Origin of the sequence: Streptomyces lothianensis (assembly GCF_047779955.1) — a bacterium.
GTDB lineage: Bacteria > Actinomycetota > Actinomycetes > Streptomycetales > Streptomycetaceae > Streptomyces.
This window is the reverse complement of the sequence record NZ_JBLMKT010000074.1, coordinates 228,018-283,964: the sequence shown is the minus strand read 5'-3', so window position 1 is coordinate 283,964 and position 55,947 is coordinate 228,018. Positions and strand designations below refer to the sequence as shown.

Below are 55,947 nucleotides of genomic sequence, written 5' to 3'. Positions count from 1 at the left end.
TCCAACACCCCTTGAGCAAAATACGGTTAATGCCCGAATAGTGCGTGTCGCCTGTTAAGTTCCGTATTGCGCTGGATAGTTTGCGGCGGGCGAAGATCGAGGCCGTGGAGGCACCGGCCCGACCCCAGGACGCTGCTGCCGGGGAGGCAGCAGCACACCGAGCACCGCACCGGCAGCAGCCGGAGATCACTTCTTGCGCAGCGGCACCGATACGGATACCGATACGGATGACGGGTCGGCCGCGAGAGAGGAGAAGGTCAGCTGCCCTCGCTCGGGTGGTGCTTGTCGCGCAGCGGCCCCCATGTCGTGGAGACTCCCGACCTGGGGGCCGTCCGGCATCAGAGGATGCTTCGGCGGTCTGCTTCGGGCGCCTGCCCCGGAGGACCGGCTCCAGGGGCCTGCGTCAAGCGCTTACTGCTTCGCGCGATGGTTGCCCTTCGGCACCGGCGCCGGCTCCTGGGCGGCACGGGTCACGTCCGCCACCAGTTCGACCACGTCCGGGCCGTACGCCTGCGAGTTGACGACCTTCAGGAGCAGCGCGAAGGAGTTGCCGCCGTGCTTGCGGGCGAGGCGCTCGTGGTGCTTGGCGAGGTAGCGGGTCGCCGCCTGTGTTGCGGAGGCGCGCTGGCCGCAGAAGAGGAAGACCGGGCGGGCTTCCTTGCCCTGGCCCGCGGTGAGCCGGGCGAGGACCACGTACTCGGTGATCCCGGGCTCCATCCGGTACCGCTCGGAGCCGATCTGGAAGGCGCCGCGGTCCGGGCCCGGCTCGGGGTCGGTGTTGACCCGGATGCCCGGCAGCAGCGAATGCATGTGGGCCGCAAGGCGCCGGTTCGTGTTCGGGCTGCCGATGCAGAACTCGGTGCGCTCGCCGAAGCCCTGCTGCGCGGAGTCGTGCGTGATGATCTGCGCGTGCGCGCCGCAGTCCTTGATGATCGCCGAGAGTTCCAGCAGGGCGAAGACGTCGTTGCGCGTGACCATGAGATCCGGCCCGCCCGCGTCACGGTTCACCACGAGCAGCGACTCGGAGCTCTCCGGGAGCCCGAAGAAGGCCTGCTTGCGCCGGAGCCTGCGGCGCCACAGATACGTACGGGCGAACCAGCCGAGGGATATCGCGAGCACCGCCACGATCGCGGCGCCGACGACGATGCGCAGGAGTTCACTCATGGGCGGGCACTCTAGCCGCCTTCCGCACCCGCGTTCGAGGGTCCCCCGGGGCTGTTCCCGCGCCCGCCCGGGTGTGTCATCGCAAGGTCCGATACATCGGGAAACCAGGGTGTCCGTGCGGCAAAAGGTACGAGGCGGACGGGTGTCGGCAGGGCGGAGTGGGTGAGCGGAGTGGGTCAGCGAAGTGGGTGAGCGAAGTGGGTCAGCGGGGCTGGTTGAGCGGGGTGGGTCAAGGGGTTGGCTGGGCGGGGTGTGCGTGAGGGGGGCGGTGGTGCGGGCGCTCAGAGTGCCGTCAGGATCCGCGGCCCCTCGTCCGTGATCGCCACCGTGTGCTCGGCGTGTGCAGCCCGGCTGCCGTCCACGGTGCGCAGGGTCCAGCCGTCGCGGTCCTCGTAGTAGCCGTCGGTGCCGCCGCCGACCAGCATCGGCTCGATCGCGAGCACCATGCCCCGCCGCAGTGGCATTCCGCGGCCCGGGCGCCCTTCGTTCGGCACCGACGGGTCCTCGTGCATCTGCCGTCCGATGCCATGCCCGCCGAAGCCCTCGGGGATCCCGTAACCGGCGGCGCGGCAGACCGTGCCGATCGCGTGGGCGATGTCGCCGATGCGGTTGCCGATCCTGGCCGCCGCGATGCCCGCGTCCAGTGCCTCGTGGGCCGTGTCGATGAGGCGGATGTCCGCGGCGCGCGGGGCGCCGACCGTGAAGCTGATCGCCGAGTCGCCCGCCCAGCCGTCGAGCTTTGCGCCGAAGTCGACGGAGACGAGGTCGCCGTTGCGCAGCCGGTAGCCGTCCGGGATGCCGTGCACGATCGCGTCGTTGACCGAGGCGCAGATGACGGCCGGGAAGGGGGTGCTTGCGAAGGCCGGCCTGTAGTGCAGGAACGGTGAGGAGGCGCCCGCCTCGCGCAGCACCTGGTGCGCCACCTCGTCCAGCTCACGCAGCGTGACGCCCACACGCGCCTGCTCCCGTACCGCCGTGAGTCCTTGGGCCACCACGCGTCCCGCGGCACGCATGGCATCGAGCGACTGGTCCGTTTTGATCTTCACCATGCCAATTACTATACCGGTCGGTGCGGTATATGAATACCGCTTGCCTCGGTATTAGAATAACGGCATGGTGCGCACTCCCCTCACCCCCGAAGAGCGCGAACGCGGCGAGCGGCTCGGCCGCCTCCTGCGCGAGGCGCGCGGCCCCCGCAGCATGGTCGAGGTGGCCGAGGTCGCGGGCCTCTCCGCCGAGACCCTCCGCAAGATCGAGACGGGCCGGGCCCCGACCCCGGCGTTCTTCACCATCGCGGCTCTGGCCCAGGCCCTCGACCTCTCCCTGGACGAGCTCCTCACCCGCTGCTCGCCACTCCCTGCGTGAGCGCCACCGGCCGCGGCGGCGCTCTAGTCCGTACGCCACGCAGGGCCGCCCGGGTCGCGGTCCTCGCCCCCGACGAAGTGATCCTCCTGCTGGGTTACGACAACGAAGAGGTCGGCCCGCACTGGGCGATGCCCGGCGGCGGCCTGGACGAGGGCGAGCCGCCGCGCGAGGGTGCCTTGCGCGAACTGCACGAGGAGACCGGCTGGCACGATCTGGTGCTCGGTGAACTCCTGTGCACCTGGGAGCACGACTTCACCCGCGCGGGTGTCCCGGTCCGCCAGCACGAGCACATCTACGTGGCGCAGGGGCCGCGCCGTGAACTCGGCCCCGAGGTGGCCGAGGCGCATGCCGCCGACGGGATCCTCGGCTATCGCTGGTGGACACCGGCCGAGCTCGTCACCACGCAAGAGGCGCTCTGGCCACCGCAGTTGGCCGGTGTGCTGCGCGCGGAGGTGCGGCCGGTCCACCTCGGGTTCGTGGGGTGAGCGGGTGAGGGCGGCCGGGCGGGCGGACCAGGGCGTGTCCGGGCGAGGGGAGTAACAGGACCTGCGGGTGGGGACAGTCGGGGTGAGGCTGCCCCTATGGTCCGACCCCTGGTTGTTCTGCGCGCCGTGCTCGCCGCGGCTCTGCTGTCTCTCCTGCTCTCGGCCGGACCCGTGTCCGCCGCGCACCCGCCCCCGCATCCCGACGGCAGCGGTTCCGGATTCCGGCACCCGGGCGTGTTCCTCGGCCCCGACGGCATCGAACGCCTGCGCCGCGCTGTCCGGGAGGGCCGCGAACCGCAGGCCGGCGCGTTCCGCGCCATGAGGCAGAGCCCGTACGCGACCGAGGACTACCGCCCGCACCCGCAGCGCATCGTCGCCTGTCCGCCGTACGAGAATCCGCCGGCCTGCACGGCCGAGCGCGAGGACGCCCTCGCCGCCTACACCCAGGCACTGCTCCACACCGTCACCGGCGACCCGGCGCACGCCCGCCACGCCATCCGCATCATGGACGCCTGGTCCAAGGTGCTCGTCGACCACACCGAGGGCAACTCCGGGCTGCAGGCCGCCTGGGCGGGCTCGACCTGGGCACGGGCCGCGGAACTCGTCCGCCATACCTACGGGGGCTGGCCCACCGCGGACGTGCGGCGCTTCGAAGGGATGCTGCGCCACGCGTACCTCGGCGAGTACACCGCGGACATCGCCGACTACAACGGCAACTGGGACCTGACGATGATCGACGCGTCGATGGCCATTGCCGTCTTCCTCGACGACCGCGAGGTGTTCGACGCTTCCGTACGGCGCTTTCGAGCCCGCGTCCCCGCGTACTTCTACCTCCGCTCCGACGGCCCGGTCCCGGCGCCACCGCCCGGCGGGACGATCGACACGCCCGAGGAGATCCGCACCTACTGGTTCGGCCAGCAGACCTTCGTCGACGGGCTCGCCCAGGAGTCCTGCCGCAACTTCCAGCACGTCGGCTACGCGCTCGCCGCGACCGGGCACGCCGCCGAGACCGCCCGGCTGCAGGGCCTCGACCTCTACGAGGAGGTACGCGAACGGCTGACCGCCGCCGTCGAGTTCCACGCCCGCCACCAGCTGGGCGAGCCCATGCCGCAGGCCCTGTGCGGGGGCAGGCCGGAGCTCACGATGGGCCCCGACATGGAGGCCGTCATGGGCCATCTGCGCGGACGTCTGCGCCTGCCCATGTCGTACGGCAGACAGCTCGTCGAGACCGAACGGCCGGCCACCACCGACGACCTGTTCGTGGCCTGGGAGACCCTGACACACGGCGCGGACCTCACGGGCCCTGCAGATATGGTCACCGGTCATGACCTCCCACGCGCTTGAGACCCTCACCCGCTCCCGATACGTCTCGCTCACCACGTACCGCCGCGACGGCACCCCTGTCTCCACACCGGTCTGGGTCGTCGGCGACGGCGAGCTCCTGTACGTGTGGACGAAGACCGACACGTGGAAGGTGAAGCGGCTGCGCAACGACAAGCGGGTAGTGGTCACCGCCTGCGATGTGCGCGGGCGGGTCGCCGAAGGGGCGGTGAGCCGGGAGGGCACCGCGAGGCTTCTGGGGGAGAGCGAGATGCCCAGGCTCCGGCGGTTGCTCTCGCGCAAGTACAAGTGGCAGTACCGGATGGTCGACTATCCGGCGATGCTGGTGCGGCGCGGCAGGCGTCCGCACACGGGGATCGCGGTCCGGCTGAACCCCGACACCTGACCCCCTGCCCCCCTGAGCCCCGGCACCTGAGGCCCGACGCCGCCCGCCCCTGACGCCGACCCGAGCCGGTCCACCTGGAGGCCGTGATGCCGCAGAACTCCGACGACGCCCGACGGATCGCCCTCGCCCTGCCGGGCGCCTTCGAGAAACTCGCCTGGGGCCTGCCCTCGTTCCGCGTCGAGGGCGGCAAGCTGTTCGCGGCACTCGACGACACGGACACGGTGCTCGGCGTCAAGTGCCCGCAGGAGGAGCGCGCGGAACTGATCGCCGCCGAGCCCGAGAAGTTCTTCCTGCGCACGGGCCATGACGACAACCACCCCTGGCTGCGCGTACGCCTCGCCGCCCTCGACGGCGAGGACGAACTCACCGCGATCCTCACCGACTCCTGGCGCCAGGCAGCCCCGAAGCGGCTCCTCGCCGCGCATCCGGAACTCGGCTCCCGATGACAGCACTTGTGCAGGCCTACGAAAACTCCCCGTAGCGACCCCGTAATGCGCGAGGTGTGGAATGCTGCCGCACACACCTGGACCGGAAGGGTCCGGTCAGAGGGATGCTGCGGGGGCGGACACGTAGGTGGGGGAGACATGGCAGGGCAATACGCGGACCCTGTGCGGGAGTTCGCGGAGTATCTGCGGGACCTGGTGGGGCGCATCGACCAGGACGGCGGCTGGTGCGGAGTCTTCATGCGCCGCGATCCGCAGGGCATGCGAGCCTGCCTGCAAGGACGCGAGGTGCCGCCGTGGGACGTGGTCGAAGCGCTGCTCAACGATCTCGCGACGGCCTACGGGAGGGACTCGGCCGCCCAGGAACTCGACCCGGCCCGCGCGCTGCACGAGCGGGTGCTCCGGCACGTGGACACCCGGCCCGGCGCGCGTGAACGGCTCGGCGAACGCCTCGGCCTCATGCGCAAGGAACAGCAGTACGCGGCGGAACGGCACGCCGAACTCGGCGAGCTGCTGCTGACCGCCTCCCCGTTCGAGGCCGAACAGCTGCGGCTCGACCTCGCCTGGGCGCAGGACGACCACGAACGCGCCGCGTCCCGCGTGGCCGAACTGCAGGACCGGCTGCACCGCATCGCCTCCCGCTCACGGACCGGGGCACGGGACGTACCGCAGGGGAGCGGGGACTTCTTCGCACCGCGGCGGCCGCGCACGGACGAGGAGCCGCACGGGACGTCCGCCGCGACCGGCCGGACACCGGGCGCACCCGCCGACGGGCCAGGGGATGCTCCCCCCGACGGGGCCGGACGAACGCCAGGCAGCGGAACACGCGGGACATCCGGCAGGGGAGCCGCGCGGAAGGACGCCGCGAAGGGAGCCCCCGGTGGCGAGAGCCGCACCCGCGGCATGCCCTTCGCGCGCGGCTTCGCCCGCAGGGGCGGGCGCTCCGCGCAGGGCGGCGGCCCGGACGACACCGGAGCGGACCCGCAGACCACCGCGCGAGGCGGCGGACGGACCCCGGCCCCGACCCCGACCCCGGGCCGGGAAACCCCCCGAGGCGCGCACCACACCCCAGTCGCCGAGCCCACCGCCCCACCCGGAACCGCACCGGGCCCCGAGGCCCGCACCACGGCCGCCACCGTCGCCTCCCTCATCGCACTGCGCGGCTCGGGCCGCACCGGCGAGGCCCATGTCCTCCTGTGCGAGGCGGCCCGTCGCCCGCCCGAGGAACTTCCCCTCCTCGCCGGGGAACTGCAGCGCGCCGGGCTCGCCGCCGACTGGGCGACCCTGCTCTGGGAAGCGGCCTCCCTGCCGCCCGCCGAACTGGTGGCCGTCGCCGAGGCGCTGGCCGCCGCGGGCCGCGGCGAGGACGCGCGCCAGCTGTTGCGCCAGGGCGTGGGGCGGCCCGCGGCCGAGATCGGCGAGGCCGCGCTCGTGATGGCCGACGCGGGGCGCAGGCTCCAGGCCGAGGTGCTCCTGGAGGCGTTCCTGCGGGTCCGTACCCCCGAGGAGGCCGCCAGGATCGCGGCCGCCGACCCCGACCGGCTGATCCCGCCCTTGCTCAAGGCCGCCAAGACGGTGTCCGGGGACTGCCGCCGCGATCTGAAGCACGCGCTGCGCGTGGCCGGGTTCGACGTGTAGCACAACACGCTCTCACCCGTACGAGTAAGAATGGTGAGCAGCGCCGCGGGCTTGCGGCAGGCGGTCTTGCCCCGCACCTGGTGTGGTCGTACGTTCGTGGCTCCACGGTCCTCGTCTACGGGCGTAGACGCCAGGGTCCGTGCCGTACCACCGCGGCGCGGGCGCCGGCCGGGCCGACAGCGAGCGTTTCGTCGAAGGAGCAGCTCATGGCCACCGTCGTACGCGCCGCACTGGTCCAGGCGACCTGGACAGGCGACACCGAATCCATGATCGCCAAGCATGAGGAGCACGCCCGCGAGGCCGCGCGCCGGGGTGCGCAGGTGATCGGCTTCCAGGAGGTGTTCAACGCCCCCTACTTCTGCCAGGTGCAGGAGGAGGAGCACTACCGCTGGGCCGAGCCCGTGCCGGAGGGGCCCACCGTCACCCGGATGCGGGAGCTCGCGCGCGAGACCGGCATGGTGATCGTCGCACCCGTCTTCGAGGTCGAACAGTCCGGCCTCTACTTCAACACCGCGGCCGTCATCGACGCCGACGGCAGCTACCTCGGCAAGTACCGCAAGCATCACATCCCGCAGGTCAGAGGCTTCTGGGAGAAGTACTACTTCAAGCCGGGGAACCTGGGCTGGCCGGTCTTCGACACCGCCGTCGGCAAGGTCGGCGTCTACATCTGCTACGACCGGCACTTCCCGGAGGGCTGGCGGCAACTCGGCCTCAACGGCGCCCAGTTGGTCTACAACCCCTCCGCGACCTCCCGCGGACTCTCCGCCTACCTCTGGCAGCTGGAACAGCCCGCCGCGGCGGTCGCCAACGAGTACTTCATCGCGGCCATCAACCGCGTCGGCCAGGAGGAGTACGGCGACAACGACTTCTACGGCACCTCGTACTTCGTCGACCCGCGCGGCCAGATGGTCGGCGGGACCGCGAGCGACAAGACCGAGGAACTCCTCGTACGGGACCTGGACTTCGGCCTGATCGACGACGTACGCAACCAGTGGGCGTTCTACCGGGACCGCCGCCCCGACGCGTACGAAGGGCTGGTACAGCCGTGACCTCCTCCACGCCCGCTTCCTCCTCCACGCCCGCCTCCCCCTCCGATCTGCACGAGCGGCACCGTCGCGTGATGCCCGACTGGCTGGCCCTCTACTACGACGAGCCGATCGAGCTGACGCACGGTGAGGGCCGCCACGTCTGGGGCGCCGACGGCACCAAGTACCTGGACTTCTTCGGCGGCATCCTCACCACGATGACCGCGCATGCCCTGCCCGAGGTGACCAAGGCGGTCGCCGAGCAGGCCGGCCGGATCATCCACTCCTCCACGCTCTACCTCGACCGCCCCATGGTCGAGCTCGCCGAACGCATCGCCGCCCTCTCGGGCATCCCCGACGCACGGGTCTTCTTCACCACCTCCGGAACGGAGGCCACCGACACGGCCCTTCTCCTCGCGAGCGCCTACCGCGGCTCCAACTCCGTACTAGCGATGCGCAACAGCTACCACGGCCGCTCCTTCTCGGCCGTCGGCATCACCGGCAACCGCACCTGGTCGCCGACCTCCCTCAGTCCGCTGCAGACGCTGTACGTGCACGGGGGCGTCCGCAGCCGCGGCCCGTACGCGCACCTCGACGACCAGGCCTTCATCGCCGCCTGCGTGGCCGACCTCGAAGACCTGCTCGGCCAGGGCCGCACCCCCGCCGCACTGATCGCCGAGCCGATCCAGGGCGTCGGCGGCTTCACCTCACCCCCCGACGGCCTGTACGCGGCCTTCCGTGAAGTCCTCGCCGCCCGCGGCGTGCTCTGGATCTCCGACGAGGTCCAGACCGGCTGGGGCCGCACCGGCGAGCACTTCTGGGGCTGGCAGGCCCACGCCGCCTCCGGGCCGCCCGATCTGCTCACCTTCGCCAAGGGCATCGGCAACGGCATGTCCATCGGCGGCGTCGTCGCCCGCGCCGAGGTCATGAACAGCATCGACGCCAACTCCATCTCCACCTTCGGCGGCTCCCCTCTCACCATGGCGGCGGGCCTCGCCAACCTCACGTACCTCCTGGAGCATGACCTGCAGGGCAACGCCCGCCGCGTCGGCGGCCTGCTCCTGGAGCGGCTGCGCTCGGTCTGCGCCTCCGTCGACTGTGTGCGGGAAGTGCGCGGCCGCGGCCTGATGCTCGGCATCGAACTGTGCGAAGCGGGCACGGACCGGCCGTCACCGGCCCGCGCCGGCGCCGTCCTGGAAGCAGCCCGCGAGGGAGGCCTCCTGATCGGCAAGGGCGGCGGCCACAACACGAGCGCCCTGCGCATCGCACCCCCGCTCAGCCTCACGGTGGCGGAGGCGGAGGAGGGCGCGAGCATCCTGGAACGGGCCCTGCAGTCCGCGTAGTCAAGCATCCCCGGAGTCAAATCCCCGGAGTCAAGCATCCCCGGAGTCAAGATCCCTGGAGCCAAGCCATGACGACCCGAACCCTCATCACCGGCGGCCTGGTCATCACGGCCGCGGACGAGACCCACGCCGACGTCCTCGTCGAGGACGGCCGGATCGCCGCGATCGCGGCCCCCGGCACCCAGGAGTGGACCGCGGACCGGGTGCTCGACGCGACGGGCAAGTACGTGATCCCGGGCGGAGTGGACGTCCACACCCACATGGAGCTGCCGTTCGGCGGCACCTTCGCCTCCGACACCTTCGAAACCGGCACCCGTGCGGCGGCCTGGGGCGGTACGACCACCATCGTCGACTTCGCCGTCCAGTCCAAGGGCCAGTCCCTGCGCGCCGGACTCGACGCCTGGTACGCCAAGGCCGACGGCAACTGCGCCATCGACTACGGCTTCCACATGATCCTCTCCGACGTCAACGAGCGGACCCTGAAGGAGATGGACCTCCTCGTCGAGGAAGGCATCTCCTCCTTCAAACTCTTCACCGCCTATCCGGGCGTCTTCTTCAGCGACGACGGACAGATCCTGCGGGCGATGCAGAAGGCCTCGATGAACGGCGGCATGATCATGATGCACGCCGAGAACGGACTCGCGATCGACGTCCTCGTCGAACAGGCCCTGCAGCGCGGAGAGACCGACCCCCGCCACCACGGCGAGGTGCGCAAGGCGTTGCTGGAAGCCGAAGCGACGCACCGCGTGATCAAACTCGCCCAGGTGGCGGGCGCACCGGTGTACGTCGTCCACGTCTCGGCACAGGAGGCGGTCGCCGAACTCTCCCGCGCCCGCTCCGAAGGCCTCCCGGTCTTCGGCGAGACCTGCCCGCAGTATCTCTTCCTCTCCACGGACAACCTCGCCGAACCGGACTTCGAGGGCGCGAAGTACGTCTGCTCGACCCCTCTGCGCCCGAAGGAACACCAGGCGGCACTGTGGCGCGGCCTGCGCACCGACGACCTCCAGGTTGTTTCCACCGACCACTGCCCGTTCTGCTTCGTGGGCCAGAAGGAGCTGGGCCGCGGTGACTTCTCGAAGATCCCGAACGGAATGCCGGGCGTCGAGAACCGCATGGACCTGCTCCACCAGGCGGTGGTCGACGGCCACCTCAGCCGCCGCCGCTGGATCGAACTCGCCTGTGCCGCCCCGGCCCGCATGTTCGGCCTGTACGGCAAGAAGGGCACACTCGCCCCGGGCGCGGACGCGGACGTGGTGATCTACGACCCGCACGCCGAACAGGTCATGTCGGCAAAGACGCATCACATGAACGTGGACTACTCGGCGTACGAGGGGAAGCGTGTGACAGGCCGGGTGGAGACGGTCCTGTCCCGCGGAGAGCTCGTCATCGACGGGCGGGAGTTCGTGGGGCGCGCCGGGCACGGGGCGTATCTGGCCCGGGGGACCAGCCAGTACCTGGGCTGAGTCCCGTCGGCCCCGGCACCGGGGAGGGTGCCGGGGCCGACGGGAGGCGGGTCACCTGCTGGCGGCGAAGCGCATCAGGGAGTGTTCGTCGCCCTGCTTGATCTTGCCCGTCTCGTTGATCACCTCGAGCTTCCAGGCGCTGCCCGCCCGCTCGGCCTTGGCCACGGCGCAGCCGTTGTCCTGGGTGAGCAGGCTGGGCCAGATGTCGGCGACCTGTTCGGTGCTGCCGCCGGTGGCGTCGTACACCTTGAAGCTGATGTTGCGCGCCTTCTGGAAGGAGCTGCCCTTCTTGTACGCGGCGGCGATGAAGACGATCGACGTGATGTGCGGCGGGATCTGACCGAGGGCGACGGTCACCGTCTCGTCGTCGCCGTCACCGTGGCCGGTCTGGTTGTCGCCGCTGTGCAGCAGGGAACCGTTGCCCATGGGGTCGAGGGAGTCGAGGCCGGCGAGGCGCACCGGGTCGCCCTCGTGCATGGCGATGGCGATGAGGTCGAGGTCGGTGCCCTTCTTCTGGCGCAGTTTGCCGAGGACACCGCCGCTGCTTCCCACGGTGGGGTCCCAGGAGACGCCGATGGACAGGTGCGTGACACCGTCCAGGTCCGCCGGGCCGGTTTCCTTCGTCAGTGTGATCATTTGTGAGGCGTCCTCTTGGAGGTGGAGGTTCGACACACAAAGTCTGCCTGGTGCCTCCGCGTTTCGGCGAGGGGCCCCTGCATACGGGAGGAATCCGGTCAGGCCTGGCCGGTCTCGAAGCGGGAGATCCTGCCGTCCGCGACCGTGAAGCGCCATGCGGTGCGCATCGATCCCCAGCGGTCGTTGCGGTAGTCGGCGACGAGGGAGGTGCCGCCGTCCGCCACCGATGCGACGTCCATCCGTCCGTTGCTGTCGAAGGCCTCGCTCTGCAGCCAGCTGCGCAGATCGCGCTCGCGGCCGTCGTCGCTCATACTCGCGTCCGCGGTGAGCAGGCCGAACAGCGCAGCGCTGTCGCCGGTGTTGAGTGCATCGACGAACTTCGCGACGGTCGGGTCCAGCTGAGTGCCCGGCATCATGTACTCCAACGAGGGTGGTGCGGATGGTGGCGCCCCCTTCAACGAACACCTGGCCGCGAGGTCACCCGCGCGCCGATCCTCGAATCCGCCTCCGGCGTCCTCGAAGGCCTGGGGCTCCTCGAACGGAAGCTGAAGCGGCCCGCGTGGGCGCTGACGCGCTTCGAGGAGGCACGCGCGGCGCTGGACGGCATCGGCCATCCGCGCGGCGAGGCGCTGCTCCTGATGCATATGGGTGCCACGTATGTGGAGCTGGAGCGGCACAATGACGCCGCCCGCGAACTGGGCCAGGCCCGGGCACGCTTCGCTTCGCCCCCACTGGGTCCCGATCCGTTCAACATCGCCAAGACGCAGCTCCTGCCGGCCCGCAACCATCACGCGTGCGGGCGGCTGCGGGAGGCGATCGGCTCGCTGGACTCGGCGGAGGCCGGCATGCGGGAGGAGGGGTCCGACTTCTGGACCGGGCGGGTTCTTGAACTGCGGGGGAGGTTTCACCGCGAGGCGGGTGACCGCACCCGCGCGGTCGAGGACTGGGCCGCGGCCCGCATGTGCTACCGGAAGGCGAAGAGCGAGAAGGGCGCCGCCGAGATGCAGTCGCTGCTCGAGGAGGAAGGCGAGGAGTAGCGGAACGGCGCTCACGCGGCGGTTGTGTGCGAGGGGGCTCGGTCCTGCGCGTGGACGGTCACTTCGAGCAGTCCCGGCTCGGGCAAGTCGCCTGCGCGGACGGTGAGTCGGGTGACGCCCGACTCCGGTGCAGGGCTGCTCGTCGCCCATACGTGGACGGCCGAGGCGGCCAGGGCGAAGCCCGCCCACGTCGGGCGTCTCAGCTAGCGAGCCCGGATCCCGCGGCCGCCGCGGAGGAGCGCCCGGCATCCGTCCTCGGCCGTCTCCTCGGCGATGAGACCGCAGCCGGAGAAGGCCGCCGCGTACGCGCACCAGGGGTCGTCGTCCGTGGCGGATGCCCGGTCCACCGGCACGAGCAGGACATCGGCCGTACGCGGCCGTCGTCGATCGGGGTCGTCACGGTCGGCGGCGGGGTAGCGGCGGAGCGTGACCTCGCCGGCGGCGCGCCACCCGGTGCTGTCGTCGGCGGGAGCCAGGCTCGCGGTGACGAACATCGCCTCCTCGTGCGGGGCGGAACGGGGGCGGTGACCGACGGGCCGTTCCGGTACGGGGACGGCGGGCACCGTGGCAGGATGCTCCGGCTCGGCCAGGCGCAGCCAGGTGTAGAACAGGTGCTGCAGCAGCTCGGCTGCGCGGCCCGGCTGTGAGGTGACGGTCTGCGCCACCTTCGCGAGTTCGGGATCCTCGCGCTGGGCGCGCACGGCGGCGGCGAGCTGCGGCTCGAGCGGGTGGGCCCCGGACAGGTGGGGCAGGAGCCGGCCGAGCCGCGCCATGGGAGAGCACGATCACCGAGGGGATGACCTCCCCTTCGCGGAGCAGCCACTCCCCACTCAGCCCGAAGGCTGCTTGCTGCTCAACTTTTTATTGTAGCCAGCTCCGTGCGGCGTGCCTATCAGCGGGAAGCGGAGTCTGTGAAGATTTCCGCCCCGGCTCGTGGCCAGCGCCAGATCGAATTTCTCGGATTCGGCCACACTCCACGGAATCGTCAGTATTCCGCGCGAGCGCAGGAAGTCATCCGTGCCGCCGTCGAGCGCCGAGGATTCCGTACAGCTGAACACAACCTGCACGCGTTTGTCGCCGGAGAAGACGGAGAGCAGGTCGACGAGCCGGGTGGCCGAGGTGATGTTGTGCACGACGCCGAGCACGGTCCGTTCGGGCCGTACCGTCATCCAGCGCCCCGCGTCCGTCCGCAGCGGCAGGGGAAGCCGACCGGTGTCTCCCACGCGACCGACTCCCCCCCGCTCACCTCACCGCAAAGAACCACACCATAACCACCCGGCACCGCCGGCGGGGAGCGGTCAGACCCCGTGCACCGCCACCTCGTACAGCGAGATGCCCCAGCCCGTGCCCCGTTCCAGGCACTTGACCCGGACGTAGCGGGCCTGGGTCGCGTCGAAGCGGGCCGTGTCGAGACCTCCGTCACCGCTCTGAGTGGACCAGGCCGTGGTCCAGTCCGTGCCGTCCTTCGACAACTCGACGCGGTAGGACTTCGCGTACGCCGCCTCCCAGTCGAGGGTGATGCGACGGACCGTGTGCACGGCGCCCAGGTCGATCTGCAGCCACTGGCCGGCCTTCCATTCACTGGCCCAGCGGGTGCCCTTGTAGCCGTCCACGGCCTTGCCGGGTGCGTAGCTGACGAACGGGTTCCACCACTCCGTCGAGGACGCCGAGGCGGAGGCGCCCTGGGCGAGGTTCCGGCCGGGCTCGTACCGCTCGGTGTTCGCCCAGGTCCTGAGGTAGGACTCGGCGCCTGCGAAGAGGTCGTCCACGACGTCCTGGCCGCCGACGGTCCGGATGTCCTCGATCCAGTCCGGGACCAGGCCGTAGTGCGCGGCACCGTCGGTGTTGAGGTCCCAGGTGCGCTCGCCGGTGGTCTGCCGCTCGATGACCGAGCCGCCGTCCACGCTGCGGAAGGGGTACTTCAGTGGGTTGGGGGTGTCCGCGCCGCGCGGGCCCGGCCAGCCGCCGACGCCGTTCATGTCGGTGCCGTAGCCGTATCCGACGCCGTACTGGTCCCGGAGGTCCTTGGTGCGTTCGGCCTCCGCGATGAACCCCTCGGAGCCGCTCATGTACTTGGCGGCGAACCCGCCCAGCTTGTAGAGCCGCTCGGTCCAGCCCAGGTCCATCCAGCTGTGCGAGGAGATGATGCCGGGGTACGACTCGGATTCGAGGATGTCGAGGACCTTGCCCACGGCCTTCACGCTCATGTGGTCGATCTCCACCATCATGTTGCGCTTCATCATGCCGCGCAGCGCGTACTCACCGAGATCGGTGAGACCGCGGGTGTTGCACTGTGCGGCCGAGTCGTACGAGGGCACGGCCTCGCCCTCGGGGAGCCGCTGCTCGGCCTCGGGGGCCGAGGCGTTGCCGATCGGGTTGTCGTGTTGCGGGCCGCGGCAGGTCTCCGTCTTCCAGTACGTGCCGGTCGACAGGAACTGGCCGACGTTGATGGCCGTGCCGAGCGCGCCGGAGTCGAAACGCACCCCGCACAGCGCGTTGTCGAACTTGTGGCACAGGAACATGCTGCTCACGCCCAGTTCCTGGAGTTCGTCCAGGCCCTTGTCGATGTCCGCCCTGCTGCACTGCGCGATGTCCAGGATCTGCTTGCAGCCGAAGGGTTCGGAGGTCTCCACGCCGAGGACGACGGCCAGCTTGCCCTGCTCGATGACCTCGCGGGCCTGTGCGCTGTCGGTGACGATGCGGAACCAGCCCTTGCCCGGGCCGCCGTACATCTCGTCGATGTAGGCCTGCATGTCGTAGGTCTTCTTCGCTTCGAGACGGATGGCGGTCATCTCGTCGCAGCTGCGGTCCTTGAAGAAGTAGACGGAGCAGATCACGCCGTTGGTCACCAGGTCGTTGACCAGGACGCGCTGGCCGCCGCGCCAGGCCCGCTCGATCCAGGCGTAGTAGTTCTGCTGGTGGGTCAGGGAGTCGTGCGCGGGCCAGTCCTTGAACGTGGGCCAGCCGTCGGGGTCGTGCTTGCCGTCGCCGCCCTTGGTGATCATGTCGAAGACCGCCAGGCTGCCGTCGGGATAGTGCTCGGGGCAGTCCTTGAGGGCGTCGGCGATTCCTTGTTCCGAGAAGGCCTTGCCGCAGATCAGACGGCCGCCGAAGCCCTCGTTGGACATGATGTGGTTGTGGGCGTCGACGAAGCCGCGGACGCGGCCCTGCTCGTCGGTGCCCTTGAAGGGCTCGCCGGTGACGTTGATCTGCGCGTCGGGCGCGGGGCGCGCCACCGGGTTCCACCAGTCGTCGTTCTCCGCGGCGGAGCCCGGGGTCGGGCCGAGCACCAGGGCCATGACGGCCAGGAGCAGGGATACCACCGTGAGGGATCTGAGGCGATGGGTGGGGGGTCGGACCATGGTCATCACTCACCTTGATCGGCAGGTCACGCAAGTTACTGACGGGTTATCAGCATCGCGAGGCCTGTTCCCGCCGTCAATGGTCCGGCGCGAGAAACCTGAGGATTCCTCAGGTTCTTGTGGGCGTCTCGGTGGATGTCTCGGTGGCCGGCTCAGTGGCTCGTCGGCTCATCCCGCACAAAGCACCCCAGCACCCCGATCATCTGCGCCACCGCACCCGCCATCGCGTCCCTTCCGGGCGCCAGATACTTGCGCGGGTCCACGACCGTCGGATGCTCGGCGAGATGCTCGCGTACCGCCCCGGTCATGGCGATGTTCAGCGCCGTACCGATGTTGACCTTCGCGATCCCGTCCGCGACCGCCCGCGCCAGCGCCCTGTCCGGGACGCCGGACGAACCGTGCAGCACGAGCGGCACGTCCAGCGACTCGCGCAGCCGGGCGATCAGTGCATGGTCGAGGCTTGCCGTGCGCGAGGTCATCGCATGCGAACTGCCGACGGCGACGGCGAGCGCGTCCACGCCCGAATCGGCGACGAACGCGCGGGCCTCCTCCGGTTCCGTGCGGGCGCCGGGCGCGTGCGGATCGAGCGGCACCCTGCCGTCCTTGCCGCCGACCTCGCCCAACTCGGCCTCGATCCACAGCCCCTGGGCGTGCGCCCAGTCGGCGGCGGCCCGGGTGGCGGCGAGATTCCGCTCGTACGGCAGGTGCGCGGCGTCGTACATCACCGAGCCGAACCCGGCGTCGGCGGCCTGCCGCAGCAGCTCGTCGCGCTTGACGTGATCCAGGTGCAGCGCCACCGGCACGGAGGCGGCCTCGGCGGCGGCGAGGGCCGCGCGGGCCAGCGGAAGGAGCCGGCCGCCGCGGAAGGCGACCGCGTTCTCGCTGATCTGCAGGATCACCGCACAACCGGCACGTTCGGCGCCCTCGATGACGGCCTCGACGTGCTCCAGCGTGATGATGTTGAACGCGGCGACGGCCCGGTTCCTGTCGGCGGCCTCGGTGACGAGAGCGCCGGATCCGGTGAGTGGCATCGTCTCTCCTTCGGCCGTGTCAGGCGGAGGGCAGCACGACGGAACGCGTCAGATGCCGCGGCCGGTCCGGGTCGAGGCCCTTCGTATCGGCCACCGCGACCGCGAGCCGCTGTGCACGCACCAGTTCGGCCAGCGGGTCCAGCCGTCCCTCGATCCACAGCGCACCGGTCTCGCCGACCTGGGCGGCGAGACCCTCGGGTGCCTCGCCGAACATCCAGGTGGCCGTGCCCGTGGTGGATATGGAGATCGGTCCGTGCCGGTACTCCATCGCCGGATACGCCTCGGTCCACGACAGCGAGGCCTCCCGCATCTTCAGCGCGGCCTCCTGCGCCAGACCGTTGGTCCAGCCGCGCCCGAGGAAGCTGAACTGGGTGCAGTCCACCAGCCCTTCGGGCAGCGGCTCGGACAGCGCGGTGCGCGCATCGGCGACCGCCTGCGCGGAGTGCAGCCCGAGGTGCGCGCGCAGCAGGGTGACGGCGGTGGTCGCGAAGCGCGTCTGCACCACCGACTCCTCGTCGGCGAAGTCGAGCACCGCGACCTCGTCGGCGGCCTCCATGACGGGCGTACGGGGATCGGCGGTGATCGCCGTCGTCTTCGTGGCGCCGCGCAGCTCGCCCAGGAGCCGCAGAACCTCCGTGGTGGTGCCCGACCGGGTCAGCGCGACGACCCGGTCGTAGGCGCGCCCGGCCGGGAACTCCGAGGCCGCGAAGGCATCGGTCTCACCGAGCCCGGCCGTCTCGCGCAGCGCCGCGACGGACTGCGCCATGAAGTACGACGTTCCGCATCCGACCAGGGCCACCCGCTCGCCGCTCGCGCCGAGCGCATCCCGGTGCTCGGCGGCCAGCCCCGCGGCACGCTCCCAGCACCCGGGCTGGCTGGTCAGTTCCTTGTGCGCGTGGCTCATGCGGGCTCCAGTCGTACGTACAGTTGAATGCGTGATGCTGCAAGGTATCGGCTTGGATCGAGCATGAGCAAGCATCGATGTGCGCGCAGGCTGGAAGAATCTGCGTGCAGGGCAGCGCCGCGCCGCACACCTCGTGATCAGTACAACCGGTGCGTGGACGCCTCAGGAGAGCCTGCGCCTCAGGAGAGCCTGCGCCTCAGGAGAGCCTGCGGCTCAGTGGCCCTGGTACCGCAGCAGCAGCATCGCCGCGTCATCCTGCGGCGGACCCTGAGCATGCTCGACGAGATCGGCGCGGATCGCGCCGAGCGCTGCCTCCGGGTCCTTCTCCTTGAGCAGCGGAGCCCGCTCGCTCAGCGGGTAGAAGGTGCCGTCCGCATCGCGCGTCTCGGTGACGCCGTCGGTGTAGAGCAGCACCTGGTCGCCGGGGGCGAAGGCCGTCTCGTACGGCTCGGGCGGCGGCGTTCCGTGCAGGCCCAGGCCCAGGGGCAGGGCGTGGAGCGGGGGTTCGGGGAAGCTCGTGCTGCCGTCCGGGTGGATCAGCATGGGGGCGGGATGGCCGTAGTTGAGGAGGGTGACGGCGTGGTCGTCGGCGATCTCGGCGAGGATCGCGGTGACGAACTTCTCGCCCTGCAGCTCGCGTTGCAGGGCCCGCTCCACCCGGCCGCCGACCCCGGAGAGCTCCCGCTCCTCGTGTGCGGCCTCGCGGAAGGCCCCGAGCACGAGCGCCGCGGTCTCCACGGCCTCAAGTCCCTTGCCCTGCACATCGCCGACGATGACACGTACCCCGTGCGGGGAGGCCACCACCTCGTACAGATCCCCGCCGATCCGCGCCTCGGCGACCGCAGAGGTGTACGAGACCGCGATCGTCAGCGGACCCGCGCTGCGCGGCACCGGTCGCAGCAGGACCCGCTGCGCGGTCTCGGCGATCGAGCGGACGCCCGCGAGTTCGGCCTCGCGTCGCCGGCGCATCACGGCTGCGGTGATGCCCGCAAGGGTCACTCCGGCCACCGAGGCCATGGCGGTGTAGACCCGCCGCTCCGGATAGGACTGGTTGAGGCCGAGCGCCGCGCACAGCAGCAGGGCGAGCGCGCCGATGGCGGCGGTCCGCCGCCAGCTGCCGAAGAGACCCGCGAAGGCCGGGCCGAGTGACACCAGGGGCAGATAGCCGACATCGGGACCCGCGGAGATGTCGATCACGGCGACGATCAGCATCACGGCGAAGGGTAGTGCCGCCAGGACGTTCGGCCGCGGCGGCTTCGGGTCGGTCATGGCGTCTGCTCCAGCTCGGCTCCCTCGACGGCGGACTGCCGGCCGGCCCGCGCCTCGCCGCCGACCCTATGCAAAGGCTCTGTGGACGAACTGTCCTGTCCTGCCCCTTGTTACCAAATCGCAGTTCGCCATGCCGGCAACGCCGTCACGATCCGTCGCACGATGGCAGGTTGCCGCCGCACCACCTCCCGACCGCCCCCGACCGCTCCCGACCGCTCCCGACCGCACCCGCCCGTCGCACACCGAGCCCGCCCGACACCGCTGAGGCCCGGCAAGGACACTCCTTGCCGGGCCGGCGTCACGCGAGTCCCAGATGGCCAAGGACCAGGGTCATGGCTCTGCGTACTGCCCTGCGGGACTCGTCCGTCCGGTCGAGGCCCTCGAAAGCGTGGTGGGCGTCGGGGAGGTCGATGACGGTCAGGTTGGCTTCGGTGGATCGTGCGGTGGTGATGAAGTCCTCGACCGTCGAGGCGATGGCCGGGCTTTCGAGACCTGCTCGCAGGAGGAGCAGGGGGAGGGAGCCCGCTTCGGCGACGGCGTCCGCGGGGCGGGGGCCCGCCGACAGGCCCCAGTTCGGCAGGGGTGCCATGACGGGGTAGTTGGCGGCGAGGCAGCGCAGCCATGGGGGAGGGGAGCTCAGCCACGGGGTCGTCATCGGGCCGCTGCCCGAGAAGAACCACAGTGCGATACGGGTCTCGTCGACGCGAGGGTCGGCGCGGACCCGTTCCACCGCGGCGGCCACGTCCGCGCAGGCGCGCGGATAGTCGGTGAGGGCGTGCAGCCGGTGGTCCAGCGTCACACCGACCGCGCCGTGTGCCGCCGCCAGCCGCGCGTAGCCCATCAGCGTCGGCCACTCGCGCGGCGTGGGCCGCGCCTCGGCGGGAACCGGGCCGCCGTGGATGACCACGACAGCGGGGCGCGGTGCGGTGCCGTCGGACAGGTCCGGGGGGAAGTGGAAGTCGATGTTCTCGTCGCGGACCGGGGTGATCTCCGGCACCTCCAGGAGGAACGGCCGGAGATGGCCCGGGGTTTCCGGCTGTCCGGCTCCGTCCTCTGCCGCGAGACTCACCCCGTCGCCCGCGGCCGCCCCGAGCAGCGCATCGGCCAGTGTCCCGGGATGGGACAGCATCGGCCAGTGGCCGGTGGAGAGTTCGAAGAAGGTGACGGAGGGGTGGGCCAGCGCCCGGAGCGCCGGGTCGCCGAAGCCCAGGACCATCCGAAGGGTCTCGATCGTCGTCCCGCTCGCCGCGCAGAGCACGCCCGTCGTCGGTACGGAGGCAAAGGCCCCGGTGAGCTTGATCGGCTGGTGCAGGACGGCAGTCGGGTGGGGTACGGCGAGGGCGGTGAGGCGGTCGAGGTGCGCCTCGGACAGACCGGCCGTGCTGCCCCAGCGTGCCCACTCCTGACGGCCGGGGGCGGCCAGCAGCTCCCCCTTCGCGGCGGCCTCGCGCAGGTCCGGACCGGGGACCGATTCAAGGGCCACCGCGCCGTCCCGTACCAGCGGGCCGTCCACGTACACGACACGCGCGACGCGGGAGGGACGGCGGTCCGCCGCACCGACGGCCGGGTACACGCCGTAGCCGTGCCCGACGAGCACGACATCGGGGGAGTCCCCGGTTTCGGACCCGGGCGCGGTCACACGCTCGGGCCCGCTCCCGGAGCCGGACGCCGCCCCGTACTCAGGCCCGCTCCCGGAGCCGGACGCCGCCCCATGCCCAGGCACGGACGCCGGTCCCGCCCCATGCCCCTCCGCATCGATCGCAGCCACGACCTCCGCGACATGCGCCTCCAGATCCGTCGCCCCGGCTTCCGCCCGAGGCACCTCGACCACCGCCACCGTCGCGCCCGCCGCCCGCAGCCGCTCGGTCGTCTCCTGCCACACCCCGGCCCCGGTGAACAGCCCGGGAACCACAACGAAACGAGTCACTCCGTACTCCCTTCTCCTTCGCCCGCGGACCGGCCCTTCGCCGGTCCGTGGCGGACGCGGGTACGTTAGAAACTCCCCCAAAGGGAGGTTCAAGCGCGACCGAAGGGGGGCGGCGGCGCACCGGCGCGGCCAATACCGCTCGTACAGGAGGGACCCGGTGCCGAGGCCGCACGAGGATTCCTGGAGCATCGGCGAACTCGCCGAGCACGCCCGGACCACCGTGAAGACCGTCCGCTTCTACTCCGACCGAGGCCTGCTGCCCGAACTGCCCCGTAGCGGCGGCGGCCACCGCCGGTACGGACCCGAGGCCCTGGACCGCATGCGCCTGATCCGTTCCCTGCGCGGCCTCGGCGTCCCCGTGGCGGAGGTGCACCGCATCGTCGAGGAGCGGGCCGGTGCGCTGGAGGACGCCGTCGCCGGTCAGTTGCGCAGCCTCGGCACCCGACTGACCTCCCTGCGCTGGCAGGAGGCCGCACTGCGCCTCGTACAGGAAGCGCCCGCCGCGGAGCGCGCGGACCGCCTGCAGCTCGTCGGCATGCTCGGCAGTCCGCCCAGCACGGCACCGCTCGCCCGGTTCTGGCGCGGCTGGCTGCCTGCGCGGATGCCGGCGAAGGCGACCGCGGACTTCCTGGACGTGGCCGTGCCCGCCCCGCCGGACAGCCCGTCCACCGGCCAGGTCCTCGCCTTCGCACGCCTCAACGCTCTCGTGTCACAACCCTGCGGCGGCCCGCGCGCGGCAACCCAGCCCGCCGCCCACCGTGCGGTGGGACCGCGCGAGTCCGCGCTCCTGTACGCGGGACTCGTCGAGGCCTACGAGCTCGCGAACCGGGAGATCCGCTCCGGCGCCGAGCCGTACGCGGGCGAGGCACTGGAGGCCTTCGTGGACACCTACGCCACGGTGAGCGGCCACCGTGACACCCCGGTCTTCCGCCAAGGCCTGGCCCGCGAACTCGCCGCCGATCCACGCCTCGACGGCTACTGGGAGCTCGTGTCCCAGGTCCGGACGGCCCCCGGCGCACGTCCCGAACCGACACCCGGCGCCTCGCACGACTGGCTGCTCGCGGCACTCCGGACGGAGACCGCCCGCGCGGCGGCCTGACGTGGTCCTCGCCGACAGCCGCATCCGATCCGGGAAAGATGCCGAGACCCTCCCAATGGGCCGCGGAAAAACGTAGGTTGACCTCGGACGTCGCATTCACTGACCCGAGGGAGAGGCCGCCGTGGCGAACGAAGATTCCGAGATATCCCCGTCCGCGGTGCAGGGCCGGATCGACGTGTCACGGCCGCACTCGGCACGGATCTGGAACTACCTCCTGGGCGGCAAGGACAACTACGCCGTCGACCGCGCGGCCGGCGACAAGGTCCTCGAGGTGTACGCCGGGATGCAGGACGTCACCCGGCAGTCCCGCCTCATGCTGACGCGCGTCGTCTCCCACCTCGCGGGCGAGGCCGGCATCCGCCAGTTCCTCGACATCGGCACCGGCCTGCCGACCGCCAACAACACCCACGAGGTGGCGCAGGCGATCGCCCCGGACTCCCGCATCGTCTACGTCGACAACGACCCGCTGGTCCTGGTGCACGCCCAGGCACTGCTCACCAGCACGCCCGAGGGTGCCTGCGACTACATCGAGGCGGACGTCCGCGACCCCGAGGCGATCCTGCGCGAGGCGGCCAGGACCCTCGACTTCTCGCAGCCGGTCGCCCTGATGCTGATGGGCATTCTCGGCCTGGTCTCCGACGAGGAGAAGCCGCAGGCGATCATCGACCACCTGCTGTCCGCCCTGCCGTCCGGAAGCTACCTGGCGCTGTACGACGGTTCGGACGCCGACCCCGCGTATGTGGCGGCCATCGCCGGCCACAACGCCAACAGCGGCGCGGTCCCGTACACTCCGCGCAGCATCGAACAGCTCAGCCGCTACTTCGACGGACTCGAACTCCTCGAACCCGGCGTGGTCTCGGTGGAGCGCTGGCGCCCCGAGCCCAACCGGTGGGGAGAGCCGGTGCCGGTGTCCTGCGCGGGCGGGGTGGCGCGCAAGCCGTGACCGGCGGCCGCGTCTGCCGTGCGGATGCCGGAGCCGGCAGACCGGCGTGGGCGGCCGCTCCGACCGCCCGGGCCGACCCGCGTACGCATCCGATGCGGGCATCCGCGCCAGATCAAGCGGGCGGACCGGGCGGGGTGAGCGCTCAGCCCCCGACGTGCAGCGTGACGAAGGCGGTGCGTGCGGAGGGAGTCTCGTCCGACTGGTGCCATACGGCGGTGACTTGACCGGCCGCCCTGCCCGCGGTCTTCGAGGTTCCCGCCTCGGTACCGGGTTCGAGCACGCGCGCCAGGCGTAGGACCGCGCCGCCCGTCAGGTGCATCTCGGTCGCGTCCCCGGTGTCGGTGACCTTCTCGATCCGGGCCTCCCCGAGCGGACCGCCCTCGTAGGCCACGTGGACCTCACGGTCCTCCTGGTCGCTGATGCTCTGCGCCTGCGGCCTGACCCGGCCCTCGAAGAGCGCCGCGAGCTCGGCGGCGAACACCGGGTCGTGACATCCGTCGTACAGCCAGCGCGTGCCGAGCACACCATGCTCGGACGTGCCGATCAGTGCGTCCTCGGCGCCTTCCAGGGGCGCACCGCGATACGTCATCGGCGCCAGGTACGCGCGATCGGCGACGGTGACCACCATGAACTCGATGCCGACCTCGCCCTCGGGGTCGTCGAGCCGGAAACCGCCGGCCTTCGCGAGCTGCGGGATGTCCGGGCCGCCCCCGTACCACGGCCGGCCCGGCAGCCAGTCCGCGAGCAGTTCGAGCTTGGTCGGCTTGAGGGTGGTGCGGTGGATCTCGGCCATGCGGAACGGTCCTCCAGCGAGTCGGACGAGTGTCGCCGTGATCAACCTCCCGGGCCTCCGGTTTCATTCCGCACGGACCGCACCTCCCTCACCCGGCCCCCGTCACCTGACCGTCCGTCACCTCGGCCCGTCACCTCGGCCGCCCGGGTGCCGCCGACGGTCGGGCGATGAGATGGGCGGGGGCGTGAGTCTCCACTTCTGACGGGGTCGCCCGCGCCCGGGGCTCTAAGGCCTCCGCCGACTGCGTACGTCTGAAGGACCGAAATCGTCTGGGTGGACACGCGTAGAGCCCTCTTGCCAACACCCCGGAACAAGTCCACGATGCAGCATGGACTTCGGACTCGTTCTGCAGACCGACCCGCCCGCGGCCCAGGTGATCAGCCTGATGAAACGGGCCGAGCGCAACGGTTTCCGCTACGGCTGGACCTTCGACTCGGCCGTGCTCTGGCAGGAGCCCTTCGTCATCTACAGCCAGATCCTGGCCCAGACCCGGCGCCTGACCGTGGGCCCCATGGTGACCAACCCCGGCACCCGTACCTGGGAAGTCACGGCCTCCACCTTCGCCACACTCAACGACATGTACGGCAACCGCACGGTCTGCGGGATCGGACGCGGCGACTCCGCGATGCGGGTGGCCGGACGCAGCCCCAACACCCTCGCCCGGCTCGGGGAGGCCATCGGCGTCATCCGCGATCTCGCGGAGGGCCGCGAGGCCCAGGTCGACGGTGCCACGATCCGGCTGCCGTGGGTACGGGAGGGCGAACTGCCGGTCTGGATGGCGGCGTACGGCCCGAAGGCCCTCGCGCTCGCCGGGCAGCAGGCGGACGGGTTCATCCTCCAGCTCGCCGACCCGTACCTCACGCAGTGGATGATCCGATCGGTACGCGAGGCCGCTCAGGCCGCCGGGCGCGACCCGTCCGAGATCAAGATCTGCGTCGCCGCACCCGCCTACGTGGGGGACGATCTCGCGCACGCACGCGAGCAGTGCCGCTGGTTCGGCGGCATGGTCGGCAACCACGTGGCCGACCTGGTCGCCCGCTACGGCGAGCACTCCTCGCTCGTCCCCGAGGCCCTCACCGCGTACATCAGACAGCGCAAGGGCTACGACTACAGCCACCACGGAAAGGCCGACAACCCTTCCACCGACTTCGTCCCCGACGAGATCGTGGACCGCTTCTGCCTGCTCGGCCCGGTCGAGGCACACGTCGAGAAGCTGCGCACGCTACGGGACCTGGGCGTCGACCAGTTCGCGGTGTACGCGATGCACGACGCACGCGAGCAGGTCATCGACACCTACGGCGCGGAGATCATCCCGGCCCTCGGCTGACCCACGAGGCCGCACCCGGCTGACCGGTCCCGGTGCTTCAGCCCCACGGCTCCGTGTCCCACGGCTCCGTGTCCCACGGCTCCGTGTCCTGCGGATACGGCACCGGATCGGCCACCCAGCCCGCGTTGAGGACGAGGCAGGACATGCGGTGCACGGTGAGGAAGCCGAAGGGCCGGTCGAAGGCCGCCTCGACATGCCGGACCGTGTACCGCGGTGGCGGCGGGACGGCACCCGCCACCGCGGAGATCATGGCGACGGCGGCCGATTCGAAGCCCTCCGCGTCGAAGACGGCGACCGCCGCCTGGGCGCCGTCCTGCACCGCCAGCGGCTGCGGGCCCATGCCCGGGAAGTGGCCACGGTCCCCGTCCGCCGCCGCGACCAGCCCGAACAGGTCGGCCCCTGCCAGCAGATCGTGCCGCACGGAGATACGGAACGGGCTGGTGGCGACGTCCAGTTGGGGTTCCGGTCGGGTGCTGCGCTCCTTGCTGACGGTGAGGCCGGGACCGAGGCGCCTCGGCCCAGCGGCGCGTCAGGCGGTTCACGGCCCGTACGGTGGCGTGCCTCGGCTGCATCGGATCTCCCCTCCGGATTTCCCCTCCGGATCTCCCCTCCGGATCTTGCCTGGCTCTCGGTGATCATACGGAACGCGGTCCTGCACGGGAGGGGGCCGCACAGCCCCGCACCGGAGCCGGGTACACCGTCCGCACGGCAGGGGCACACGGGCCCCGCTCGCGACGGGCGGAAAGGCCCATGCCTCACACCCCGGCCGTGCCCTACGATGAAGCCATGTCGATCACGTGCTGTCTGTGCTGGTGGCGCTCCTCCTAGGAGCGGCCACAGATCAGACACACCCCGGGCCGTGCCATAAGGACGGCCCGGCCCCTGCGTGCAGTGGATGCCTCGGCCCGTTCTGGCCCGGATTTTTCCGTCACCACGCGCGGCAGGAGAGCCAGCATGCAGACCCTCGACACCATCACCGAAAGCAGCCTCAGCAGGGACAGCCTTGCCGTGGCGCGGCAGCGCAGCGCCGAGTTGGAGCAGCGGATCGGGCACGATCCCGGCAGTTTCCGGGTGCTCACCGGAGACCGGCCCACCGGACCGCTCCATCTCGGCCACTACTTCGGCACGCTGCAGAACCGCGTACGGCTGCAGGACGCCGGCGTCGACACGTTCGTCCTGATCGCCGACTACCAGGTGCTCACCGACCGGGACGTGGCCGAGCGGCAGGCCGAACGGGTCGAGGGGCTGCTGCTCGACCATCTCGCCATCGGGATCGACCCCGGGCGCTCCACCGTCTTCGCGCACAGCGCGATCCCCGCCCTCAACCAGCTCCTGCTGCCCTTCCTGTCGCTGGTCTCCGTGTCCGAGCTGCAGCGCAATCCCACCGTCAAGGACGAGATCGCGCATGCGCGGCAGTCGGCGGTCAGCGGCCTGATGTTCACGTATCCCGTGCACCAGGCGGCGGACATCCTGTTCTGCAAGGCGAATCTGGTGCCCGTCGGCCAGGACCAGCTGCCGCATCTTGAGGTCACCCGCACTGTCGCGCGGCGCTTCGACGACCGGTACGGGGCGGTGTTCCCCGTGCCCGACGCCCTGCTCTCCGAGGCGCCGCTGCTGCTCGGCACCGATGGCGGCAAGATGAGCAAATCGCGCGGCAACGCGATCGCGCTCTGTGCCACCGCCGACGAGACGGCCCGGCGGCTCAAGGGCGCGAAGACCGATACCGAGCGGCACATCACGTACGAACCTGAGCACCGGCCGGAGGTGTCGAGCCTCGTGCTGCTCGCAGCCCTGTGCGAGCAGGCGGATCCGCGGGCGGTGGCCGAGGAGATCGGGGACGGCGGGGCGGCCGCACTGAAGCGGCGCGTCACCGAGTCGGTCAACACCTTCCTGGCCCCGATGCGCGCCCGCCGCGAGGAGTACGCCGAGGACCGCGGGTATCTGCGCGAGGTGCTGCACTCCGGGAACGAGCGGGCCTCGGCCGTCGCGGAGGCCACCCTCGAGGAGGTGCGCGTGGCGATGGCCATGCGCTACTGAACCGGGTACGGGTCAGGGCGGGCGGTCGGCGCTGCGTGGCGAGGTGCTTCAGCCCTGCGTGGCGAGCTGTGTCAGCCGTGTGCGGCGAGGTGCTTCATCGCCGCGCGCGCCGCCTTCTCGGCGCCTGACGTGATGGTGTCCTCGCTCGGCGCCTTGCGGGAATCGAAATCGCAGCCGTTGTACGTGACGGTCACGAGCGCGTTCCCCGAGCGGGCCACCACCACCGCCTCGCGGGTCTGCTGCTTGTCCTTCGTGGTGAGCTCGGAGGCGAGCGCGGCGGCGTCCCCGAGGTCCTTCAGCGCCTTCCCCTCGTCCGGATCGTGCTTGGCGTACGCGGCCTCGGCGCTCTCCGGCGAGTCGAAGACCTCGTAGGAGACGTCGAGCCAGCGGTAGTCGTACTCCTTGAGGCCGCTCCATGAGCAGGTGCGGCGCCGATCGGGATCGGTGAGCTCTATTTCCTTGCCCGCCGTCTTCGCATTGGGCACGAGCTTCTTGACCGAGGAGGCCGCCACCGCCTTGCAGGGCTCGGGCGGCTTCTCGTACGAGGGCGCCTTCTCGGCCCCGGGAGACTTGTCGGATTCGGGTGCCTTGCCGGATCCGGATTCCGGCCGCGGTGACGCGTTCGACTGCGGTGCGGCGGCGGGCTCGATGTCGTCGGGGGCGTACGGGCCGCTCGTCCACGCCCAGCCGGCCGTGGCGAGAGCGACGACCGGCAGCAGGCGCGCGGTGAGCAGCAGTGGCAGCGAACGCAAGGCGTCCACCTCCTGCGGGGGTTTGCGGGGGTCAACCGCGCAACAGCGGGGGTGTGAGGGATGACAGTGCCACAGGTGAAGCCCTCGGGAACAGGGGCGCCGGCGAGAGGAAGCTCATGTCATGGCCGGCGTCCGCCAGTTGTTTCCTTGTTTGATGCTTTATGGGCGAAATATTCCCCCCGGGGGAGATGTGGCCGAAGGGGCCCTCCGGAGGCGGACACGCCGTCGGGGGCTTCCGGGTGCGGGCCGGGCTGCCGCTGCTCGTACGGGAAGCGGGGGCGGCCCGGTGATCTGGGTCGTACTGGTCGACGACCAGGCACTGATGCGCGCCGGGTACCGGGCGCTGCTGGACGCCGAGGACGGCATCGAGGTGGTGGGCGAGGGGAGGTCACGGCGCTCGCGGCCCGTGGACTGGGCGACGAGGAGATCGCCGCGCACATGGTGATCAGCCCGTACACGGCGAAGACGCACGTCAGCCGCGCGATGGCCAAGCTCGGCGCGCGCGACCGCGCACGGCTCGTGGTCTTCGCGTACGAGAGCGGGCTGGTGCGGGCGCGGTCGGGGTGAGGCCGGGGGACCGGCCGAGGGGGGCGGGGGACCGCCCGCGGGGCGTGCGGCGGGCCGGCCGCACGCGGTCGGTGTCCCGGGAACAGGGGTCGACATCGTGGTGAAAGGAAGGCGAACGGAGGCTTCCGCACGCATGCTACGCGCGTATACCGTGTGGCCGTTCCCGAGTTACGCGCCCGGAACTTCCCTCTACACCAGGAGATTTCATGGAACGACGGCATTTCCTCTCCGGAAGCGCTGCCGTGGCGGCGGGCACCGCTCTGGCGAGCCCCTTCCTCGGCGCCGCCACTGCCGTGGCCCAGGGCGGCCCCCGGCGTGGCCGCGGCTACGGCGAGCTGCTGCCGGTGCGGGACCAGCGGGACGGCGCGGTCAGGCTGCACCTGCCCGAAGGGTTCTCCTACCGCTCCTTCAGTCCGGTCGGAGACCGGCTCAGCGACGGCTCCACCGTGCCGGGCAACCACGACGGCATGGCCGCCTTCCGCGGCAGACGCGGCACCTCCGTGCTCGTCCGCAACCATGAACTGAACGGCAGCGGCACGGCCTTCGGGCCGGCCGACACCGTCTACGACCCGGCGACCCTCGGCGGCACGACCACCGTGGTGGCCACCGGACGCGGTGAGGTCCTGCACAGCAGGGCGAGCCTGAGCGGCACCATGAACAACTGCTCCGGCGGTGCGATGCCCTGGGGCTCCTGGCTCACCTGCGAGGAAACCGTCAACGGCCCGGACGTCGGCAACGACTACACGGGCGGCGACAACACCCTGCTGCACGAGAAGCACGGCTACATGTTCGAGGTACCCCTGGACAGGCCCGCGTCCGCCCGCCCGGTCCGCGCCGCCGGACGCTTCGCCCACGAGTCGGCCGCCTTCGACCCGCACACCGGCGCGGTCTACCAGTGCGAGGACAACTTCGGCTTCCCCTCGGGCTTCTACCGCTACCTCCCGCCACGCGACCCCCGGACCACCGGCAGTCTCCTCGACGGCGGAAAACTCCAGATGCTGGCGGTGCGCGACGAGGAGAACGCCGACCTCTCACTCGGCCAACGGCCGCACGCCCGCTACCGGGCGACCTGGGTCGACATCGACGACCCCGACCCCGAGTTCGCCCCCGGCACCACCAACGACGAGGCGATCCAGGCGGTCGGCGCGCAGGGCCGGGCCAAGGGCGCGGCGATCTTCTCCCGCCTGGAGGGCTGCGTCTACCACCAGGGCACGGTGTACTTCGTCTCCACCCAGGGCGGCGCGACGGCCGAAGGCGACCAGGCCCCGGGGGGCTTCGGAGACGGACGCGGCCAGGTCTGGGCCTACGACACCCGGGAGGGCGTCCTGCGACTGCTGTTCGAATCGCCGGGCTCGATGACCCTGGACCTCCCGGACAACGTCACCGTCAGCAAGCGCGGCACCCTCGTCCTGTGCGAGGACGGCGACGAGGCCAACTATCTGCGCGGCCTCACCGCGGGCGGCTCCGTCTTCGACTTCGCCAGGATGGAACCCCTCCCCGACGACCCGGGCGCCGAGTTCGCGGGCTCCACCTTCTCGCCCGACGGCCGTACCCTCTACGTCAACATCCAGTCCTCCGTCGGCCTTTCCCTCGCGATCTGGGGGCCCTGGCACCGCGGCGGTTTCTGACCCACGGGTGGGGTGCGGGGGCATCGCCTCGCACCCCGGAGCCCGCGGCCGCCGCGCGCACCCACCGCCGCACGCCAGGGTGCACGTGTCGGCAGCGGACCGCTACGAGGAGCCCTTGAGCAGCCCCACCACCCGACGCACCGTCTCCGCGTCCCGCGCCGCCGTGAACGGCAGCGCATTGCCGCCCTCGACACGGAACGGCTCACCCGCCACCGTGAGATGCCCGCCGCCCGTCTCCGTGACCAGGAGCAGGCCCGCCGCGTGGTCCCAGGCGTTCTCCCAGCTGAACGCCACCGCGTCCAGCTCGCCCTTGGCGATCGCCAGATACTCCAGGCCCGCCGAGCCGCACGGACGCGGCGCCACCCCCTGCGTGCGCAGCCCGAGCAGGGCGCGCTTCTGCTCCGGGGTGGTGAAGTCCGGGTGCGAGGTGGCCACCCTGAGCTCCCGGCCCGCGACGGGCGGCCGCGGGGTCAGCTCCCGGCCGTCGAGCAGGACGCCACGGCCGCGGACCGCCACCGCCATCTCGTCCCGCGCCGCCGCATACGTCCACGAGGCGAGGATCTCGCCGCGCCGGGCCAGCGCGACCAGGGTGCAGAAACCGGGGTCCCCGTGCACGAACTGGCGGGTGCCGTCCACCGGGTCCACGATCCACACCGGAGCCTCGCCGTGCAGCGCGTCGAGGATCGAGGCATCGGCGTGCACCGACTCCTCGCCCACCACGACCGAGCCGGGAAGCAGGGCTGTCAGCGCCGCCGTGAGGTGCTCCTCGGCGCAGCGGTCGGCGACCGTCACCAGGTCGTGCGGCCCGTTCTTCTCGATCACCTCGTGCTCGGCGAGCTGCCGGAAGCGCGGCATGATCTCCTCGGCCGCGGCCTTGCGCACGGCGGCCTCCACCTCGTGGAGCCGGGTGCTGAGCACGTCGTCGACACGGGTGTCCAGAAGGTCTTCGTCGCCTGTCCTGTCTTCGATCATGTCTCCATCCCACCACGCGCCACTGACAACGCCCGCACGGCGGGTTGCGTGCAGGTGGAATCCCGGTGAATCCGCACCCCGGGCGGGTATCTGCGGCCCCACCTCTATCCTGAACCCAAAGGCCCAGGCCGACAAAGGAGTCCGAAAGTGCGGTCGATGCTCGACGCAGTTGTCGTGGGCGCAGGCCCCAACGGGCTGACCGCAGCGGCCGAGCTGGCCCGCAGGGGCCACTCCGTGGCCGTCTTCGAGGCCAGGGACACCATCGGCGGCGGCGCCCGTACCGAAGAGCTCACTCTCCCCGGCTTCCGTCACGACCCGTGCGCGGCCGCTCACCCGCTGGGTATCGCCTCGCCCGCGTTCAACGCGATGCCGCTCGACCGCTACGGCCTGGAGTGGCTGCACGCCCCACTCCCCATGGCGCACCCCTTCGACGACGGAACCGCCGCGGTGCTCGCCCGCTCGGTCGGCGAGACGGCCTCGTCCTTCGGGCCGCGCGACGCCGGCGCGTACCGGCGCCTCGTCGCGCCGTTCCTGGCCAGGACCGACACCCTGTTCCGCGACTTCATGTCGCTGCCGCTCAGCGCCCTTCCGCGCGATCCCCTCACACTCGCCCGCTTCGGACTCGCCGGCCTGCCGCCCTCGACCTGGCTGATGCGGCGCCGTTTCCAGGACGACCGCGCGAAGGCCCTGTTCGCCGGTCTCGTCGCCCATGTCATCGCCCCGCTCGGGGGGTTGGCGACCTCCGCCGTCGGCCTGGTCTTCGCGCTCGCCGCGCACGCGCACGGCTGGCCCGTGGCGCGCGGCGGCTCGCAGTCCGTCTCCGATGCGCTGGGCGCGTATCTCAAGGACCTGGGTGCCGCCGTGCACACCGACTACGAAGTGAAGCGCCTCGACGATCTGCCGCCGGCCCGCGCGTACGTCTTCGACACCTCCCCGACCGCCCTCGCCCGGATCGCGGGCCTCGGCCGCGTCTATGCCGACTACCGCTACGGCGCCAGCGTGTTCAAGGTCGACTACGCCCTGGACGGGCCCGTCCCCTGGACCGCCGAGGCGCCCAGACGCGCGGGAACGGTGCAGGTGGGACCCGGCAGCCGGGACATCGCCACTGCCCTGGACGCCGCCTCGCGCACGGACCGCGCGCCCGAGGACCCCTTCCTGATCACCGTCCAGCCCAGCCTGGCGGACCCCTCGCGCGCGCCGCAGGGCAAACACGTCTTCTGGGCGTACGGGCATGTCCCCAACGGCTGGGACGGCGACCTCACGGAGGCGATCGAACGCCAAGTGGAGCGCTTCGCCCCGGGATTCAAAGACCGCATCCTCGCCCGAGCCACGGCCGGACCGCCCGAACTCGCCGCCCGCAACGCCAACTACGTCGGCGGCGACATCGCCTGCGGCGCCGCCTCCGGCCTCCAGCTGCTGCTCCGCCCGAAGCTCAGCCTCTCCCCGTACACCACCTCCCACCCGGCCGTCTTCCTCTGCTCCTCGGCCACCCCACCGGGGCCCGGCGTGCACGGCATGTCAGGACACAACGCGGCGAAGGCGGTCTGGCGCCGCCTGCGCGAGCAGCCCTGAGCAGGCTCCGGGCAGGTCCGAGCGCGTGACGGCCCCACCGCCCTCCCTACCGGCACCAGGAGGCACCATGACCCCGAAACTCACCTTGGTCCAGGGCGACATCACCGCCCAGTCGGCCGACGCGATCGTCAACGCCGCCAACTCCTCTCTGCTCGGCGGCGGGGGAGTGGACGGCGCGATCCACCGCAAGGGCGGCCCGGAGATCCTCGCCGCCTGCCGTGAGCTGCGCGCCTCGCAGTACGGCAAAGGCCTCCCGACGGGCGAGGCCGTCGCCACCACAGCAGGCCGTCTCGACGCCCGCTGGGTGATCCACACCGTCGGCCCGGTCTGGAACACGACCGAGGACCGCTCGCGCCTCCTGGCCTCCTGCTACCGCCGCTCCCTCGGCGTCGCCGACGAGCTGGGCGCGCGCATCGTCGCCTTCCCCGCCATCTCCACGGGCGTCTACGGCTGGCCGATGGACGACGGCGCCCGGATCGCCGTGGAATCCGTCAGCACGGCGCGGACCGAGGTGGCGGAGGTCCGCTTCGTACTCTTCGACGAGCGGGCCTACGACGCGTTCGCGGCACGCCTGCGGTAGGACGAGCGATGTGGTGCGCGTCCACGCCGATCGGGCGGCCGGCGCGCAGGAGAAGGAACTACTCCCCGCCTTCGAGCAGCCCGAATTCCTCCAGGAGTGCACCGACCTCGGTGTTCTCCAGTCGGTGGACCAGGCGCTTGCGTACGAAGTCCGGCCCCGGCAAGTCGAGTTCCGCCCCGTCGCGCAGCCGGCCCGCCGCGGCCAGCAGGGCACGGATGTCGTACGTGGAGTTGAATACCTCAGGCACGCCGCGTTCCACGCCGAGGAGCTGGTAGGCGGCCTCCATGCCGGTGCGGACCGAGTATTCGGTGGTGAAGATGGTGTCCCGGGTCGTTTCGGCGAACTGGCCGATGAACGCGAAGTTCACGGCGCCCTCGGGCACCACCCGGGGACGGTCTCCTGCCCGGCGGGGCATGAAGAACGAAGTGACGTACGGCATCATCACCGGGACGCACCGGGCGCCCGACGCCGCGAGTTCGGGGATCTCCTCCACGGGAACGCCGAGGTGGTAGAGCCACTCCCGGGTGATCTCCTCGCCGGTGCACTCCTGCATCGGCTTGGCGACGTAGTCTCCGGGGCGGTCGACGAAGAGGGAGTAGAGCCAGACGACGATCTGGTCCTCGGACTGCTGCTTGAAATGCGGCTGGCGGTTGACGGTCCAGCTCAGCAGCCAGCTGGAGTCCCGCGCGGTGACGATCCCGCCGGTGACGACCTTGCCGCTGAACGGGTCGCGTTTGGCGATCTTCCGGATGCGCTCGGGGATCCGTGCGTCCAGCGTGGTGACCGTCGCGGACTCCCACTTGGACCGGGCGATGTTCCCGCAGAACACCTCGGGGTGCCCGAAGGACGGGTCCTTGGCGGCGATGCGGCGCCACAGGTCCCAGGCCGGGGCGGGGCCTTCGTCGAGCTCGGCCGGGGTGTGGTGATCACCGTTGTCGGAGTTCTCGGTGAGGGAGCCGATGGTGGTGAGCACGAGGTCGTCCTCGCCCAGGTCGACGCCGCCTTCCTGACCGTCCGCGATCCAGTGGATGCGGGTCGCCTGCTTGCGCCCGGGGGTGATGTCGAAGTCGATGTCGGTGACCTCGGTACCGAAGCGGAAGGTCACCCCCTGGTCGATCAGCCAGCGGGTCAGCGGCAGCACCATCGACTCGTACTGGTTGTACTTGGTGAACTTCAGCGCGGAGAGGTCCGGCAGGCCGCCCACGTGGTGCACGAAGCGATGGAGGTACAGCTTCATCTCCAGTGCGCTGTGCCACTGTTCGAAGGCGAACATCGTGCGCCAGTACAGCCAGAAGTTGCTGTCGAGGAAGTCCTGGCCGAAGACCTCGTCGATGCGCTTGCCCTCCAGCTGCTCACGGGAGGCGAGGAACACGCGGACGAGGTCCTTCTGGGCATGGTCGCTCAGGGCGAACAGGCCGTCCGTCCCGGCGTCCTGCCCCTGCTGTTCGGTGACGCGCTGCAGCGAGAAGTTCGGGTCGTCCTTGTTGAGCCAGTAGAACTCGTCGAGCACCGAGGCCCCGTCGATCTCCAGTGACGGGATGGAGCGGAACAGGTCCCACAGGCACTCCATGTGGTCCTCGAGCTCACGGCCGCCGCGGATGACGAAGCCCTTCTTCGGCTCCTTGATCCCGTCGAGGGCACCGCCGGGAAGCCGCAGACGCTCCAGGATCGTGATGCGGTCCCCGGGCACCTGCGCGTCGCGCACCAGAAAGGCCGCGCCGGCCAGTGAGGCGAGCCCGGCGCCGACGAACCAGGCCGTCTTGCGGTCGGCACCCTCGGGCTTGCGGGGCCGCGCGAAGGCTTCGTAGTTCCCGCTGCTGTAGTACACGCCGGCTCCCTGATCCATCGATACATCCGCGGCATACGACACGGGGGTCGCTTCCATTCACCCCCTGTCCCTCACGTGCCGCACACTTCCGGCGCCGAACAGGTGACGCGGTACACCGCCCGCGCCCACGCGGCCCGCGCCGGTCGCTCCGGCCTGCCACCTTGGTGTCGGATTTCCGCCAGCCAGTCGCACTGCCTTGTATGAAGCTGTGCGTATGCATACCGAGACCGAGCACTGCGTGCGGGCCGTGCAGTCGAAGGACGCGCGGTTCGACGGCTGGTTCTTCACCGCCGTACGCACCACCGGAATCTACTGCCGGCCCAGCTGTCCCGTGGTCGCCCCGAAACCGCAGAACATGACGTTCCTGCCGAGCGCCGCCGCCTGCCAGCAGGCCGGCTACCGGGCCTGCAAGCGCTGCCGCCCCGACTCCACACCCGGCTCGCCGGAGTGGAACCACCGCGCCGACCTCGTGGCCCGCGCGATGCGGCTGATCGGCGACGGGGTCGTGGACCGGGAAGGCGTCTCGGGGCTCGCGGCCCGGCTCGGGTACAGCACCCGGCAGATCGAGCGCCAGCTGCAGGCCGAACTTGGCGCGGGACCGCTCGCACTCGCCCGTGCCCAGCGCGCGCAGACCGCACGGCTGCTGATCGAGACCACCGCGCTGCCGATGGCCGAGATCGCCTTCGCGGCGGGCTTCTCCTCGATCCGCACGTTCAACGAGACCGTACGGGAGGTCTTCGCGCTCACCCCCGGCGAACTGCGCACCCGAGCGAGCGGCCGCAGGGCGGAATCCGCCCCCGGCGTGCTCAGCCTCCGCCTGCCGTTCCGTGAGCCGCTCAACCCCGACAACCTCTTCGGCCACCTCGCCGCCACCGCCGTACCCGGCGTCGAGGAGTGGCGCGACGGCGCGTACCGCCGCACGCTCCGGCTCCCGTACGGGCACGGCGTCGTGTCCCTGACCCCGCGGCCCGACCACATCGCCTGCCGGCTCGCGCTCACCGACCAGCGGGACCTCACCGGCGCGATCAGCCGCTGCCGCCGCCTGCTCGACCTGGATGCCGATCCGGTCGCGGTCGACGCGCAGCTCGGCGCGGACGAACTGCTCGCACCGCTGGTCGCGAAGGCACCGGGGCGGCGGGTGCCGCGCACCGTGGACGAGGCCGAGTTCGCGGTACGCGCGGTGCTCGGCCAGCAGGTGTCGACGGCCGCCGCCCGCACCCACGCGGGCCGCCTCGTCGAGGCCTACGGGGAGCGGATCGACGACCCCGAAGGCGGGCTCACCCACCTCTTCCCCGACCCGGAGACGCTCGCCCGCCTCGACCCCGAGAGCCTCGCGATGCCCCGCACCCGCAGGGCGACCCTGCAGAGCCTGGTCTCCCGCCTCGCGGACGGCTCCCTGCGGATGGGCGTCGAATCCGACTGGGCCGAGGTGCGGGCGCAGCTCGCGGCACTGCCCGGCTTCGGCCCCTGGACCATCGAGGTCATCGCCATGCGGGCGCTCGGCGATCCGGACGCCTTCCTGCCCGGCGACCTCGGGGTCCGCAAGGCGGCCGAAGGGCTCGGCCTGCCGTCGACCCCGGCCGCGCTCACCGCGCGCGCCGCGGCCTGGCGTCCCTGGCGCGCCTACGCGGTCCAGTACCTCTGGGCCACCGACGAGCACCCCATCAACTTCCTGCCCGCATGACGACACACGGGGCCCTGCGCCCCACACGCAGCGGCGCCCGAGCAGACCACACCTGGCGACACACACGGATACAAGGAGCCCCACGATGCGTACCCACACCGTGCTCGACAGCCCGTACGGGCCGCTGACACTGGTCGCCGAGGACGGCGTGCTCTGCGGCCTCTACATGACCGCACAACGCCACCGCCCCGCCGAGGAGACCTTCGGGCTGCCCGACGACACGGGCTTCGAACCGGTCGTCGAGCAGCTCACGGCGTACTTCGCGGGCGAGCGGACGGACTTCGACCTGCCGCTGCACCTGGCCGGCACGGACTTCCAGCGCACCGTATGGGCCGAGCTGCGCAAGATTCCGTACGGCGAGACCCGCAGCTACGGCGAACTCGCCGCATCCCTCGGCAACCCCGCCGCCTCCCGCGCGGTCGGCCTCGCCAACGGCAGGAACCCGATCGGCATCATCGTGCCGTGCCACCGCGTCGTCGGAGCGAACGGCAGCCTCACGGGCTACGGAGGCGGCCTGGACCGCAAGCGGCGGCTGCTCGACTTCGAGCAGCTCGGCCTGGGCTGAGCGGGGGCCTGGGCTGAGCGGGGAAGGGAGAAGGACCGGAACGTCAGCCCAGGAGGTCCCGCGCGATCCGCTCGGCGACCCGCTCCAGGATCTCTCCGGCCTCGGCGATGCACTTCTCCACGTCCGGCTCCACCGACGTCAGCGGATACGCCCGCCGGATCCCGGCCTTTTCCAGCGCCTCCGGCGGCAGGGCGAGGCGGCCGCAGACCGCCACGACCTCGACACCGGCGGCCCGCGCGGCCGCGGCGACCCCCGCGGGGGCCTTGCCGTGCAGGGTCTGCTCGTCGAGCGAGCCCTCGCCCGTGATCACCAGGCCGGCCCGGGCGAGCGCGGGCGCGAAGCCGAGCACATCGAGCATGACCTCGATGCCGGGACGGAAGCGCGCCCCGAGCGCGACCAGCGCGCCGTAGCCGATGCCGCCGGCGGCGCCCGCGCCGGGGGCTGCGGCCAGCTCGGCGGCCTTCGAGCCGATGGACTTCTCCAGGATCCGCGCGAAGTGCGCGAGTGCGGCGTCCAGCGTGTCGACGTCCTCGGGCGAGGCGCCCTTCTGCGGACCGTAGACCGCGGGCGCGCCCTTCGGGCCGGTCAGCGGATTGTCGACATCGCTGGCGAGCACCAGGTCCACGGAGGCGAAGCGCGGGTCGATGCCCGACAGGTCCGCCGAGGCGAGCTCGCGCAGTGGCCCGCCGCCCGCGGCCACCGGCTCTCCGGAGCCGTCGAGGAACTTCGCGCCGAGCGCGGCCAGCATCCCCGCGCCGCCGTCGGTGGTCGCGCTGCCGCCGACGCCGAAGACGATGGTGCGCGCGCCCGCGTCGAGCGCCGCGAGCAGCAGTTCGCCGGAGCCGTAGGTGGTCGAGGTCAGCGGGGCGAAGACGCCCTCGGGCAGCAGTTGCAGCCCGGAGGCCTCGGCCATCTCGACCACCGCGGTGTCGCCCCGTAGAGCGTAGGCCGCCGTGACGGGCGTGCCCAGCGGGCCCGTGACCTGGACCTCGCGCCGCTCGAAGCCGCCCGCGACCGCCGCGGCCACCGTGCCGTCGCCGCCGTCGGCGACCGGCAGGGCCTCGACCGCGAGCCCGGGCACCACCTGGCGCAGCCCGGCCGTGACCCGCTCAGCGACCTCCACGGCCGTGAGTGAACCCTTGAACTTGTCCGCGGCTATCAGTACCCGGCCCGTCCGGTCCGAGTGCACCGAATGAGCTGTGTCTGCAGCGTCCGCCACCTTGGTTCCCCTTGCTTTCGGGCCTTGCTCGCGTCAAGGCAGTCGCGCCGCCACGACCTTAACCGGAGCGAGCCGCCCCTGCCCATGGCCACTCGTAGGGCGAGACGGCGTGCCACCCGTTTAAAGCGGTCTATTTCAGGCCATAGTGGTGCTCCATGAGCACGGAAACGATCGATCAGAACGGTCCGGCGGAGCCCCCCGGCCCCTCCGGGCCGGCCGAAGGGCCCCCCGGCCCCAGAGGTCCCGGCGGGAGTAACGCGCCCGATTTCACCGTCGTCGGCATCGGCGTCGCGGCCGTCGTGGGCGTCGTGTCCTGGGCGGCGATCGGCAAGGACTCCTTCGCGGACGTCAGCTCGACCGCCCTCGCCTGGGTCCTGGACAATTTCGCCTGGCTGTTCGTGATCGCCGCCGATGTCTTCCTGGTGCTCTGCGTGGTCATCGCGATCAGCCGCTTCGGCCGGGTCCGGCTCGGCACGGACGACTCCGAGCCCGAGTTCACCAACCTCGCGTGGATCGCGATGATGTTCAGCGCCGGCATGGGCATCGGCCTGATGTTCTACGGCGTGGCCGAACCCCTCCAGCACTACCTCAGCCCGCCGCCCGGGGCCGCCGTCGAACCGCGCACCGGGGAGGCGGCCGGCACGGCGCTTCAGTACTCGTTCTTCCACTGGACGTTCACCCCCTGGGCGATCTACGGCATCGCGGGCCTCGCCCTCGCCTACGCCGGCTTCCGCAAGGGCCGTGGCAACCGCCTCAGTTCCGTCTTCGTCCCGCTGATCGGCGAGCGGGCCGCGGCGGGCTGGCCGGGCCGCCTGATCGATCTGCTCGCCGTCTTCGCCACGGTCTTCGGCACCGCGACCAGCCTGGGCGTCGGCGCCCTCCAGGTGGCCAAGGGCCTGAACCTGACGGCGGACGTCAAGGACTCCACGTCCGTCGAGGTGATCATCATCATCGCGCTCGGCGCGGCCTTCGTCGCCTCCGCGTTCACGGGCCTGCACAAGGGCGTCAAATGGCTCTCGACGATCAACATCATCCTGGCGGCCTGCCTGATGACGTTCGTCTTCGTCATCGGCCCGACCGTCTACATCCTGGACGCGATCCCCGCGAGCGTCGGCAACTACCTGAGCAACCTGGTCCCGATGGCCACCCACACCGGCGCCTTCCTCGACAGCGACTGGCTGGGCAGCTGGACGATCTTCTACTGGGCGTGGTGGATGTCCTGGGCCCCGTTCGTCGGCACCTTCATCGCCCGCATCTCGCACGGCCGTACGATCCGTGAGTTCCTCGTCGGCGTGCTCCTCGTGCCCAGCGCCGCGACCGTGGTCTGGTTCTGCGTCATGGGCGGTACGGGCATGCGGCTCGACTCCACGGGCAAGACCGACATGGCGGCGAAGGTCGCCGAGGGGCCGGAGGCATCCCTCTTCGCGATGCTCGACTCGCTGCCGATCGGCACCATCACCTCGTGGATCGCGATGCTCCTGGTGATGACGTACTTCGTGACCAGCGCCGATTCCGCCTCCCTCGTGATGGGCTCGCTCACCAGCCGCGGCGCCCTGCACCCGAAGACCTGGCTCGTGGTCATCTGGGGCATCCTCATGGCCGCGGTCGCGGCGGTGCTGCTGGTCGCGGGCGGTCTGGATTCCCTGCAGAGCGCGACGATCCTCGTCGCCCTGCCCTTCGTCGTCGTGATGATGGCCCTCTGCTGGGCGCTGATCAAGGAACTGCGTGAGGACCCGGGCGCGGGCCCGCCCCGCCACCATGCCCTGCACGGCCTGCGCGACGCGGTCAAGGCGATGGTCGGCGACGCGATCACCGAACAGACCCCGGCCCGTCACCACCACCGTCTGCGCCGGGCGGTGAAGTCCCGCAGCCAGGACGATGGGTGACGGCACCCTGGAGCGGCACCGGTCCGGTGGCCACCAGCGCGGTGGCTGCCGGACTTGTGCCTGCCGGACTTGTGTCTACCGGACTTGTGCCTACCGCACCTGTGGTTCCCGGCCCCCGGGGCACCGGTCCCGGGGGCGCGCCGGTTCCGCTCACCCCGCCAGCCGGTGCGCGTCCAGCGCCAGCGTCATCTCCGTGAGATCCCGTGGCCGCGACAGGTCCCGCCCCGTCAGCTGTTCGAGCCGCCGCAGCCGGTTGAAGACCGTGTTGCGGTGGCAGTACAGCCGCCCGGCCGCCCGCCCCGCCGAGCCCTCGCACTCCAGCCAGGCGTCCAGGGTCTCCAGAAGCACCGCCCGGTCCGCCGGATCGAGGCTCATCAGCGGCCCGAACACCCCCTGCACCAGACGCCCCGCCAGCTCCGGCTGCCCCACCACCAGCGCCGTCGGCACCCGCCGGTCGAGCCGTACGATCTCGGTCGAATCCGGCGCACACGTCCGCAGCGCCAGCTCCGCGAGCCGCCGCGCCAGGCCGAGCTCGGCGAGCGAGCCGACCACCGGCGAGATCCCGCCGGGGCCCGTGCACCCGGACTCCAGCAGCCCCGAGAGCGCGTCCAGACCCACCGAGGCGTCGAGCGCGGCGACCCCCAGCTCGCAGTCCGCCCGCATCCGCCAGACGAACCGCACCCCGGTCGCCCGGATCAGCCGGTGCAGCGGCTCGCTGCTGTCGCGCCGGTCGAGCGGCAGCACGACCACCGCGTACCGCCCCTGCTCGGGCAGATCCAGACCGGCCGCCGCGCGTGAGGTCAGCTCCGGGGCCTGCCGGCCGTCCAGGAGCGCGTCGAGCAGCGCCTGCAGCCGTTCGTCGGTGCGCCGGCGCAGTTCCAGCTCCGTGGCCCGGTAGGCCTCCGAGAGGGTGTCCTCCTGGTCGTTGACCGCCGACCACACCATCGACGCCGCCTGCATGAGCACCGGCAGCCGCGCCGCCCGCGTGCCCTGCGCGTCCGCGAGCAGCTCGTCCCAGACGAGCCTGCCGCCCTGCCGGTAGGCGTGCACGAGCAGGTTCAGCGGCAGCCCCTGCTGCGCGCTGCGCCGCCCGATCTGCGCCGCGTGCTCCAGATCGAGCCGCGGTGAGTCCTTCGGCGCGCACATCGACTCGATCCCGATCCGCATCGCGGCCTCGGCCTGCAGCCAGTGCTGGTCGTACGGGATGACGTGCTCGTACGTCGGTGAGTACGCGTCGAGTGCGCGCAGATGTACGTCGACGAGGTCCGGCAGCCGCGTGAGCAGCGCGGCGCAGGCCTCGCCGAGCACCTTCCACTCCTGCTTGGTGCGCGGTCCGTGAGCCCCCATGAAGCGTGAGGATGCCACCTCCGGCGCCCGCCGGACAGGCCCCTGACACGCGCCGTTGTGCTCCAGCACAACGGCCGGCGGTCAGGTCTGGTCACGGGCAACGATTCGCCGGTGCCCCGTAGACGTACCGACTGGTCGGTGCTGATTCTGTGCCATCCCACCCGGACCGGCGCCATCCCGGCCCGGGCATCCCACTCCGCGCCGGCCCGCGTCAGCCACCGGGCCCCGCCATCGAAAGGGGAGCCATGCAAGGTGCCGCACTCACTGTGCGCGACCTGTCGGCGTCCTACGGACCCGTGCGCGCGCTGCGCTCGGTCTCGCTCGACGTGCCCGAGGGCGCCGTCGTCACCGTGCTCGGCGGCAACGGCGCCGGCAAGTCGACGCTCCTGCGCGCGATCTCCCGCAGCCTCGCCTTCCACGGCGGCTCCGCCACCGGAACCGTGCATGTGGACGGAAGGCCGGTACCGGCCCGCGCCGCCCGGGTCGTCGCCGAGGGGATCTGCCAGGTGCCCGAGGGACGCCAGGTGTTCGCACGGATGACCGTCGAGGACAATCTGCGGGCCGGCGCCCTGGGTGCGCGCGGTGACCGCGGCACCAGGAGCGCCGCACTGCGCCGCGTCCACGAATTGTTCCCGGTGCTCGCCGAGCGCGCCCACCAGCGCGCCGGACTGCTCTCCGGCGGCGAGCAGCAGATGCTCGCCGTGGGCCGCGCCCTGATGGCCGGGCCGCGGCTGCTGCTCCTCGACGAGCCCTCGCTGGGGCTCGCGCCGCTGATGGCGGCCCGGATCGCCGAGACGATCAAGGAGATCAACGGCCAGGGCGTATCGGTTCTCCTGGTCGAGCAGAACGCCGCGCTCGCCCTCAGGCTCGCCTCGACCGCGTACGTCCTGGAGGTCGGCGAGGTCACCCTCTCCGGGGACGCCGACACCCTCGCCGCCTCCGGCGAGGTGCGCCGCCGCTACCTTGGGGTCGTCGACGAGGAGGCCGCGGCCGATGCCTCGCAGGCGGCCGCCGTGCACCCGGTCCTCTCGCGCTGGGAGGACGGCCGATGACCCTGCCCGGCGAAGAGAACCCCGAGCACCGGATCCCCGCACAAGGGGAACCCGCACGCAAGTCCTCCGCCCACGGGACCCCCGCGCACGAGACCTCGGCCGACGGGACCCCCGCCCACGGGACCGCCACCCACGAGGTCCCCGCACTCGAAGTGCGCGGGCTCACCGTCAGGTTCGCCGGACTCACCGCCCTGGACGCGGTCGACTTCACCGTCCGGCCCGGCACCGTGCACGCCGTCATCGGCCCCAACGGCGCCGGCAAGTCCACCTGCTTCAACGTCCTCTCGGGCGTCTACCGCGCCACCGAGGGCAGCGTCCGTTTCGGCGCGCACGAAATCACCGGCGAACCACCGCACCGTATCGCCGCATTCGGCATCGCCCGCACCTTCCAGAACCTGGCCCTGCCGCCCCGTGCCAGCGTCGCCGACTCTCTCCTCCTCGGCCGCCACCGCCTGACCCGCTCCGGCTTCCTGGCCGCGGGCCTGCGGCTGCCGCAGGCGGTCAGGGAGGAGGCACGGCACCGGGAACGGGTGCGCGAGATCGCCGCGTTCGTCGGCATCGAGGAGCACCTCTCCCAGCCGGCCGGCTCCCTCCCGTACGGCCTGCAGAAGCTCGCCGAACTCGCCCGCGCCCTGTGCATGGAGCCCAAGCTGCTGCTGCTCGACGAGCCGGTGGCCGGGATGACGGCCGACGAGCGCCGCCGCACCGCCGCGGTGATCGCGGGCGTACGCGACAGCCTCGGCATCTCCATCGTCCTCGTGGAACACGACATGGGTCTGGTGATGCGGCTCGCCGACGCGGTGACCGTGCTCGACTTCGGCAGGCGCATCGCCGACGGCACCCCCGCCGCCGTACAGAACGATCCGGCAGTGGTACGCGCCTACCTCGGCCAGAGCGAGGAGGACGCCTCATGACCACCTTCGTCGAACTGCTGCTCAACGGCGTGTCGATGGGCTCCGTCTACGCCCTGATCGCGCTCGGCTTCGTGGTGATCTTCAAGGCCACCGAGGTCGTCAACTTCGCGCACGCCTCACTGCTCCTGGCAGGCGGCTACCTCACCGCCGTACTCCACGACGACATCGGCTTCTGGCCCGCGCTGCTTCTCGGCATCGCCGGGGCGGCCCTGGTCGGCGCCGCGATCGAGTTCCTCGTGATGCGCCGCTACCGGGGCAGCGAGCACAGCGTGCTCGCCATCGCCACCATCGGCGTGGACATTCTGCTCGTCACCGATCTGACCCGGCGGATCGGCACCGATGTGCTCGCGGTCGGCGACCCCTGGGGCAACGCGGTCCTGCGGATCGGCTCGGTGACCTTCCCGCACACCAGGATCGCCGCGTTCATCGCCGCCGGACTGCTCATCACCGCCTTCCTGCTCGCCTTCCGCTACACCTCCTGGGGTGTGGCGATGCGCGCCGCCGCCGAGAACGCCGAGACCGCCGCCCTGATGGGCATCCGCCTCAGCCGGGTCTCGCTCGGCGCCTGGGCCGTCGCGGGCGGCCTCGCGGCCGTCGCCGCGCTGTTCCTGACCGTCTTCCCGACCCCGGGCCTGGAACGCGCCACCTCGCTCGCCGCGCTCAAGGCCTTCCCCGCGGCGATCCTCGGCGGCCTCGACTCCACCACGGGCGCCCTCGTCGGCGGTCTGGTCGTCGGTGTCACCGAATCCCTCGCCACCGGCTACCAGAGCGATCTGACCTTCATGGGCCGAGGGCTCGGCGAACTCGCGCCCTATCTGGTGATGGTCGCGATCCTCCTCGTCCGCCCCGCAGGCCTGTTCGGTACGAAGGAGCTCGCCCGTGTCTGACGTCCTCACCAAGCACGACACCCCGAAGGCGCCCGAGCGCGTCCGCAGACTCCCGTCGCCGCGGCTCTACGTCTGGATCGCGGGCCTCGTGCTGCTGCTCGCCCTGCCGTTCTACCTGGAGCGGTTCTGGCTGCAGGCGGGCCTGTTCGCGATGGCCGCGGCGATCGGCGCGATCGGCCTCAACCTGCTCACCGGCTCCACCGGACAGCTCTCCATGGGCCATGCCTTCTTCCTCGCCGTGGGCGCGTACGCGTACTGCGCCTTCGCCGGGAACGGCGACGACGAGCTGACCGGGCTCGGCCTGCCGACCTGGCTCGCCGCGGTGCTCGCCGTGGGTGTCGCGGGCGTCGCGGGCGGACTGTTCAGTCCCATCGCGGGCCGGCTGCGCGGCGCGTATCTCGGTATCGCCACCCTCGCGCTGATCTTCATCGGCCAGCATGTGCTGTTCAACGCGCACGATCTGACCGGCGGTTTCAACGGGCGCGCCGTGCCGCCGATGGAGTTCTTCGGCCTCAGCTTCGACGACAGCGAGCTGCTCGTCGCCGCCGTGCCCTTCGGCGCCTCCGAGAAGCTCTGGTACCTGGGGCTCGCACTGCTCGTCGCGGGCGGCCTGTTCGCCCGCGGGGTGCTGCGCGGACGGCCCGGACGCGCCATGAACGCGATCCGTGACCACCAGATCGCGGCCGGTGTGATGGGCGTGCCGGTGGCCCGCTACCGGGCGGCCGTCTTCGTGCTCTCCTCCATGTACGCGGGCCTCGCGGGCGTCCTGCTCGCCCTGGTGTTCCAGCGCACCGTGCCCGAGTACTTCGGCATGGTCCTCTCGCTCGAATACCTCGCCATGATCGTCATCGGCGGTCTCGGCTCGGTCTCGGGCGCCGTCGTGGGCGCGGTCTTCGTCTCGCTGCTGCCCCAGATCCTCACCCGCTACAGCGACTCGCTGCCCCTGGTCTCCGAGGCCGGCACCGGCGGAGTCAGCCCCGGTGAGGCCGCGAAGTACCTCTACGGCGCCGCTCTCGTGGCCGTCGTGCTGTTCCTGCCGGGCGGTCTCGTACGCCTCTTCGCCCGGCGCCCGAAGTCCCCTGCACCACAACCCTCAGGCACCGAAGGGAACGACCGATGACATCAGCACGTGCATACGGACACAAGACCGAGGCCGGGCGGAAGCCCGCGGCGGGACGGCGGACCGCAGCAGGCCGCAGGGCGACGGCCGCGGCGGTCGCGGTGGTCCTGGCCGTGGCGGGGGCCGCGGGATGCAGCTCCAAGGCCAAGGACAAGGACACCGGCAAGGAAGGCGCGGGCGGCGTCAAGACCGGCGTCGGCGTCACCGACAAGACCATCAAGCTCGGTGTCCTGACCGACATGACCGGCGTGTACGCCACGCTCGGCAAGAGCGTCACCCAGGCCCAGCAGCTCTACGTGAAGCAGGTCAACGCCGACGGCGGCATCTGCGGCCGGGACCTGGAACTGACGGTCCGCGACCACGGCTACGACCCGCAGAAGGCCGTCTCGGGCTACTCGGAGCTGGAACCCGAGGTCCTCGGCTTCGCCCAGTTCATCGGCTCGCCCTTCGTCGCGGCCGTCAAGCAGCGCATCGAGCAGGACAAGGCCCTGGTGATGCCGATGGCCTGGTCGGCCGCGCTGCTCGGCAACAAGTACATCCGCGTCCTCGGCTCCACGTACGACATCGAGACGATCAACGCGATCGACTTCCTGATGAAGGAGAAGGGCCTCAAGGCCGGCGACAAGATCGGGCATGTCTACTTCGAGGGCGACTACGGGGAGAACGCGCTGGCCGGCTCGAAGCACATGGCCGAGCAGAACGACCTCACCATTGTCGAACAGAAGATCAAACCCACGGACAACGACATGACCGCGCAGGTCGCCGCGCTGAAGAAGGCCGGGGTCAAGGCGGTCGTGATCAGCGCGGGGCCGCGGCAGGCGGCCTCGCTCGTCGGGGTCGCGGCGGCCGGCGGCATGAACGTGCCGATCATCGGCAACAACTCGGCCTTCGCGCCCCAGCTGCTCGGCACCCAGGCCGCGCCCGCCCTGGAGAAGATGTACTACATCTCCACGCCCTCGTTGCCCATCGGGGACGATGCCGAAGGCCCCAGCAAGCTCGCCGCGGACTACGCGGCGGCCTATCCGGACGATTCCCTGGACAACGGGGTGGTCGCGGGGTGGACCGCGGCGACGACGATGGGGGAGGCACTGAAGAAGGCGTGTGAGGCCAAGGACCTGACACGCGAGGGCGTGGACAAGGCCCTCCTGTCGATCAAGAACTGGGACGCGGGCTTCGGCACCCACGACTTCACGGACCCGAACGCCCCCTCGTCCCTGGACAGCGTCATCATCAAGCCCGACAAGTCCGCAAAGGGAGGCTCCTCGGTCGTCCGCGCACCGGAAACCTCGGAGGCCGCCAAGACCTTCCAGCGCTGACGGGTATCCCCGCGCGTGGCCTTTCCCGCCACGCGCCGCCCCCGCCCCCGCTGCCGGCGAGCAGTCGTGCCGCAGGGCGAGTGGGGTCTCCCCTGCTCGAACGTAGTTGAGAGCTTGGGGAAGGGTGGGCGACGGCACCCCCGCCAACGGCGCCCTGAAGGACCGCACCAGCCCACGCAAAGGGGCCCCTCACCGAATCCGGTGAGGGGCCCCTTTGTACAGCCAAAACCTACGGCAGCTGAGCCGCCCGGGCCTCGCGACGGTTGTCGCGGAAATTGTTGACGCGGCGAGCCGTGGCGAACAGCGGAATCACCGCACCCATCACCAGCTGCAGCGCACACCCGGTCTGCAGGAGCAGCTGCCCACCCGGCGCATCAAACGCCCACGCGGCCAGCAGCCCCATGCTGAGCACGATCCACGAGAGCATCGCGACCGCGAGACGCCCCCGCGGCTTCGGGTACTCGACCCGCGAGACCATCAGCCACGCCGTCCCGATGATCGCGAGCAGCGTCGCCACGAACGGCAGCTCGAGCAGCACGATCGAGACGACCGTCAGCGCACCGAACGGCGAGGGCATGCCCTGGAAGGTGCCGTCCTTCACCGTCACGCACGAGAACCGCGCCAAGCGCAGCACCACCGCGAGCAGCACCACCACGGCACCCACCGCCGCGACCCGCTGGTTCGCCCCGTCCCCGACCATGCCGTAGACGAGCACGAAGTACGCGGGCGCGAGCCCGAAGCTGACGAGGTCGGAGAGGTTGTCGAGCTCCGCCCCCATCGGCGAGGACCGCAGCTTGCGGGCCACGAGACCGTCGAAGAGGTCGAAGACCGCCGCGCACAGCATCAGTATGACCGCGGTGGCGGCGCTGTTGCGCGCCATGCCCGCCTCGTCGCCCATGAGGTGCGGGATGAGGATCCCGGTGGTGGTGAAGTACACCGCCATGAACCCGCACGTGGCGTTGCCGAGCGTGAGGGTGTCCGCTATCGAGAGGCGGAGCGACAGAGGCATTTCCTCCTCGTCGTCCTCCTCGGCCTCCGGAACCCAGCCGGCCTGTGTATCAGGATCAACCACGGTCAACGCGAGTCACCCCAGCCACGGTCTTCTGCCCCACTTCCACATCCACCTCGACGCCCTCGGGCAGGTAGATGTCGACGCGCGAGCCGAAGCGGATCAGCCCGATGCGCTCGCCCTGCTCGACCTTGGTGCCCTGGGGCACGTAGGGCACGATGCGGCGGGCGACCGCTCCGGCGATCTGAACCATCTCGATGTCGCCGAGCTCGGTGTCGAAGTGCCAGACGACACGCTCGTTGTTCTCGCTCTCCTTGTTGAAAGCGGGAACGAACCCACCGGGGATGTGCTCGACCGATGTCACCGTGCCCGCCAGGGGCGCGCGGTTGACGTGCACGTTCAGCGGGCTCATGAAGATCGCGACGCGGGTGCGCCCGTCCTTCCACGGCATGATGCTCTGCACCACTCCGTCGGCCGGGGAGATGACGCGGCCCTGGGCGATCTGACGCTCGGGGTCGCGGAAGAACCACAGCATGCCCGCCGCGAGTGCGGTGGCGGGTACGGCGACGGCCTTCGCGGCGCCGGAGCGGCGCGAGCGGGCGAGGCTGAGGGCTGCGGTGGCGACGGTCGGCAGAAGCCACGGCGATGCTCCGCGGGCAAGGCGTACGCCGAGGCGGCTGTCGCTTGGTGCAGAGTTCTGGCTGTGGGGCATGGATGACCTTCGTAGCGGATGATGCCGCGCTGAGACGGGGGACGGCGGCTTTCCCGGGATGGTAGCGGTTGCGCACCGCAACTGGGCAAGCCAGGAAGCCGAGTCGGAGGCCGAAGTCTGCTCACAGGGTGTGATCTTCAACCTTGACAAACCGTCCCATTTCGGACGTTCAGCCCTGAACTCGGTACTCCTCGAGAAGCCGGCGTCCAATGATCATTTTCTGGATCTCGGCGGTACCTTCACCGATCAGCAGCATCGGGGCTTCGCGGTAGAGGCGCTCGATCTCGTACTCCTTCGAGAATCCGTAGCCGCCATGGATACGGAACGCGTCCTCCACCACCTCCTTGCAGTACTCGGACGCGAGGTACTTCGCCATCCCTGCTTCGAGGTCGTTTCGCTCCCCGCTGTCCTTTTTGCGTGCTGCATTCACCATCATCGCATGCGCCGACTCCACCTTGGTGGCCATCTCGGCGAGCTTGAACTGAATCGCCTGGTGCTGGGCGATCGGCTTCCCGAAAGTGTGACGTTCCTGGGCGTAGGAGACGCCCAGTTCGAATGCACGCTGGGCGACACCGCAGCCACGGGCCGCGACGTTCACGCGGCCGACCTCGACGCCGTCCATCATTTGGTAAAAACCTCGACCGGTCTCGCCGCCGAGCACGCGATTGGCCGGAATGCGCAGGCCGTCCATGATGAGTTCGGTGGTGTCGACCCCCTTGTAACCCATCTTGTCGATCTTTCCCGGAATGGTCAGGCCCGGGCGGACCTCGCCGAATCCCGGCTCCTTCTCGATCAGGAAGGTGGTCATCGACTTGTGGGCCGGCGAGCCCTCGGGGTGTCCTTCGTCACTTCGCACCAGAACGGCGACCAGAGTCGATGTTCCGCCGTTCGTCAGCCACATCTTCTGGCCGTTCAGGACGTACTCGTCGCCGTCCTTGACCGCCTTGGATGTGATGGCCGACACATCCGAGCCGAGCCCGGGCTCGGACATGGAGAAGGCGCCGCGGATGTCACCGGCCGCCATCTTGGGCAGGAAGTAGTCCTTCTGCTCCTGCGTGCCGTGCTGCTTGAGCATGTACGCGACGATGAAGTGCGTGTTGATGATCCCGGACACGGACATCCAGCCGCGCGCGATCTCCTCCACACAGAGCGCGTACGTGAGCAGCGACTCGCCCAGACCTCCGTACTCCTCCGGGATCATCAGGCCGAACAGGCCCAATTCCTTGAGCCCGTCGACGATGTCCTGGGGGTACTCGTCGCGGTGCTCCAGCTCGGTCGCGACCGGGATGATCTCCTTGTCGACGAAGTCGCGGACGGTGGACAGGATTTCCTGCTGCACGTCCGTCAGGCCGGCGGTCTGGGCGAGTCGTGCCATGTCTCAGCGCTCCTGGCGGTGTTCGTTGGGGAGGGCGGGGCGGCCGGGCTGCTCGCCGCCGCGTTCCTTGATGTACGTCTCGGTGGGGACCATGACCTTGCGGCGGAAGACGCAGACGAGGGTCCCGTCCTGCTTGTAGCCCTTCGTCTCCACATAGACGATGCCGCGATCGTTCTTCGACTTCGACGGCGTCTTGTCGAGGACGGTCGTCTCGCCGTAGATCGTGTCGCCGTGGAAGGTCGGCGCCACGTGCCGCAGGGACTCGATCTCCAGGTTGGCGATCGCCTTGCCGGAGACGTCCGGCACGCTCATGCCCAGGAGCAGCGAGTAGATGTAGTTGCCCACGACGACGTTCTTGCCGAAGTCCGTCGTCTTCTCCGCATAGTTCGTGTCCATGTGGAGGGGGTGGTGGTTCATCGTGAGCAGACAGAACAGATGATCGTCGTACTCCGTGACCGTCTTCCCGGGCCAGTGCTTGTACACGTCCCCGACGGTGAACTCTTCGTAGGTGCGGCCGAACTGCATGATTGCTTACGCCTCCGGGGCTTCGAACTTCGACGTGCGCTGCATGCCGGCCGCACGTCCCTTGCCCGAGATGACCAGGGCCATCTTGCGGCTGGCCTCGTCGATCATCTCGTCGCCGAGCATGGCCGAACCCTTCTTGCCGCCCGCCTCCGACGTGTAGTACTCGTACGCGTCGAGGATCAGCTCGGCGTGGTCGAAGTCCTCCTGCGAGGGCGAGAAGATCTCGTTCGAGGCCTCCACCTGACCGGGGTGCAGCACCCACTTGCCGTCGAAGCCGAGCGCGGCGGCGCGCCCCGCGACCTCGCGGTAGCCGTCGATGTTGCGGATCTGCAGGTAGGGGCCGTCGATCGCCTGGAGATCGTTGGCGCGGGCGGCCATCAGGATCTTCATCAGGATGTAGTGGTACGCGTCCGCGTCGTAGCCGGGCGGCTGCTCACCGACGACCAGGGACTTCATGTTGATCGATGCCATGAAGTCGGCCGGGCCGAAGATGATCGTCTCGATCCGGGGAGAGGCCTCGGCGATCGCGTTGACGTTGTTGAGGCCGCGCGCGTTCTCGATCTGCGCCTCGATGCCGATCTTGCCGACCTCGAAGCCCATCGTCTTCTCGATCTGCGTGAGCAGCAGGTCGAGGGAGACGATCTGCTCGGCCGTCTGGACCTTCGGCAGCATGATGCAGTCGAGGTTCTGGCCCGCGCCCTCGACGACGGTCACGACATCGCGGTACGTCCACTCGGTGGTCCAGTCGTTGACCCGCACCACGCGCGTCTTGCCGGTCCAGTCGCCCTCGTTGAGGAACTTCACGATGGTGTGCCGCGCCTCGGGCTTGGCGAGCGGGGCGCAGGCGTCCTCCAGGTCCAGGAAGACCTGGTCGGCGGGGAGGCCCTGGGCCTTCTCCAGGAAGCGGGGATTGCTTCCCGGCACCGCGAGGCAGGAGCGGCGCGGACGAAGCCGGTTCACAGGGCTGGTCATGCGGGGACCTCCAGAGGGTCGAGCTGGTTCGCTTGCCGGATCTCGTCGACGATACGGCCGATGATCTCCGTGATACCGAAGTCCTTCGGGGTGAAGACGGCAGCCACTCCGGCCGCCCTCAACTGCTCGGCATCGGCGCTCGGAATGATGCCGCCGACGATGACGGGCAGGTCGGCCGCCCCCGCGTCCTTGAGGCGCTGGAGCACATCCGGCACCAGCTCGGCGTGCGAGCCGGACAGGATGGACAGACCGACGCAGTGCACATCCTCCGCAAGGGCCGCCGAGACAATCTGCTCGGGGGTGAGGCGGATGCCCTGGTAGATCACCTCGAAGCCGGCGTCACGGGCCCGTACGGCGATCTGCTCGGCGCCGTTGGAGTGCCCGTCGAGCCCGGGCTTGCCGACCAGGAGACGGAGCTTTCCGCCGAGTTCCTCGCCGGTGCGGCGGACCTTCTCGCGGACGAGGGCAAGAGGGGAGCCCTCCTCCGCGGTGACCGCCACCGGAGCCGAGGAGACGCCCGTGGGGGCGCGGAACTCGCCGAACACCTCGCGCAGCGCCTCGGACCACTCTCCGGTCGTCACACCGGCGCGCACGCACTCCAGAGTGGCCTCCATCAGGTTGTCCGTGCCGGCCGCCGCTTCCTTCAGGCGGTCGATCGCCTGCCGGGTGGTCGGGTAGTGGAACGGATCGCCCATGCCCTGCCGGTCGCTCGACTCCTCACGGGTCGTGCGCCACTCGCCGATGGCCTGGACCACCTGCGCCTCGACCGCGTGGTCCACCGTCATGATCGCGGTGTCCAGGTCGGCGGTGAGCGGGTTGGGCTCGGTGGTCTCGTAGATGTTGACGCCGACGATCTTCTCGTCGCCGCCCTCGATCCGCGCCCGCCGCTCGGCGTGCGAGGAGACCAGCTGCGACTTGAGGTAGCCGGACTCGACGGCCGCCATCGCGCCGCCCATCTCCTGGATCCGCTCGATCTCCGCGAGGGACTCGGCGACCAGCTCGTCGACCTTCTTCTCGATGACGTGCGAGCCGGCGAAGATGTCCTCGTACTCCAGCAGATCGCTCTCGTGCGCGAGCACCTGCTGGATCCTGAGCGACCACTGCTGGTCCCAGGGCCGCGGCAGCCCGAGCGCCTCGTTCCAGGCGGGCAGCTGTACGGCGCGGGCGCGGGCGTCCTTGGAGAGCGTGACGGCCAGCATCTCCAGGACGATCCGCTGGACGTTGTTCTCCGGCTGGGCCTCCGTGAGGCCCAGGGAGTTGACCTGCACCCCGTAGCGGAACCTGCGCTGTTTGGCGTTCTCGATGCCGTACCGCTCGCGCGTGATCTGGTCCCAGATCCGCCCGAACGCCCGCATCTTGCACATCTCCTCGATGAAGCGGACTCCCGCGTTCACAAAGAAGGAGATGCGGGCGACGACGTCCCCGAACTTGTCCTCGGGGACCTGCCCTGCGTCGCGTACGGCATCGAGAACGGCGATGGCGGTGGACATCGCGTACGCGATCTCCTGGACCGGTGTGGCCCCCGCCTCCTGGAGGTGGTAGCTGCAGATGTTGATCGGGTTCCACTTGGGGATGTGGGACACCGTGTAGGCGATCATGTCGGTCGTCAGGCGGAGCGAGGGCCCGGGCGGGAAGACGTGCGTCCCGCGCGAGAGGTACTCCTTGACGATGTCGTTCTGCGTCGTGCCCTGCAGCTGGGCGATGTCCGCGCCCTGCTCCTCGGCGACCACCTGGTAGAGCGCGAGCAGCCACATGGCCGTCGCATTGATGGTCATCGAGGTGTTCATCTGCTCCAGCGGGATGTCCCGGAAGAGCCGGCGCATGTCACCCAGATGCGAGACCGGGACCCCGACCCGGCCGACCTCGCCCCGGGCCAGGATGTGGTCCGGGTCGTAGCCCGTCTGGGTCGGCAGGTCGAAGGCGACCGACAGACCCGTCTGGCCCTTGGCGAGGTTGCGGCGGTACAGGGCGTTGGAGGCCTCGGCCGTGGAGTGGCCCGCGTAGGTGCGCATCAGCCACGGGCGGTCCTTCTGCCTGGGACCTTCCTGAGGCGCTGTCATCAGATGTCCCGGAAGCGGTTGATGGCGTCGAGGTGCTTGGCGCGCATCTCCTCGTCCTTCACACCGAGCCCTTCCTCGGGCGCGAGCGCGAGCACGCCGACCTTGCCCTGGTGCAGGTTGCGGTGGACGTCGTAGGCGGCCTGGCCGGTCTCCTCCAGGGAGTAGACCTTGGAGAGGGTGGGGTGGATCTTGCCCTTGGCGATGAGGCGGTTGGCCTCCCAGGCCTCGCGGTAGTTGGCGAAGTGGGAGCCGATGATGCGCTTGAGGGACATCCACAGGTAGCGGTTGTCGTACTCGTGCATGTAGCCCGAGGTGGAGGCGCAGGTGGTGATGGTGCCGCCCTTGCGGGTGACGTAGACGGAGGCACCGAAGGTCTCACGGCCCGGGTGCTCGAAGACGATGTCGATGTCCTCGCCGCCGGTGAGCTCGCGGATGCGCTTGCCGAAGCGCTTCCATTCGCGCGGGTCCTGGGTGTTCTCGTCCTTCCAGAACTTGTAGCCCTCGGCGTTGCGGTCGATGATCGCCTCGGCGCCCATCTTCCGGCAGATCTCCGCCTTCTGGGGGCTGGAGACGACACAGATCGGGTTGGCGCCGCCGGCCAGGGCGAACTGGGTGGCGTAGCTGCCGAGGCCGCCGCTGGCGCCCCAGATCAGCACGTTGTCGCCCTGCTTCATGCCGGCGCCGTTGCGCGAGACGAGCTGGCGGTACGCGGTGGAGTTGACCAGGCCGGGCGAGGCAGCCTCCTCCCAGCTGAGGTGGTCGGGCTTGGGCATCAGCTGATTGGACTTGACCAGGGCGATCTCGGCGAGGCCGCCGAAGTTGGTCTCGAAGCCCCAGATGCGCTGCTCGGGGTCGAGCATCGTGTCGTTGTGGCCGTCGGAGGACTCCAGCTCGACGCTGAGGCAGTGCGCGACGACCTCGTCACCGGGGTTCCAGGCGTTGACGCCGGGGCCGGTGCGCAGCACGACGCCCGCGAGGTCGGAGCCGATGACGTGGTACGGCAGGTCGTGGCGCTTGGCCAGCTCGTTGGTGCGGCCGTAGCGCTCCAGGAAGTTGAACGTGGAGAGCGGCTCGAAGATCGACGTCCACACGGAGTTGTAGTTCACGGACGAGGCCATGACGGCCACCAGAGCCTCGCCCGGACCGAGCTCGGGCACGGCCACATCGTCGAGGTGGAGCGACTTGCGCGGGTCCTTCTCGCGGGAGTCGAGGCCGGCGAACATCTCGGCCTCGTCCTTGTGCACGGTGATCGCGCGGTACGACTCGGGGATCTGCAGCGCGGCGAAGTCGGCCTTGGTGCTGTCCGGCGACTGGATCGCGTCCAGGATTTCCTTCACGGTGTTGCCTCCGGCGAAAAGCGGTACGTCGGGGTGAGGGTTCGTTGCTGCGGAGCTGCTGGGGTGGTGCCGTCGGTTCGGCGGAGACTGCGGTGGTCCTCGCGAGTGAGGCCCGAGGGTGGTGCTGTGGCGGCGCGTTGGTGGTGCGCGGGAGGTGCCTGTGACGCAGGCGTCCGGGCGCTCACGGCACGGGAATGCCTTGAGGGGACAGCCGGCGCACGAGGGTTCTCTGCGCGCCGGCCGCCCGGACTTATTTCAAGCTATGGCACCGCGTGCCAAGCGGCAAGACACCGAGTGCCAACATTTTCTCTCAGGTGTCACCAAGGTGGTTCAGGTGAGCGATGATCGATCAAATGGGCTGAGAAAATGGCCTCTGACCTGCGGAAACGTGAAAGCGGCCACCCTCCTTGGAGGGTGGCCGCCTGATGAATGTGGCGTACGTTACTCGCCAGTATCCGGTCGTAGCGCCCGCTCGATCGTGCGCATCACCTCGTCCAGCGGCACATCCGTCCGTGCCACCGTCACGAGCACCTCGCCCTCCGTACGGGCCGAGGCGGCGGGCGCGGAACCCGTGGACGAACGCCCGGCGAGGATGCCGGTGCCGAAGGTGCGGCGGACGATCGCGAAGGCGTGGCCGAGCGTGCCCTCCAGATCGCCCTGGCCGCCCGCCCGCAGCCAGCGGCGCAGCACGTGGTTGTGCGCGGTCACCACGGCCGAGGCCGCCACCTCGGCCAGCAGCGGATCGTCGCTGCCGTCGTGATGGGCCTGCTCGTCGAAGTGACCGAGCAGATAGCGCGTGAACAGCCGCTCGTAGCGCGCCACCGAGGCGATCTCGCGCTCGCGCAGCGTCGGCACCTCGCGGGTGAGGCGGTAGCGCTCCACGGAGACGGCCGGCGAGGAGGCGTACATCTTCATGACCTCCTTGATCCCGCGGCACACGGTGTCCAGCGGGTTCTCGTGCGGTGGTGCCGCGTTCAGCACCGCCTCCGCACGGACCAGGGTGTCGTCGTGGTCCGGGAAGATCGCCTCTTCCTTGGAGCGGAAGTGCCGG

General features: G+C 70.7%; 51 protein-coding genes and 1 pseudogene (1 of these 52 cut by a window edge). 26 read left to right on the top strand and 26 right to left on the bottom strand.

Annotation, left to right across the window (positions count from 1 at the left end; translation table 11 throughout):
* Positions 1-411 precede the first annotated feature (411 nt).
* Positions 412-1,164 (bottom strand): hypothetical protein, encoded by a 753-nt coding sequence (locus tag ACLF6P_RS27000; protein WP_415953736.1) that lies wholly within the window; start codon positions 1,162-1,164, stop codon positions 412-414.
* Between the two features lie 281 nt (positions 1,165-1,445).
* Complete coding sequence (gene map / locus ACLF6P_RS26995; protein WP_415953735.1) at positions 1,446-2,213, bottom strand: type I methionyl aminopeptidase; 768 nt, start codon at positions 2,211-2,213, stop codon at positions 1,446-1,448.
* 64 nt (positions 2,214-2,277) lie between these two features.
* Here map and ACLF6P_RS26990 point away from each other — a divergent pair, with 64 nt between their 5' ends.
* The 9 genes from ACLF6P_RS26990 (at position 2,278) to hydA (ending at position 10,652) form a co-directional block, all read left to right on the top strand.
* On the top strand, positions 2,278-2,529 hold the full coding sequence (locus tag ACLF6P_RS26990; RefSeq protein WP_415953733.1) for a helix-turn-helix domain-containing protein: 252 nt from the start codon (positions 2,278-2,280) through the stop codon (positions 2,527-2,529).
* The gene (locus ACLF6P_RS26985) at positions 2,526-3,014 is read left to right on the top strand and encodes an NUDIX hydrolase (RefSeq protein WP_415953732.1); all 489 of its coding nucleotides are present in this window, start codon (positions 2,526-2,528) and stop codon (positions 3,012-3,014) included. The genes ACLF6P_RS26990 and ACLF6P_RS26985 overlap by 4 nt, the downstream gene beginning before the upstream one ends.
* Before the next feature lie 96 nt (positions 3,015-3,110).
* Complete coding sequence (locus ACLF6P_RS26980; protein WP_415953730.1) at positions 3,111-4,358, top strand: alginate lyase family protein; 1,248 nt, start codon at positions 3,111-3,113, stop codon at positions 4,356-4,358.
* Positions 4,339-4,740 carry a PPOX class F420-dependent oxidoreductase gene (locus ACLF6P_RS26975; RefSeq protein WP_415953728.1) on the top strand — a complete coding sequence of 134 codons (402 nt, stop codon included), beginning with the start codon at positions 4,339-4,341 and terminating at the stop codon, positions 4,738-4,740. The genes ACLF6P_RS26980 and ACLF6P_RS26975 overlap by 20 nt, the downstream gene beginning before the upstream one ends.
* An 86-nt stretch (positions 4,741-4,826) precedes the next feature.
* On the top strand, positions 4,827-5,186 hold the full coding sequence (locus ACLF6P_RS26970; protein ID WP_415953726.1) for an MmcQ/YjbR family DNA-binding protein: 360 nt from the start codon (positions 4,827-4,829) through the stop codon (positions 5,184-5,186).
* 138 nt (positions 5,187-5,324) lie between these two features.
* Complete coding sequence (locus tag ACLF6P_RS26965) at positions 5,325-6,821, top strand: hypothetical protein (protein ID WP_415953725.1); 1,497 nt, start codon at positions 5,325-5,327, stop codon at positions 6,819-6,821.
* A 206-nt stretch (positions 6,822-7,027) separates the two neighbouring features.
* Positions 7,028-7,870 (top strand): nitrilase-related carbon-nitrogen hydrolase, encoded by an 843-nt coding sequence (locus tag ACLF6P_RS26960; protein WP_415953724.1) that lies wholly within the window; start codon positions 7,028-7,030, stop codon positions 7,868-7,870.
* A gap of 71 nt (positions 7,871-7,941) precedes the next feature.
* Entirely contained in the window at positions 7,942-9,189 is a 1,248-nt protein-coding gene (locus tag ACLF6P_RS26955) for an aspartate aminotransferase family protein (protein ID WP_415953783.1), read from the top strand.
* A gap of 68 nt (positions 9,190-9,257) precedes the next feature.
* Positions 9,258-10,652: a dihydropyrimidinase gene (gene hydA, locus ACLF6P_RS26950; RefSeq protein ID WP_415953722.1), complete on the top strand. Its 1,395-nt coding sequence runs from the start codon at positions 9,258-9,260 to the stop codon at positions 10,650-10,652.
* 51 nt (positions 10,653-10,703) lie between these two features.
* Here hydA and ACLF6P_RS26945 read toward each other — a convergent pair whose 3' ends face one another.
* Positions 10,704-11,288, bottom strand: coding sequence for a TerD family protein (locus ACLF6P_RS26945; protein ID WP_415953720.1), 585 nt, complete (start codon positions 11,286-11,288; stop codon positions 10,704-10,706).
* Positions 11,289-11,386: 98 nt separating this feature from the next.
* Positions 11,387-11,704, bottom strand: a complete 318-nt coding sequence (locus ACLF6P_RS26940; protein WP_415953781.1) for a nuclear transport factor 2-like protein — start codon at positions 11,702-11,704, stop codon at positions 11,387-11,389.
* Between the two features lie 222 nt (positions 11,705-11,926).
* On the opposite strand from ACLF6P_RS26940, the gene ACLF6P_RS26935 reads away from it, so the two are divergent.
* Positions 11,927-12,325 carry a hypothetical protein gene (locus ACLF6P_RS26935; protein ID WP_415953718.1) on the top strand — a complete coding sequence of 133 codons (399 nt, stop codon included), beginning with the start codon at positions 11,927-11,929 and terminating at the stop codon, positions 12,323-12,325.
* A gap of 203 nt (positions 12,326-12,528) precedes the next feature.
* On the opposite strand, the gene ACLF6P_RS26930 is transcribed toward ACLF6P_RS26935, so the two are convergent.
* From ACLF6P_RS26930 to ACLF6P_RS26900, 7 genes are all read right to left on the bottom strand, one after another.
* Entirely contained in the window at positions 12,529-13,098 is a 570-nt protein-coding gene (locus ACLF6P_RS26930; RefSeq protein ID WP_415953716.1) for a hypothetical protein, read from the bottom strand.
* A gap of 57 nt (positions 13,099-13,155) precedes the next feature.
* Positions 13,156-13,494, bottom strand: coding sequence for a hypothetical protein (locus ACLF6P_RS26925; protein WP_415953715.1), 339 nt, complete (start codon positions 13,492-13,494; stop codon positions 13,156-13,158).
* A 129-nt stretch (positions 13,495-13,623) separates the two neighbouring features.
* A complete protein-coding gene (locus tag ACLF6P_RS26920) occupies positions 13,624-15,687 on the bottom strand; it encodes a discoidin domain-containing protein (RefSeq protein ID WP_415953713.1) in 2,064 nt (687 codons plus the stop codon).
* A 152-nt stretch (positions 15,688-15,839) separates the two neighbouring features.
* A complete protein-coding gene (locus ACLF6P_RS26915; protein ID WP_415953712.1) occupies positions 15,840-16,718 on the bottom strand; it encodes a class II fructose-bisphosphate aldolase in 879 nt (292 codons plus the stop codon).
* Between the two features lie 19 nt (positions 16,719-16,737).
* Positions 16,738-17,622 carry an SIS domain-containing protein gene (locus ACLF6P_RS26910; protein WP_415953710.1) on the bottom strand — a complete coding sequence of 295 codons (885 nt, stop codon included), beginning with the start codon at positions 17,620-17,622 and terminating at the stop codon, positions 16,738-16,740.
* Positions 17,623-17,835: 213 nt separating this feature from the next.
* Positions 17,836-18,891: a PP2C family protein-serine/threonine phosphatase gene (locus ACLF6P_RS26905; RefSeq protein WP_415953709.1), complete on the bottom strand. Its 1,056-nt coding sequence runs from the start codon at positions 18,889-18,891 to the stop codon at positions 17,836-17,838.
* Between the two features lie 298 nt (positions 18,892-19,189).
* The gene (locus ACLF6P_RS26900) at positions 19,190-20,818 is read right to left on the bottom strand and encodes an alpha/beta hydrolase (protein ID WP_415953707.1); all 1,629 of its coding nucleotides are present in this window, start codon (positions 20,816-20,818) and stop codon (positions 19,190-19,192) included.
* Between the two features lie 157 nt (positions 20,819-20,975).
* On the opposite strand from ACLF6P_RS26900, the gene ACLF6P_RS26895 reads away from it, so the two are divergent.
* Together ACLF6P_RS26895 and ACLF6P_RS26890 are read left to right on the top strand one after the other, a co-directional pair.
* Positions 20,976-21,917: a MerR family transcriptional regulator gene (locus ACLF6P_RS26895; protein WP_415953706.1), complete on the top strand. Its 942-nt coding sequence runs from the start codon at positions 20,976-20,978 to the stop codon at positions 21,915-21,917.
* A gap of 121 nt (positions 21,918-22,038) precedes the next feature.
* On the top strand, positions 22,039-22,860 hold the full coding sequence (locus ACLF6P_RS26890; RefSeq protein WP_415953704.1) for an SAM-dependent methyltransferase: 822 nt from the start codon (positions 22,039-22,041) through the stop codon (positions 22,858-22,860).
* 142 nt (positions 22,861-23,002) lie between these two features.
* On the opposite strand, the gene ACLF6P_RS26885 is transcribed toward ACLF6P_RS26890, so the two are convergent.
* Entirely contained in the window at positions 23,003-23,653 is a 651-nt protein-coding gene (locus tag ACLF6P_RS26885) for a maltokinase N-terminal cap-like domain-containing protein (RefSeq protein ID WP_415953702.1), read from the bottom strand.
* Positions 23,654-23,981: 328 nt separating this feature from the next.
* Between ACLF6P_RS26885 and ACLF6P_RS26880 the strand changes: the two genes are divergently transcribed.
* Positions 23,982-24,980 carry a TIGR03842 family LLM class F420-dependent oxidoreductase gene (locus ACLF6P_RS26880; RefSeq protein WP_415953701.1) on the top strand — a complete coding sequence of 333 codons (999 nt, stop codon included), beginning with the start codon at positions 23,982-23,984 and terminating at the stop codon, positions 24,978-24,980.
* A gap of 37 nt (positions 24,981-25,017) precedes the next feature.
* Here the strand turns inward: ACLF6P_RS26880 and ACLF6P_RS26875 are convergent, their stop codons facing one another.
* The gene (locus ACLF6P_RS26875; RefSeq protein WP_415953699.1) at positions 25,018-25,401 is read right to left on the bottom strand and encodes a serpin family protein; all 384 of its coding nucleotides are present in this window, start codon (positions 25,399-25,401) and stop codon (positions 25,018-25,020) included.
* A 533-nt stretch (positions 25,402-25,934) separates the two neighbouring features.
* On the opposite strand from ACLF6P_RS26875, the gene trpS reads away from it, so the two are divergent.
* On the top strand, positions 25,935-27,017 hold the full coding sequence (trpS, locus tag ACLF6P_RS26870) for a tryptophan--tRNA ligase (protein WP_415953697.1): 1,083 nt from the start codon (positions 25,935-25,937) through the stop codon (positions 27,015-27,017).
* 71 nt (positions 27,018-27,088) lie between these two features.
* On the opposite strand, the gene ACLF6P_RS26865 is transcribed toward trpS, so the two are convergent.
* Complete coding sequence (locus ACLF6P_RS26865; RefSeq protein WP_415953695.1) at positions 27,089-27,778, bottom strand: hypothetical protein; 690 nt, start codon at positions 27,776-27,778, stop codon at positions 27,089-27,091.
* Between the two features lie 282 nt (positions 27,779-28,060).
* Between ACLF6P_RS26865 and ACLF6P_RS26860 the strand changes: the two are divergent.
* Both ACLF6P_RS26860 and ACLF6P_RS26855 read left to right on the top strand, forming a co-directional pair.
* Positions 28,061-28,336: pseudogene (locus ACLF6P_RS26860) on the top strand (response regulator transcription factor); the annotation flags it as partial.
* Positions 28,337-28,542: 206 nt separating this feature from the next.
* Positions 28,543-29,964 carry an alkaline phosphatase PhoX gene (locus tag ACLF6P_RS26855; protein ID WP_415953693.1) on the top strand — a complete coding sequence of 474 codons (1,422 nt, stop codon included), beginning with the start codon at positions 28,543-28,545 and terminating at the stop codon, positions 29,962-29,964.
* Between the two features lie 102 nt (positions 29,965-30,066).
* Here the strand turns inward: ACLF6P_RS26855 and ACLF6P_RS26850 are convergent, their stop codons facing one another.
* Positions 30,067-30,936 (bottom strand): inositol monophosphatase family protein, encoded by an 870-nt coding sequence (locus ACLF6P_RS26850; protein ID WP_415953691.1) that lies wholly within the window; start codon positions 30,934-30,936, stop codon positions 30,067-30,069.
* Positions 30,937-31,092: 156 nt separating this feature from the next.
* On the opposite strand from ACLF6P_RS26850, the gene ACLF6P_RS26845 reads away from it, so the two are divergent.
* Positions 31,093-32,508 carry a phytoene desaturase family protein gene (locus ACLF6P_RS26845; protein WP_415953689.1) on the top strand — a complete coding sequence of 472 codons (1,416 nt, stop codon included), beginning with the start codon at positions 31,093-31,095 and terminating at the stop codon, positions 32,506-32,508.
* A 67-nt stretch (positions 32,509-32,575) separates the two neighbouring features.
* Complete coding sequence (locus ACLF6P_RS26840; protein ID WP_415953687.1) at positions 32,576-33,088, top strand: O-acetyl-ADP-ribose deacetylase; 513 nt, start codon at positions 32,576-32,578, stop codon at positions 33,086-33,088.
* A gap of 58 nt (positions 33,089-33,146) precedes the next feature.
* Here ACLF6P_RS26840 and ACLF6P_RS26835 read toward each other — a convergent pair whose 3' ends face one another.
* A complete protein-coding gene (locus ACLF6P_RS26835; protein WP_415953685.1) occupies positions 33,147-34,934 on the bottom strand; it encodes an oleate hydratase in 1,788 nt (595 codons plus the stop codon).
* Between the two features lie 196 nt (positions 34,935-35,130).
* Here ACLF6P_RS26835 and ACLF6P_RS26830 point away from each other — a divergent pair, with 196 nt between their 5' ends.
* Positions 35,131-36,600, top strand: coding sequence for an AlkA N-terminal domain-containing protein (locus tag ACLF6P_RS26830; RefSeq protein WP_415953683.1), 1,470 nt, complete (start codon positions 35,131-35,133; stop codon positions 36,598-36,600).
* An 85-nt stretch (positions 36,601-36,685) separates the two neighbouring features.
* Entirely contained in the window at positions 36,686-37,165 is a 480-nt protein-coding gene (locus ACLF6P_RS26825) for a methylated-DNA--[protein]-cysteine S-methyltransferase (RefSeq protein WP_415953681.1), read from the top strand.
* Positions 37,166-37,208: 43 nt separating this feature from the next.
* Here the strand turns inward: ACLF6P_RS26825 and ACLF6P_RS26820 are convergent, their stop codons facing one another.
* Positions 37,209-38,384 carry a glycerate kinase gene (locus ACLF6P_RS26820; protein WP_415953680.1) on the bottom strand — a complete coding sequence of 392 codons (1,176 nt, stop codon included), beginning with the start codon at positions 38,382-38,384 and terminating at the stop codon, positions 37,209-37,211.
* A 155-nt stretch (positions 38,385-38,539) separates the two neighbouring features.
* Here ACLF6P_RS26820 and ACLF6P_RS26815 point away from each other — a divergent pair, with 155 nt between their 5' ends.
* The gene (locus tag ACLF6P_RS26815) at positions 38,540-40,270 is read left to right on the top strand and encodes a BCCT family transporter (RefSeq protein WP_415953679.1); all 1,731 of its coding nucleotides are present in this window, start codon (positions 38,540-38,542) and stop codon (positions 40,268-40,270) included.
* Between the two features lie 150 nt (positions 40,271-40,420).
* On the opposite strand, the gene ACLF6P_RS26810 is transcribed toward ACLF6P_RS26815, so the two are convergent.
* Entirely contained in the window at positions 40,421-41,617 is a 1,197-nt protein-coding gene (locus ACLF6P_RS26810) for a PucR family transcriptional regulator (RefSeq protein WP_415953678.1), read from the bottom strand.
* Positions 41,618-41,862: 245 nt separating this feature from the next.
* Between ACLF6P_RS26810 and ACLF6P_RS26805 the strand changes: the two genes are divergently transcribed.
* Genes ACLF6P_RS26805 through ACLF6P_RS26785 form a run of 5 tightly spaced genes read left to right on the top strand, consistent with a single transcriptional unit; the run spans position 41,863 to position 46,906 of the window.
* On the top strand, positions 41,863-42,669 hold the full coding sequence (locus ACLF6P_RS26805; RefSeq protein WP_415953677.1) for an ABC transporter ATP-binding protein: 807 nt from the start codon (positions 41,863-41,865) through the stop codon (positions 42,667-42,669).
* Positions 42,666-43,583, top strand: coding sequence for an ABC transporter ATP-binding protein (locus ACLF6P_RS26800; protein WP_415953675.1), 918 nt, complete (start codon positions 42,666-42,668; stop codon positions 43,581-43,583). Before ACLF6P_RS26805 ends, ACLF6P_RS26800 begins: the two co-directional genes overlap by 4 nt.
* A complete protein-coding gene (locus tag ACLF6P_RS26795; RefSeq protein WP_415953673.1) occupies positions 43,580-44,470 on the top strand; it encodes a branched-chain amino acid ABC transporter permease in 891 nt (296 codons plus the stop codon). The genes ACLF6P_RS26800 and ACLF6P_RS26795 overlap by 4 nt, the downstream gene beginning before the upstream one ends.
* A complete protein-coding gene (locus tag ACLF6P_RS26790; protein ID WP_415953671.1) occupies positions 44,463-45,590 on the top strand; it encodes a branched-chain amino acid ABC transporter permease in 1,128 nt (375 codons plus the stop codon). The genes ACLF6P_RS26795 and ACLF6P_RS26790 overlap by 8 nt, the downstream gene beginning before the upstream one ends.
* On the top strand, positions 45,587-46,906 hold the full coding sequence (locus tag ACLF6P_RS26785) for an ABC transporter substrate-binding protein (RefSeq protein WP_415953669.1): 1,320 nt from the start codon (positions 45,587-45,589) through the stop codon (positions 46,904-46,906). The genes ACLF6P_RS26790 and ACLF6P_RS26785 overlap by 4 nt, the downstream gene beginning before the upstream one ends.
* A 229-nt stretch (positions 46,907-47,135) precedes the next feature.
* Here the strand turns inward: ACLF6P_RS26785 and pssA are convergent, their stop codons facing one another.
* From pssA to ACLF6P_RS26745, 8 genes are all read right to left on the bottom strand, one after another.
* Positions 47,136-47,915, bottom strand: a complete 780-nt coding sequence (gene pssA / locus ACLF6P_RS26780) for a CDP-diacylglycerol--serine O-phosphatidyltransferase (protein ID WP_415953667.1) — start codon at positions 47,913-47,915, stop codon at positions 47,136-47,138.
* A gap of 55 nt (positions 47,916-47,970) precedes the next feature.
* A complete protein-coding gene (locus ACLF6P_RS26775) occupies positions 47,971-48,627 on the bottom strand; it encodes a phosphatidylserine decarboxylase (RefSeq protein WP_415953666.1) in 657 nt (218 codons plus the stop codon).
* Positions 48,628-48,796: 169 nt separating this feature from the next.
* Entirely contained in the window at positions 48,797-50,002 is a 1,206-nt protein-coding gene (locus ACLF6P_RS26770) for an acyl-CoA dehydrogenase family protein (RefSeq protein ID WP_415953664.1), read from the bottom strand.
* A 3-nt stretch (positions 50,003-50,005) separates the two neighbouring features.
* A complete protein-coding gene (locus tag ACLF6P_RS26765; protein WP_415953662.1) occupies positions 50,006-50,527 on the bottom strand; it encodes a MaoC family dehydratase in 522 nt (173 codons plus the stop codon).
* Positions 50,528-50,533: 6 nt separating this feature from the next.
* Positions 50,534-51,499, bottom strand: coding sequence for an HpcH/HpaI aldolase/citrate lyase family protein (locus ACLF6P_RS26760; protein WP_415953660.1), 966 nt, complete (start codon positions 51,497-51,499; stop codon positions 50,534-50,536).
* Complete coding sequence (locus ACLF6P_RS26755; RefSeq protein ID WP_415953659.1) at positions 51,496-53,559, bottom strand: protein meaA; 2,064 nt, start codon at positions 53,557-53,559, stop codon at positions 51,496-51,498. The genes ACLF6P_RS26760 and ACLF6P_RS26755 overlap by 4 nt, the downstream gene beginning before the upstream one ends.
* Entirely contained in the window at positions 53,559-54,896 is a 1,338-nt protein-coding gene (gene ccrA, locus ACLF6P_RS26750) for a crotonyl-CoA carboxylase/reductase (RefSeq protein ID WP_415953658.1), read from the bottom strand. Before ccrA ends, ACLF6P_RS26755 begins: the two co-directional genes overlap by 1 nt.
* 441 nt (positions 54,897-55,337) lie before the next feature.
* A protein-coding gene (locus ACLF6P_RS26745; protein ID WP_415953656.1) for a TetR family transcriptional regulator crosses the window boundary here: on the bottom strand, positions 55,338-55,947 show its 3' portion. The gene runs 206 nt beyond the window's last position; 610 of the gene's 816 nt are visible here — the last part of the coding sequence; the start codon falls outside the window, past its right edge — the gene reads right to left on this strand; it ends in the stop codon at positions 55,338-55,340.

What these genes read in the sequence shown, in the direction of transcription:
- ACLF6P_RS27000 (WP_415953736.1), bottom strand. Translation starts at nt 1,164, where the DNA reads ATGAGTGAACTCCTGCGCATCGTCGTCGGCGCCGCGATCGTGGCGGTG.
- map (WP_415953735.1), bottom strand. Translation starts at nt 2,213, where the DNA reads ATGGTGAAGATCAAAACGGACCAGTCGCTCGATGCCATGCGTGCCGCG.
- ACLF6P_RS26990 (WP_415953733.1), top strand. Translation starts at nt 2,278, where the DNA reads ATGGTGCGCACTCCCCTCACCCCCGAAGAGCGCGAACGCGGCGAGCGG.
- ACLF6P_RS26980 (WP_415953730.1), top strand. Translation starts at nt 3,111, where the DNA reads ATGGTCCGACCCCTGGTTGTTCTGCGCGCCGTGCTCGCCGCGGCTCTG.
- ACLF6P_RS26975 (WP_415953728.1), top strand. Translation starts at nt 4,339, where the DNA reads ATGACCTCCCACGCGCTTGAGACCCTCACCCGCTCCCGATACGTCTCG.
- ACLF6P_RS26970 (WP_415953726.1), top strand. Translation starts at nt 4,827, where the DNA reads ATGCCGCAGAACTCCGACGACGCCCGACGGATCGCCCTCGCCCTGCCG.
- ACLF6P_RS26965 (WP_415953725.1), top strand. Translation starts at nt 5,325, where the DNA reads ATGGCAGGGCAATACGCGGACCCTGTGCGGGAGTTCGCGGAGTATCTG.
- ACLF6P_RS26960 (WP_415953724.1), top strand. Translation starts at nt 7,028, where the DNA reads ATGGCCACCGTCGTACGCGCCGCACTGGTCCAGGCGACCTGGACAGGC.
- ACLF6P_RS26955 (WP_415953783.1), top strand. Translation starts at nt 7,942, where the DNA reads ATGCCCGACTGGCTGGCCCTCTACTACGACGAGCCGATCGAGCTGACG.
- hydA (WP_415953722.1), top strand. Translation starts at nt 9,258, where the DNA reads ATGACGACCCGAACCCTCATCACCGGCGGCCTGGTCATCACGGCCGCG.
- ACLF6P_RS26945 (WP_415953720.1), bottom strand. Translation starts at nt 11,288, where the DNA reads ATGATCACACTGACGAAGGAAACCGGCCCGGCGGACCTGGACGGTGTC.
- ACLF6P_RS26940 (WP_415953781.1), bottom strand. Translation starts at nt 11,704, where the DNA reads ATGATGCCGGGCACTCAGCTGGACCCGACCGTCGCGAAGTTCGTCGAT.
- ACLF6P_RS26935 (WP_415953718.1), top strand. Translation starts at nt 11,927, where the DNA reads ATGCATATGGGTGCCACGTATGTGGAGCTGGAGCGGCACAATGACGCC.
- ACLF6P_RS26930 (WP_415953716.1), bottom strand. Translation starts at nt 13,098, where the DNA reads ATGGCGCGGCTCGGCCGGCTCCTGCCCCACCTGTCCGGGGCCCACCCG.
- ACLF6P_RS26925 (WP_415953715.1), bottom strand. Translation starts at nt 13,494, where the DNA reads ATGACGGTACGGCCCGAACGGACCGTGCTCGGCGTCGTGCACAACATC.
- ACLF6P_RS26920 (WP_415953713.1), bottom strand. Translation starts at nt 15,687, where the DNA reads ATGGTCCGACCCCCCACCCATCGCCTCAGATCCCTCACGGTGGTATCC.
- ACLF6P_RS26915 (WP_415953712.1), bottom strand. Translation starts at nt 16,718, where the DNA reads ATGCCACTCACCGGATCCGGCGCTCTCGTCACCGAGGCCGCCGACAGG.
- ACLF6P_RS26910 (WP_415953710.1), bottom strand. Translation starts at nt 17,622, where the DNA reads ATGAGCCACGCGCACAAGGAACTGACCAGCCAGCCCGGGTGCTGGGAG.
- ACLF6P_RS26905 (WP_415953709.1), bottom strand. Translation starts at nt 18,891, where the DNA reads ATGACCGACCCGAAGCCGCCGCGGCCGAACGTCCTGGCGGCACTACCC.
- ACLF6P_RS26885 (WP_415953702.1), bottom strand. Translation starts at nt 23,653, where the DNA reads ATGGCCGAGATCCACCGCACCACCCTCAAGCCGACCAAGCTCGAACTG.
- ACLF6P_RS26880 (WP_415953701.1), top strand. Translation starts at nt 23,982, where the DNA reads ATGGACTTCGGACTCGTTCTGCAGACCGACCCGCCCGCGGCCCAGGTG.
- trpS (WP_415953697.1), top strand. Translation starts at nt 25,935, where the DNA reads ATGCAGACCCTCGACACCATCACCGAAAGCAGCCTCAGCAGGGACAGC.
- ACLF6P_RS26855 (WP_415953693.1), top strand. Translation starts at nt 28,543, where the DNA reads ATGGAACGACGGCATTTCCTCTCCGGAAGCGCTGCCGTGGCGGCGGGC.
- ACLF6P_RS26850 (WP_415953691.1), bottom strand. Translation starts at nt 30,936, where the DNA reads ATGATCGAAGACAGGACAGGCGACGAAGACCTTCTGGACACCCGTGTC.
- ACLF6P_RS26845 (WP_415953689.1), top strand. Translation starts at nt 31,093, where the DNA reads ATGCTCGACGCAGTTGTCGTGGGCGCAGGCCCCAACGGGCTGACCGCA.
- ACLF6P_RS26840 (WP_415953687.1), top strand. Translation starts at nt 32,576, where the DNA reads ATGACCCCGAAACTCACCTTGGTCCAGGGCGACATCACCGCCCAGTCG.
- ACLF6P_RS26835 (WP_415953685.1), bottom strand. Translation starts at nt 34,934, where the DNA reads ATGGATCAGGGAGCCGGCGTGTACTACAGCAGCGGGAACTACGAAGCC.
- ACLF6P_RS26830 (WP_415953683.1), top strand. Translation starts at nt 35,131, where the DNA reads ATGCATACCGAGACCGAGCACTGCGTGCGGGCCGTGCAGTCGAAGGAC.
- ACLF6P_RS26825 (WP_415953681.1), top strand. Translation starts at nt 36,686, where the DNA reads ATGCGTACCCACACCGTGCTCGACAGCCCGTACGGGCCGCTGACACTG.
- ACLF6P_RS26815 (WP_415953679.1), top strand. Translation starts at nt 38,540, where the DNA reads ATGAGCACGGAAACGATCGATCAGAACGGTCCGGCGGAGCCCCCCGGC.
- ACLF6P_RS26810 (WP_415953678.1), bottom strand. Translation starts at nt 41,617, where the DNA reads ATGGGGGCTCACGGACCGCGCACCAAGCAGGAGTGGAAGGTGCTCGGC.
- ACLF6P_RS26805 (WP_415953677.1), top strand. Translation starts at nt 41,863, where the DNA reads ATGCAAGGTGCCGCACTCACTGTGCGCGACCTGTCGGCGTCCTACGGA.
- ACLF6P_RS26800 (WP_415953675.1), top strand. Translation starts at nt 42,666, where the DNA reads ATGACCCTGCCCGGCGAAGAGAACCCCGAGCACCGGATCCCCGCACAA.
- ACLF6P_RS26795 (WP_415953673.1), top strand. Translation starts at nt 43,580, where the DNA reads ATGACCACCTTCGTCGAACTGCTGCTCAACGGCGTGTCGATGGGCTCC.
- ACLF6P_RS26785 (WP_415953669.1), top strand. Translation starts at nt 45,587, where the DNA reads ATGACATCAGCACGTGCATACGGACACAAGACCGAGGCCGGGCGGAAG.
- pssA (WP_415953667.1), bottom strand. Translation starts at nt 47,915, where the DNA reads ATGCCTCTGTCGCTCCGCCTCTCGATAGCGGACACCCTCACGCTCGGC.
- ACLF6P_RS26775 (WP_415953666.1), bottom strand. Translation starts at nt 48,627, where the DNA reads ATGCCCCACAGCCAGAACTCTGCACCAAGCGACAGCCGCCTCGGCGTA.
- ACLF6P_RS26770 (WP_415953664.1), bottom strand. Translation starts at nt 50,002, where the DNA reads ATGGCACGACTCGCCCAGACCGCCGGCCTGACGGACGTGCAGCAGGAA.
- ACLF6P_RS26765 (WP_415953662.1), bottom strand. Translation starts at nt 50,527, where the DNA reads ATGCAGTTCGGCCGCACCTACGAAGAGTTCACCGTCGGGGACGTGTAC.
- ACLF6P_RS26760 (WP_415953660.1), bottom strand. Translation starts at nt 51,499, where the DNA reads ATGACCAGCCCTGTGAACCGGCTTCGTCCGCGCCGCTCCTGCCTCGCG.
- ACLF6P_RS26755 (WP_415953659.1), bottom strand. Translation starts at nt 53,559, where the DNA reads ATGACAGCGCCTCAGGAAGGTCCCAGGCAGAAGGACCGCCCGTGGCTG.